The sequence below is a fragment of the Marinobacter sp. OP 3.4 genome, from assembly GCF_036224885.1.
GTDB lineage: Bacteria > Pseudomonadota > Gammaproteobacteria > Pseudomonadales > Oleiphilaceae > Marinobacter.
Genome location: NZ_JAVVLT010000118.1, coordinates 57,672 through 114,386 on the forward strand (window position 1 = coordinate 57,672; position 56,715 = coordinate 114,386).

At 61.1% G+C, this 56,715-nt stretch carries 55 protein-coding genes and 2 tRNA genes (2 of these 57 running past the window's edge); 21 read left to right on the forward strand and 36 right to left on the reverse strand.

The genetic code is table 11. From position 1 onward, the window contains the following. Both RO069_RS20325 and RO069_RS20330 read left to right on the forward strand, forming a co-directional pair. Positions 1-1,567 carry the 3' portion of a chemotaxis protein gene (locus tag RO069_RS20325; protein ID WP_328189904.1) on the forward strand. Its footprint begins 143 nt before the window's first position, so the window shows 1,567 of its 1,710 coding nt (coding positions 144-1,710); its start codon lies beyond the left edge, outside the window; the stop codon is at positions 1,565-1,567. A gap of 3 nt (positions 1,568-1,570) precedes the next feature. Then, the gene (locus RO069_RS20330; protein WP_328189906.1) at positions 1,571-2,221 is read left to right on the forward strand and encodes a multidrug transporter; all 651 of its coding nucleotides are present in this window, start codon (positions 1,571-1,573) and stop codon (positions 2,219-2,221) included. A 67-nt stretch (positions 2,222-2,288) separates the two neighbouring features. On the opposite strand, the gene RO069_RS20335 is transcribed toward RO069_RS20330, so the two are convergent. Then, complete coding sequence (locus RO069_RS20335; protein ID WP_328189908.1) at positions 2,289-2,603, reverse strand: SCP2 sterol-binding domain-containing protein; 315 nt, start codon at positions 2,601-2,603, stop codon at positions 2,289-2,291. A gap of 275 nt (positions 2,604-2,878) precedes the next feature. On the opposite strand from RO069_RS20335, the gene sohB reads away from it, so the two are divergent. Together sohB and RO069_RS20345 are read left to right on the forward strand one after the other, a co-directional pair. Continuing rightward, positions 2,879-3,937 (forward strand): protease SohB, encoded by a 1,059-nt coding sequence (gene sohB, locus RO069_RS20340; protein ID WP_328189909.1) that lies wholly within the window; start codon positions 2,879-2,881, stop codon positions 3,935-3,937. A gap of 31 nt (positions 3,938-3,968) precedes the next feature. Next, positions 3,969-4,964, forward strand: a complete 996-nt coding sequence (locus tag RO069_RS20345) for a YhdH/YhfP family quinone oxidoreductase (protein ID WP_328189911.1) — start codon at positions 3,969-3,971, stop codon at positions 4,962-4,964. A 101-nt stretch (positions 4,965-5,065) separates the two neighbouring features. Here RO069_RS20345 and RO069_RS20350 read toward each other — a convergent pair whose 3' ends face one another. From RO069_RS20350 to metH, 4 genes are all read right to left on the reverse strand, one after another. Beyond that, complete coding sequence (locus tag RO069_RS20350; protein WP_328189912.1) at positions 5,066-5,590, reverse strand: DUF934 domain-containing protein; 525 nt, start codon at positions 5,588-5,590, stop codon at positions 5,066-5,068. Next, positions 5,583-7,235 (reverse strand): nitrite/sulfite reductase, encoded by a 1,653-nt coding sequence (locus RO069_RS20355; protein ID WP_328189914.1) that lies wholly within the window; start codon positions 7,233-7,235, stop codon positions 5,583-5,585. The genes RO069_RS20350 and RO069_RS20355 overlap by 8 nt, the downstream gene beginning before the upstream one ends. A gap of 540 nt (positions 7,236-7,775) precedes the next feature. After that, entirely contained in the window at positions 7,776-8,021 is a 246-nt protein-coding gene (locus tag RO069_RS20360) for a DUF2970 domain-containing protein (protein WP_328189916.1), read from the reverse strand. Between the two features lie 70 nt (positions 8,022-8,091). Further along, complete coding sequence (metH, locus tag RO069_RS20365; RefSeq protein WP_328189917.1) at positions 8,092-11,790, reverse strand: methionine synthase; 3,699 nt, start codon at positions 11,788-11,790, stop codon at positions 8,092-8,094. Between the two features lie 211 nt (positions 11,791-12,001). Between metH and nfuA the strand changes: the two genes are divergently transcribed. Continuing rightward, positions 12,002-12,589, forward strand: a complete 588-nt coding sequence (gene nfuA / locus RO069_RS20370; protein WP_328189919.1) for a Fe-S biogenesis protein NfuA — start codon at positions 12,002-12,004, stop codon at positions 12,587-12,589. A gap of 88 nt (positions 12,590-12,677) precedes the next feature. Here nfuA and RO069_RS20375 read toward each other — a convergent pair whose 3' ends face one another. The 9 genes from RO069_RS20375 to RO069_RS20415 form a co-directional block, all read right to left on the reverse strand. Then, the gene (locus RO069_RS20375; protein ID WP_442915399.1) at positions 12,678-12,995 is read right to left on the reverse strand and encodes a TusE/DsrC/DsvC family sulfur relay protein; all 318 of its coding nucleotides are present in this window, start codon (positions 12,993-12,995) and stop codon (positions 12,678-12,680) included. 10 nt (positions 12,996-13,005) lie between these two features. Then, a complete protein-coding gene (locus RO069_RS20380; protein ID WP_328189921.1) occupies positions 13,006-13,290 on the reverse strand; it encodes a DsrH/TusB family sulfur relay protein in 285 nt (94 codons plus the stop codon). Continuing rightward, positions 13,287-13,634 (reverse strand): DsrE family protein, encoded by a 348-nt coding sequence (locus tag RO069_RS20385; protein ID WP_328189922.1) that lies wholly within the window; start codon positions 13,632-13,634, stop codon positions 13,287-13,289. Before RO069_RS20385 ends, RO069_RS20380 begins: the two co-directional genes overlap by 4 nt. Position 13,635: 1 nt before the next feature. Continuing rightward, positions 13,636-14,061, reverse strand: a complete 426-nt coding sequence (gene tusD, locus RO069_RS20390) for a sulfurtransferase complex subunit TusD (RefSeq protein ID WP_328189924.1) — start codon at positions 14,059-14,061, stop codon at positions 13,636-13,638. 129 nt (positions 14,062-14,190) lie between these two features. Next, positions 14,191-14,907 (reverse strand): Bax inhibitor-1/YccA family protein, encoded by a 717-nt coding sequence (locus tag RO069_RS20395; protein WP_442915400.1) that lies wholly within the window; start codon positions 14,905-14,907, stop codon positions 14,191-14,193. A gap of 204 nt (positions 14,908-15,111) precedes the next feature. Continuing rightward, the gene (locus tag RO069_RS20400) at positions 15,112-15,552 is read right to left on the reverse strand and encodes a universal stress protein (RefSeq protein ID WP_328189926.1); all 441 of its coding nucleotides are present in this window, start codon (positions 15,550-15,552) and stop codon (positions 15,112-15,114) included. Positions 15,553-15,586: 34 nt separating this feature from the next. Then, positions 15,587-16,870, reverse strand: coding sequence for a TRAP transporter large permease (locus tag RO069_RS20405; protein WP_328189928.1), 1,284 nt, complete (start codon positions 16,868-16,870; stop codon positions 15,587-15,589). Positions 16,871-16,905: 35 nt separating this feature from the next. Beyond that, positions 16,906-17,496 (reverse strand): TRAP transporter small permease, encoded by a 591-nt coding sequence (locus tag RO069_RS20410; protein WP_328189930.1) that lies wholly within the window; start codon positions 17,494-17,496, stop codon positions 16,906-16,908. Positions 17,497-17,564: 68 nt separating this feature from the next. Continuing rightward, positions 17,565-18,596 (reverse strand): TRAP transporter substrate-binding protein, encoded by a 1,032-nt coding sequence (locus RO069_RS20415; protein ID WP_328189932.1) that lies wholly within the window; start codon positions 18,594-18,596, stop codon positions 17,565-17,567. 329 nt (positions 18,597-18,925) lie between these two features. Between RO069_RS20415 and RO069_RS20420 the strand changes: the two genes are divergently transcribed. Continuing rightward, positions 18,926-19,492, forward strand: a complete 567-nt coding sequence (locus tag RO069_RS20420) for a hypothetical protein (RefSeq protein ID WP_328189934.1) — start codon at positions 18,926-18,928, stop codon at positions 19,490-19,492. 50 nt (positions 19,493-19,542) lie between these two features. On the opposite strand, the gene RO069_RS20425 is transcribed toward RO069_RS20420, so the two are convergent. From RO069_RS20425 to RO069_RS20450, 6 genes are all read right to left on the reverse strand, one after another. Next, positions 19,543-19,633: transfer RNA gene (locus RO069_RS20425), tRNA-Ser, on the reverse strand. A 163-nt stretch (positions 19,634-19,796) separates the two neighbouring features. Further along, positions 19,797-20,768 (reverse strand): biotin-dependent carboxyltransferase family protein, encoded by a 972-nt coding sequence (locus RO069_RS20430; protein WP_328189936.1) that lies wholly within the window; start codon positions 20,766-20,768, stop codon positions 19,797-19,799. Continuing rightward, positions 20,765-21,484 carry a 5-oxoprolinase subunit PxpB gene (gene pxpB, locus RO069_RS20435; RefSeq protein ID WP_328189938.1) on the reverse strand — a complete coding sequence of 240 codons (720 nt, stop codon included), beginning with the start codon at positions 21,482-21,484 and terminating at the stop codon, positions 20,765-20,767. Before pxpB ends, RO069_RS20430 begins: the two co-directional genes overlap by 4 nt. A 6-nt stretch (positions 21,485-21,490) precedes the next feature. Then, positions 21,491-22,237 carry a 5-oxoprolinase subunit PxpA gene (locus RO069_RS20440; RefSeq protein WP_328189940.1) on the reverse strand — a complete coding sequence of 249 codons (747 nt, stop codon included), beginning with the start codon at positions 22,235-22,237 and terminating at the stop codon, positions 21,491-21,493. Positions 22,238-22,283: 46 nt separating this feature from the next. After that, the gene (hemH, locus tag RO069_RS20445) at positions 22,284-23,381 is read right to left on the reverse strand and encodes a ferrochelatase (protein WP_328189941.1); all 1,098 of its coding nucleotides are present in this window, start codon (positions 23,379-23,381) and stop codon (positions 22,284-22,286) included. Between the two features lie 82 nt (positions 23,382-23,463). Continuing rightward, positions 23,464-23,898: a TIGR01244 family sulfur transferase gene (locus tag RO069_RS20450; RefSeq protein ID WP_328189943.1), complete on the reverse strand. Its 435-nt coding sequence runs from the start codon at positions 23,896-23,898 to the stop codon at positions 23,464-23,466. Positions 23,899-24,338: 440 nt separating this feature from the next. On the opposite strand from RO069_RS20450, the gene RO069_RS20455 reads away from it, so the two are divergent. Then, on the forward strand, positions 24,339-24,803 hold the full coding sequence (locus RO069_RS20455; RefSeq protein WP_442915401.1) for a phasin family protein: 465 nt from the start codon (positions 24,339-24,341) through the stop codon (positions 24,801-24,803). 7 nt (positions 24,804-24,810) lie between these two features. Here RO069_RS20455 and RO069_RS20460 read toward each other — a convergent pair whose 3' ends face one another. The 10 genes from RO069_RS20460 to RO069_RS20505 form a co-directional block, all read right to left on the reverse strand. Then, the gene (locus tag RO069_RS20460) at positions 24,811-25,443 is read right to left on the reverse strand and encodes a TetR/AcrR family transcriptional regulator (protein ID WP_328189945.1); all 633 of its coding nucleotides are present in this window, start codon (positions 25,441-25,443) and stop codon (positions 24,811-24,813) included. Positions 25,444-25,467: 24 nt separating this feature from the next. Next, on the reverse strand, positions 25,468-26,280 hold the full coding sequence (gene xthA / locus RO069_RS20465) for an exodeoxyribonuclease III (RefSeq protein WP_328189947.1): 813 nt from the start codon (positions 26,278-26,280) through the stop codon (positions 25,468-25,470). 73 nt (positions 26,281-26,353) lie between these two features. Next, positions 26,354-27,112: a hypothetical protein gene (locus RO069_RS20470; RefSeq protein WP_328189949.1), complete on the reverse strand. Its 759-nt coding sequence runs from the start codon at positions 27,110-27,112 to the stop codon at positions 26,354-26,356. Continuing rightward, on the reverse strand, positions 27,109-27,624 hold the full coding sequence (locus RO069_RS20475; protein WP_328189950.1) for a DUF2878 domain-containing protein: 516 nt from the start codon (positions 27,622-27,624) through the stop codon (positions 27,109-27,111). The genes RO069_RS20470 and RO069_RS20475 overlap by 4 nt, the downstream gene beginning before the upstream one ends. 5 nt (positions 27,625-27,629) lie before the next feature. Continuing rightward, the gene (locus RO069_RS20480; protein ID WP_328189952.1) at positions 27,630-28,910 is read right to left on the reverse strand and encodes a cyclopropane-fatty-acyl-phospholipid synthase family protein; all 1,281 of its coding nucleotides are present in this window, start codon (positions 28,908-28,910) and stop codon (positions 27,630-27,632) included. Beyond that, on the reverse strand, positions 28,898-29,818 hold the full coding sequence (locus tag RO069_RS20485) for a DUF1365 domain-containing protein (protein WP_328189954.1): 921 nt from the start codon (positions 29,816-29,818) through the stop codon (positions 28,898-28,900). The genes RO069_RS20480 and RO069_RS20485 overlap by 13 nt, the downstream gene beginning before the upstream one ends. Then, entirely contained in the window at positions 29,815-31,080 is a 1,266-nt protein-coding gene (locus RO069_RS20490) for an NAD(P)/FAD-dependent oxidoreductase (protein WP_328189956.1), read from the reverse strand. The genes RO069_RS20485 and RO069_RS20490 overlap by 4 nt, the downstream gene beginning before the upstream one ends. 5 nt (positions 31,081-31,085) lie before the next feature. Then, the gene (locus RO069_RS20495; RefSeq protein ID WP_328189958.1) at positions 31,086-31,874 is read right to left on the reverse strand and encodes an SDR family NAD(P)-dependent oxidoreductase; all 789 of its coding nucleotides are present in this window, start codon (positions 31,872-31,874) and stop codon (positions 31,086-31,088) included. After that, positions 31,871-32,347: a nuclear transport factor 2 family protein gene (locus RO069_RS20500; protein WP_328189960.1), complete on the reverse strand. Its 477-nt coding sequence runs from the start codon at positions 32,345-32,347 to the stop codon at positions 31,871-31,873. Before RO069_RS20500 ends, RO069_RS20495 begins: the two co-directional genes overlap by 4 nt. Further along, positions 32,344-33,297 carry an acyl-CoA desaturase gene (locus tag RO069_RS20505; RefSeq protein ID WP_328189962.1) on the reverse strand — a complete coding sequence of 318 codons (954 nt, stop codon included), beginning with the start codon at positions 33,295-33,297 and terminating at the stop codon, positions 32,344-32,346. Before RO069_RS20505 ends, RO069_RS20500 begins: the two co-directional genes overlap by 4 nt. 96 nt (positions 33,298-33,393) lie before the next feature. Between RO069_RS20505 and RO069_RS20510 the strand changes: the two genes are divergently transcribed. Beyond that, a complete protein-coding gene (locus tag RO069_RS20510; RefSeq protein ID WP_328189964.1) occupies positions 33,394-34,443 on the forward strand; it encodes an NAD(P)/FAD-dependent oxidoreductase in 1,050 nt (349 codons plus the stop codon). Here RO069_RS20510 and RO069_RS20515 read toward each other — a convergent pair. Continuing rightward, on the reverse strand, positions 34,424-35,896 hold the full coding sequence (locus RO069_RS20515; protein WP_328189966.1) for an HD domain-containing protein: 1,473 nt from the start codon (positions 35,894-35,896) through the stop codon (positions 34,424-34,426). The two genes, RO069_RS20510 and RO069_RS20515, sit on opposite strands and share 20 nt — an antisense overlap. Positions 35,897-36,013: 117 nt before the next feature. Here RO069_RS20515 and RO069_RS20520 point away from each other — a divergent pair, with 117 nt between their 5' ends. The 6 genes from RO069_RS20520 (at position 36,014) to RO069_RS20545 (ending at position 40,754) form a co-directional block, all read left to right on the forward strand. Further along, positions 36,014-37,255 (forward strand): PP2C family protein-serine/threonine phosphatase, encoded by a 1,242-nt coding sequence (locus tag RO069_RS20520; RefSeq protein ID WP_328189968.1) that lies wholly within the window; start codon positions 36,014-36,016, stop codon positions 37,253-37,255. Positions 37,256-37,307: 52 nt separating this feature from the next. Continuing rightward, positions 37,308-37,799, forward strand: coding sequence for an STAS domain-containing protein (locus tag RO069_RS20525; RefSeq protein WP_328190008.1), 492 nt, complete (start codon positions 37,308-37,310; stop codon positions 37,797-37,799). A gap of 51 nt (positions 37,800-37,850) precedes the next feature. Next, entirely contained in the window at positions 37,851-38,948 is a 1,098-nt protein-coding gene (locus tag RO069_RS20530; protein ID WP_328189970.1) for an NAD(P)H-dependent glycerol-3-phosphate dehydrogenase, read from the forward strand. Positions 38,949-38,950: 2 nt separating this feature from the next. Continuing rightward, positions 38,951-39,403, forward strand: coding sequence for a SixA phosphatase family protein (locus RO069_RS20535; RefSeq protein WP_328189971.1), 453 nt, complete (start codon positions 38,951-38,953; stop codon positions 39,401-39,403). A gap of 110 nt (positions 39,404-39,513) precedes the next feature. Next, a complete protein-coding gene (locus RO069_RS20540; RefSeq protein WP_328189972.1) occupies positions 39,514-40,080 on the forward strand; it encodes a DUF1285 domain-containing protein in 567 nt (188 codons plus the stop codon). A gap of 212 nt (positions 40,081-40,292) precedes the next feature. Then, positions 40,293-40,754, forward strand: coding sequence for an FKBP-type peptidyl-prolyl cis-trans isomerase (locus tag RO069_RS20545; protein WP_328189973.1), 462 nt, complete (start codon positions 40,293-40,295; stop codon positions 40,752-40,754). A gap of 112 nt (positions 40,755-40,866) precedes the next feature. On the opposite strand, the gene RO069_RS20550 is transcribed toward RO069_RS20545, so the two are convergent. Then, positions 40,867-42,519, reverse strand: a complete 1,653-nt coding sequence (locus RO069_RS20550) for an electron transfer flavoprotein-ubiquinone oxidoreductase (protein ID WP_328189975.1) — start codon at positions 42,517-42,519, stop codon at positions 40,867-40,869. A gap of 697 nt (positions 42,520-43,216) precedes the next feature. On the opposite strand from RO069_RS20550, the gene RO069_RS20555 reads away from it, so the two are divergent. The 3 genes from RO069_RS20555 (at position 43,217) to RO069_RS20565 (ending at position 46,317) form a co-directional block, all read left to right on the forward strand. Beyond that, the gene (locus RO069_RS20555) at positions 43,217-43,966 is read left to right on the forward strand and encodes an electron transfer flavoprotein subunit beta/FixA family protein (protein ID WP_328189976.1); all 750 of its coding nucleotides are present in this window, start codon (positions 43,217-43,219) and stop codon (positions 43,964-43,966) included. Then, entirely contained in the window at positions 43,967-44,908 is a 942-nt protein-coding gene (locus RO069_RS20560; RefSeq protein ID WP_328189978.1) for an electron transfer flavoprotein subunit alpha/FixB family protein, read from the forward strand. A gap of 161 nt (positions 44,909-45,069) precedes the next feature. Then, positions 45,070-46,317, forward strand: coding sequence for a saccharopine dehydrogenase family protein (locus tag RO069_RS20565; RefSeq protein WP_328189980.1), 1,248 nt, complete (start codon positions 45,070-45,072; stop codon positions 46,315-46,317). A 5-nt stretch (positions 46,318-46,322) separates the two neighbouring features. On the opposite strand, the gene cydC is transcribed toward RO069_RS20565, so the two are convergent. Genes cydC through RO069_RS20585 form a run of 4 tightly spaced genes read right to left on the reverse strand, consistent with a single transcriptional unit; the run spans position 46,323 to position 52,048 of the window. Then, positions 46,323-47,960, reverse strand: a complete 1,638-nt coding sequence (gene cydC, locus RO069_RS20570) for a thiol reductant ABC exporter subunit CydC (protein ID WP_328189981.1) — start codon at positions 47,958-47,960, stop codon at positions 46,323-46,325. Continuing rightward, positions 47,953-49,632, reverse strand: coding sequence for a thiol reductant ABC exporter subunit CydD (cydD, locus tag RO069_RS20575; RefSeq protein ID WP_328189983.1), 1,680 nt, complete (start codon positions 49,630-49,632; stop codon positions 47,953-47,955). Before cydD ends, cydC begins: the two co-directional genes overlap by 8 nt. Beyond that, the gene (gene cydB / locus RO069_RS20580) at positions 49,633-50,634 is read right to left on the reverse strand and encodes a cytochrome d ubiquinol oxidase subunit II (RefSeq protein WP_328189985.1); all 1,002 of its coding nucleotides are present in this window, start codon (positions 50,632-50,634) and stop codon (positions 49,633-49,635) included. It abuts the gene before it with no gap. A 1-nt stretch (position 50,635) separates the two neighbouring features. Continuing rightward, positions 50,636-52,048 carry a cytochrome ubiquinol oxidase subunit I gene (locus RO069_RS20585; protein ID WP_328189986.1) on the reverse strand — a complete coding sequence of 471 codons (1,413 nt, stop codon included), beginning with the start codon at positions 52,046-52,048 and terminating at the stop codon, positions 50,636-50,638. Between the two features lie 425 nt (positions 52,049-52,473). Between RO069_RS20585 and RO069_RS20590 the strand changes: the two genes are divergently transcribed. From RO069_RS20590 to RO069_RS20605, 4 genes are all read left to right on the forward strand, one after another. Continuing rightward, positions 52,474-52,560: transfer RNA gene (locus RO069_RS20590), tRNA-Leu, on the forward strand. A gap of 852 nt (positions 52,561-53,412) precedes the next feature. Next, positions 53,413-54,552 (forward strand): hypothetical protein, encoded by a 1,140-nt coding sequence (locus RO069_RS20595; protein ID WP_328189988.1) that lies wholly within the window; start codon positions 53,413-53,415, stop codon positions 54,550-54,552. Continuing rightward, on the forward strand, positions 54,545-56,704 hold the full coding sequence (locus tag RO069_RS20600; RefSeq protein ID WP_328189989.1) for a Mov34/MPN/PAD-1 family protein: 2,160 nt from the start codon (positions 54,545-54,547) through the stop codon (positions 56,702-56,704). The genes RO069_RS20595 and RO069_RS20600 overlap by 8 nt, the downstream gene beginning before the upstream one ends. Then, positions 56,697-56,715, forward strand: the 5' end (the start) of a protein-coding gene (locus tag RO069_RS20605) for a hypothetical protein (protein WP_328189990.1). Its footprint extends 488 nt past the window's final position; only the first 19 of its 507 coding nucleotides appear in the window; the start codon lies at positions 56,697-56,699; the stop codon falls past the right edge of the window. The genes RO069_RS20600 and RO069_RS20605 overlap by 8 nt, the downstream gene beginning before the upstream one ends.

Here is a 56,715-nt window from a genome sequence, read left to right on the forward strand (position 1 = left end):
GGATTACCTGAACCAGCTCCGGGGCATCTTCGTGCTGGTGGAGCTGCGCGGCGGCACCCTCCTGTGCAAGGAAGCGGTCACCGTGGCCAATGATGTGCCCGTTGGTGCCAGCGACGACAAGAACATCCTCCTCACCACCCTCAACAGTTCGCTGTTCATCCTCCGCCGTTATGTGGAGTACTACCACCAGCAGCGGGAGGACCACCCGGAACTTTTGCTGCCCATCATCAACGAGCTGCGGGTGGCGCGGGGCGAACATCCACACCCGGAATCCCACTTTTTTGAGCTGGACACCGAGAAGCGCCCGGATTTCTGCATCGGCACCGCTACCGAGCCCCTGGACCTGTCGGACGACGAGTTCGAGACCTACGCCCGGCGCATGCGCCTGATGTTCCAGGTGGCCTTGATCGGGGTGATCCGGGAACGCAACGAGGTAGTCAGCAAGAAGCTTCTGTCCCGTGCGTCGCGGGGGTTTGCGCGCCTGTGCGGGGAAGGGCAGCTGAAGCAGCTCTGGTGCCTGCTGATGGTGGTGGCGGATACCATGACCGATCGCGCCATGGGCTTCAACAAGGCCCGCAAGCGCCTGCTGATGCGTGTCGAGAAGTACAGCCGCGACATGGTCTATGTGGGCCGCACGGCGGCACGGCGGACCCTGGACGAATCCATTATCCGGGAGATGGTCTATCTGCTTTACCGGAGCGGCTCCGGCAACCAGGAGGTACAGCGAATACTGTCCGCCTGGAACCTGGCGCCATCGGACTATCCGGAATCCATGATGGAGGCCCACCGCAAGCGTCTGTATGGCCCCGGCGCGGATGTGCTCAAGTCCCTGTCCGAGGCCCTGCAGGACGAGCTCAACCAGCTCAAGGACCGCCTGGATATTATCGAGCGTGGCATCGAGCCGGACCTGAGCGAGCTGTCCACCATTGCCGATTCCCTCAACCGGCTGTCCAACACCCTGAACATGCTCGACCTCAACCAGCTTGGGGAAATCGCCCAGGGCGAGGCCGAGCGGCTGCGTACCTGGGAGCACGCCGGATCGCTGCCGGCGGAGGATGAACTCTATTCCCTGGCGGATGCCGTGCTGGGGATCGAGAATGCGGTCCAGCAGATGGTATCCCGGGGCATTACCTCCGAGACCGATGCCCTGGCCATGGCCCGTCCGGAGGTCCGGGAGGAATCCCTCTACCTGCGGGAAGCCAGCATTGTGGTGGGGGACGAGGCCCGCAGCGCGCTGACCCTGGCCAAGCGTGCCATCACCGCGTTTGTGGAGTCCGATTACGACAAGCTCCACCTGGCGAACCTGCCCCACACCCTGCACAGCATCTGGGGCGGTCTGCTGATGACCGGCGATCCGGACGCGGCGGACGTGATGGAACGGGTGGCCCGGTCCATCCAGGAACGGCTGTTGGATGTGAAGGAACCACCGGGCAGCGCGGTGCTCGAATCCCTGGCGGATGCCCTGACGTCCCTGGAGTACTACATTGAGACCATCGGCACCCGCGACAACCGCAATCCGGATCTCCTGAAGCTGGCGGAGTCCTCCCTGGACGACGGGGGGCTGTAACCAATGTCCTATCCAATGGCGATGCTCGTACTGGCCGGACTCGGCGGTATCCTGGTGCTCATTGGTCTGGCGTTCTTCCTGCGCCCCCGGTGGCTGCTGGGCTGGATCAAGGGCATGTTCGTCATTGTGCTGGTGGGTGGTGGTCTCTACGGTGTTGCCGTGGCCATGCAGTTGCGCCACTACCAGGCGCTCTCCCATATGGAAACCATTGGCTCTCTGCGCATCGAGGCAATTGGTGACCAGACCTGGCGGGTCCGGCTGGACCAGCCGGGGGAGCCTGCGGAGAACTGGACCCTCCGTGGTGATGAGTGGCAGCTTGATGCCCGCATCATCCGTTTTGGCGGTCCGTTCGGCTGGCTTGGTGTGGCGCCGGGCTATCGCCTGGAACGGATCAGCGGGCGCTATCATTCCCTGGAGCAGGAACGCAACGATGCGCGCACGGTTGAGGCGGTGGGCGAGCAGGGCTGGCCGGACCTGTGGGAGCTGGATCAGGCCTGGAACCTGCCGTTCATGGAGGGGATCTACGGCAGTGCCACCTATATGCCGTTCCGGGATGGCGCCCTGTACGATGTCCGGCTTTCGTCCAGCGGGCTGGTGACGGTGCCGGTGAATGAGGAGGCCAGGTCGGCGGTTAAGCTCTGGGACGAAGAGTAGGGCAGTCAGGCCAGTAAAAGAAAAGGGCATCCCACGGGATGCCCTTTGTCGTTCCGTGAACGGTGGATCAGTTCAGCGAGAACAGCTGTCCGAGCTTGGTGGCCAGCATCATGTCGCCTTCAGCGCGGAGCTGGCCGGACATGAACGCCTGCATGCCATCGGTCTCGCCGGAGACGATGCCATTGAGGGTGGCGGAATCCATGATCAGGGTAACGGAGGGGTCGTCATGATCGCCCTGGACCATCTTGCAGGTGCGGTCCTTGATGATCAGGTGGTAGTTCTGGTCGTCCTCGATGTTGAACTGGAACACCAGATCCATGCCTTCAGCGGCATCGGGGTTGAAGTTCTGTTCGAATTTTTCGAATACCTGGGCTACGGACATTGTTTTTCCCTTTTGTGTAACAAACTCTGCGAACGAGCGGTTCGCATCGTGCTGGGCGGACCGGCTGGCAACAAACCAGCGGGGACTGCCGGGTCTCCCGGCCAGCCAGTTCAATTCGACTTTAGGGACGTGCAGGGGGAGTGTCAAGGAAAAATCAAACGATCGTTTGACGAATTTCCTTCCCCACTGTGCAACTTTCGTCCCCGGATGGTTGTACCCGCTATGGCCTCGGTTACAATCAGGACTCTCATTTGCAGTCGATCATGGAGCGTGCCTTGGAATTCCTGTCTGACTACGGTCTCTTTCTCGCGAAAGTCGTGACCTTTGTGATTGCGGTAGTGGTGGTCATCGTGGTGGCGGCCACGTCCATACAGAAAAGCCGGGGGGAGGGTGACGACGAAGGCGAACTCACCGTTCGCCGACTCAACGAAAAGTACCGCAAGCTGCGGGAAGCCATCGAGATGCGGATGCTCTCCCCGGACCAGCGTAAACTCTGGAAGAAAGCCAGGCAGAAGGCGGAAAAACTGAAGAAAAAGAAAGCCGGCAAGTCCGCCGACGGGAAAGAAGAGGAAACCCGGCCGAAGACCTTTGTGATCGACTTTGACGGCGACATCAAGGCCAGCGATACCGAAACCCTGCGGAAATCCGTGACGGCGGTGCTGTCGGTGGCCGAGCCGGGGCGTGACGAAGTGGTGGTGCGCCTGGAGAGCGGCGGCGGCCTGGTCCACGCCTATGGTCTGGCGGCGTCGCAGCTTGACCGCATCCGGGGCAAGGGTATCCACCTGACCGCCTGTGTCGACAAGGTGGCCGCCAGTGGTGGCTACATGATGGCCTGCGTGGCGGACCGGATCGTGGCGTCCCCCTTTGCGGTACTCGGCTCCATCGGTGTGGTGGCCCAGTTGCCGAACTTCCATCGGGTACTCAAGAAGCACGATGTGGACTACGAGATCCTCACCGCCGGCGAGCACAAGCGGACCCTGACCATCTTCGGTGAGAATACCGAGAAGGGGCGCCGCAAGTTCCTGGAAGACCTGGAGGACACCCACCACCTGTTCAAGGACTACGTCCGTGAGCGGCGGCCTGACCTGGATGTGGACAAGGTGTCCAACGGTGATATCTGGTTCGGCACCCGGGCACTGGAAGTGAAGCTGGTGGATGAGATTCGCACCTCCGACGAGTACCTGATCGACGCCTGTGATCGCTCGGATGTGGTGTCGGTCAGCTTCCAGCGTAAGCGGACGCTACCGGAGAAGCTGGGACTGGCCACCAGCGCCGCCCTGGAAGCCACGGTCTGGCGCGTGCTGAGTGCCTTCCGCAACCAGAACATCCAATAACAAAGCATTCCTCAACCCCAGGAGACAGGCAATGAGCAACGATACCGACTATCAGGCATGGCGTGTTCACGAGCAGGATGGTGACTACGTGGGTGCCGAGGAAACCTGTAATACGGCTGATCTTCCGGATAACGAGGTGCTGATCCGTGTCAGCCACTCCTCCCTGAACTACAAGGACGCCCTGTCCGCCTCCGGCAACAAGGGCGTGACCCGCAACTTTCCCCACACCCCCGGCATTGATGCCGCCGGCGAAGTGGTGGCCTCCGGTGGCAGTCCCGCCGTCGGGGCCCAGGTGATCGTCACCGGCTATGACCTGGGCATGAACACCCCGGGCGGCTTTGGTGAGTATATCCGGGTGCCGGCGCAGTGGTGCGTGGCCATGCCCGAAGGCTGGGACGCCCGCAAGGCCATGATCTACGGCACCGCCGGCCTGACCGCGGGCCTGTGCGTTGGTAAGCTGCTGCGCATGGGGGCAACCCCTGAGCAGGGGCCGGTGCTGGTATCCGGCGCCAGCGGGGCAGTGGGGACCGTGGCCGTTGAGATCCTGGCGGGTCTTGGCTTCCAGGTGACCGCTGTGTCCGGCAAGCCCGATCACGCCGACACCCTGAAGTCGCTCGGTGCGGCGGAAGTGCTGGGCCGGGATGCCCTGGAGGCCTCTTCCAAGCCGATGCTGAAACCCGCATTCGCCAACGCCGTGGATACCGTGGGTGGCAGCCCGCTGGCGGAAATCCTCAAGCAGGTCCAGCCGGGTGGCTCGGTGTCCTGTTGTGGCCTGGTGGCCGGCCCCAAGGTGGAAACCACGGTGATGCCGTTTATCCTCCGGGGCGTGAACCTGCTGGGTGTGGACTCCGTGGAAATCCCGCTGGCAGACAAGGAAGCGGTCTGGAAGAAGCTTTCCAGCGAGTGGACCTGCCCGAAGACCGAGGCGTCCGCCCGGGATATTGGCCGCAAGGACCTCGACAGTGCCCTGAAGGCCTTCCTGGCCGGCCAGTCCAGCGGCAAGATCGTGCTGGATCACAGCCTCTGAGGCGTGTATGTGGCCGGTGTCAGGGACGGGCGCCTGCCATAGACCGACGCCCATAAAAAAACGCTGGCTTCGGCCAGCGTTTTTTTGTTTCCGGATCAGTATCAGGCGGTGTCCGCTACCGGGAATTCCCCGCGCCGGCGGAACAGCGGCTCGTCATTGTCCGTGGCCGCCTGGTAGGCATTGCTGAAGAAATTCAGGCAGCGCGGCGCCTTGTTGATGTCCTTGTCCGCCCGCAGGGCGTAACTGTCGAAGCCGCAGCGCTTCATGAACTGGAGCTGGTCCAGCAGGACGTCACCAATGGCCCGCAGTTCTCCCCGGTAGTCGAAACGCTCCCGCAGCAGACGGGCGGTGGAATAACCGCGACCGTCGCTGAACTTGGGAAAGTTTACCGCGATCAGGGGCAGCTCGTGCACGTGATCGGCGATGAGTTCCGGTTCCTCGTGGCTGTCCAGCCACAGGCCCACCTGATCGTTACCGGCATAGTGTTCACGGCCGGCCAGCCAGAGTTCCGCCGGCACCAGGCAGGGGCCTTCCGGCAGCGTCAGGGTCTCGCCTTCGGCGGGATGCTCAAGGACCTGCCAGTGATCGGCAACGATACTGCCGTCGTGGCGAACGATATCAGGCATAGACGCGCTCCTTGAACGGGGTGATGCCGATCCGGCGGTAGGTGTCGAGGAATTCCTCTTCCTCGGTACGGTTGTCCACATACACACCAATCAGTTTCTCAATCACCTCCGGCATGTCCTCACGGGCAAAGGACGGGCCCAGGATCTTGCCAATGGCGGCGTCATGCTGGGACGCGCCGCCAAGGCTGATCTGGTAGTACTCCTCACCCTTCTTGTCGACACCCAGCACGCCAATGTGGCCCACATGGTGGTGACCGCAGGCGTTCATGCAACCGGATATGTTCAGGTCGATGTTGCCCAGGTCATAGAGGAAGTCCAGGTTATCGAACCGGCGCTGGATGGACTCGGCCACCGGGATCGACTTGGCATTGGCCAGGGCGCAGTAGTCGCCGCCCGGGCAGCAGATCACGTCCGTCAGGGTATTCAGGTTGGCGGTGGCAAAGCCCATGGGGCGGATGGCCTGCCACAGGTCATACAGCTGGTCCTGACGTACATCCGCCAGTACCACGTTCTGCTCGTGGGTCACCCGTACCTCGCCCATGCTGTACTGCTCTGCCAGATCGGCGATCTGCTCCAGCTGACGGTCGGAGACGTTGCCCGGCGGGGTACCGGTCTTCTTCATGGTCAGGGTGACAATGGCGTAGCCGGGCTTCTTGTGCTCGTTGACGTTGCGGGTCACCCAGTTGTCGAACGGCCTGCTCTCGGCACGGGCGGACACCAGGGATTCCGGGTTGTCCTCCAGGGCCTCATAGTCCGGCTCGGTAAAGTAGCCCTTCATGCGCTCGATGGCATCGTGGGTCAGGCGGGTGGGGGAGTCCTTGATGTGGGCCCACTCCGCTTCCACGCGCTCGGCGAAGCCTTCCGGTGTCAGCGCCTTGACCAGGATCTTGATCCGCGCCTTGTACTTGTTGTCCCGGCGGCCATAGCGGTTGTACACCCGCAGGATGGCTTCCAGGTAGGTCAGCAGGTCCAGCTCCGGCAGGAAGTCGCGGATCGCCGGGCCAACCATGGGGGTACGGCCGAGACCGCCACCAACATGGACACGGAAGCCAAGTTCACCGGCATCGTTGCGCACCATCTGCAGGCCAATATCATGTACCTGGATGGCCGCACGGTCGGTATGCTCGGAGGCGTTGACCGCCACCTTGAACTTCCGGGGCAGGAAGGCGAACTCCGGATGATAGGTGGACCACTGACGGATGATCTCGCAGTAGGGGCGCGGGTCCGCAATCTCGTCGGTCTGGACGCCGGAGAACTGGTCCGTGGTGGTGTTACGGATGCAGTTGCCGCTGGTCTGGTTAGCGTGCATTTCCACTTCCGCCAGTTCCGCCAGGATATCCGGCACGTCTTCCAGCGCCGGCCAGTTCAACTGTACGTTCTGGCGGGTGGTGAAATGGGCATAGCCCTTGTCATAGTCACGAGTGATCCGGGCCAGGCGGCGCAACTGATCGGCACGCAGCATGCCGTAGGGAATGCAGATCCGCAGCATGGGCGCGAGGCGCTGTACATAAAGCCCGTTCTGCAGGCGCAGGGGGAGGAACTCGTCCTCGGCCAGTTCGCCAGCCAGCGCACGATCGGTCTGGTCCCGGAACTGGGCTACCCGCTCCGCCAGTATCTGCCGGTCGTGTTCATCATAGACGTACATAGTTCAATGATCCTGAATCGTCCTGTTGCACATCCCCGCGGTGCCAGTCGCGAGGGCGCTGTAGTGCCCCGCCCGGGTATTCCGGCGGTACACTGGTCAATGGGTAATGATGCGGGGCAGGATAGCACTACGTCCTTATTCTTAAAATGATTATTTCAAAATATGGTAATCGATTTTTGAGATAAGTAAGGGGTGGCCCCAACGCCCGTTCGGGCGGTAAATGTTTGATGAACCTGGCACCCTGAAACCCTTGTGGGTGGACTTGAAGGGGCGGGTAGCCTAGATTAAAGTACATTCTGGACGTGGTAACCGGACGTCACCATCACAAGATCAACAAAAATTCATTGGAGAACCGGATATGAAGAAAAGCTCACTGAAAGACAGCCAGGTCGATGCCATCGCCTTCACCATGCTGGTACTGCTGGTAGTCGCCTTCGCAGTGACCTGGGTGTCAGGCCTGTAAAGGGCCAGGCCTGGCGGCAGGCCTGAGGCCTGCCCGCACTGTTTTCCCGCCATCACCCAATATCGGTTGACCGACCGTCACTGGCCGGACAGCACCCAGCCGACGATCAGCGCCAGCGCAACCACAAACCCCACCGTGAAGAGGATACCGGCAATAATATACGGCCAGGGACTCTGACTGCTGAAGTCCTCCTGATGCCGCTTGCCCGACTGCACCCCGAATGCCCCTGCCAGCACACTCTGCATGATCTTGAGGATCCCGGGATTCTTCTTCCCACGGGATCCGTCGGACCGGTCCTGGTTGTTGTCGTTGTTGTCCGTCATCGGGTCTCCTGTCGGTGAGTTGCCCTGTACCAGTGAGTCGGCCCGGGCATGGTACCCGGCGCCACTCCCCTTACTCCGCCGGATCGTAGGCCAGGCTGGGGGCCAGCCAGCGCTCGGCTTCGGCCCGGCTGATACCCTTGCGGTCGGCATAGTCGGTGACCTGGTCCTTGCCAATCTTGCCCACGGCGAAGTATTTCGATTCCGGGTGGGCAAAGTACCAGCCCGACACCGCCGCCGTCGGGAACATGGCGAAGTGCTCGGTCAGTTCGATACCGGTGTTCTCCGGTGCCTTCAGCAGATCGAACAGAATTTCCTTCTCGGTGTGGTCCGGGCAGGCCGGGTAGCCCGGGGCAGGGCGGATGCCCTGGTACTTCTCCCGGATCAGGTCGTCGTTGTCCAGGTGTTCCTGTGGCTGGTAGCCCCAGAATTCCTTCCGCACCCGCTCGTGCATGCGCTCGGCAAAGGCTTCCGCGAGCCGGTCCGCCAGGGCCTTGACCATGATCGCATTGTAGTCGTCGTTGGCGTCCTTGAATTCCTGGGAGAACTCCTCGGCGCCGATACCGGCGGTAACCGCAAAGCCGCCCACGTAGTCGCACTGGTCCGACCCTTCCGGCATCACGAAATCCGAAAGTGCCCGCATGGTCTGGCCGGAGGCCTTGTCATCCTGCTGGCGCAGGTGATGGAGGACGGTCAGCTCTTCACTGCAGCTCTCGTCCCGGTAGACCACGATGTCGTCACCACGACGGTGGGCCGGCCAGAACCCGATCACGCCCCGGGCCTGCACCCGCTTCTCGTCGATCATCCGGCGCAGGATCTGTTGCGCGTCATCGAACAGGGTGCGGGCGGCTTCGCCGCGCTTGGGATCATCGAACACAGCGGGATACTTGCCGGCGATGTCCCAGGAGATAAAGAATGGCGTCCAGTCGATGTAGTCCAGCAGTTCGTTGAGGTCATAGTCATCGAAGGTGCGAACGCCAGTGAAAGCGGGCTTCACCGGTGTGAATCCGTCGAAGCCGATCTCCGGTGCGCGTTCACGGGCTTCCGACAGGGACACCAGCTTGGTCCGGTCGCCCCGTTTCTTGCGGCGCTCGCGGATCTCGTCGTATTCCTTGCGGGTTTTCTCCACGTAGTCGGGCTTACCGTTGCGGCTGAGCAGGGTGGAGGCCACGTTCACGCAGCGGGAGGCGTCCGATACGTACAGTGCCAGGTCGTTCTTGTACTGTGGCTCGATCTTCACCGCGGTATGAGCCTTGGAGGTGGTGGCACCGCCAATCATCAGCGGAACCTGGAAGTCCAGGCGCTGCATCTCCTTGGCCACATGGACCATTTCATCCAGTGACGGGGTGATCAGCCCGGACAGGCCGATAATATCCACGTTCTCGGCTTTGGCGGTTTCCAGGATCTTCTCGCAGGGCACCATCACGCCCAGGTCGAGAACCTCGTAATTGTTGCACTGCAGCACCACGCCGACGATGTTCTTGCCGATATCGTGGACATCGCCCTTCACCGTGGCCATGAGGATCTTGCCCTTTGCCTTCTGACCTTCGGACTTCTCCGCCTCGATGTAGGGGATCAGGTGGGCCACCGCCTGCTTCATCACCCGGGCGCTCTTGACCACCTGGGGCAGGAACATCTTGCCGTCGCCGAACAGGTCGCCCACCACGTTCATGCCGTCCATCAGCGGGCCTTCGATGACCTCGATGGGGTGTTCCGCCCGCTGGCGGCACTCTTCCGTATCTTCAACAATGTAGGTGGTCACGCCCTTGACCAGGGCATGCTCGACCCGCTTCTCCACCGGCCATTCACGCCAGGCCAGGTCTTCTTCCCGGGTCTTGCCGCCCTGGCCCTTGTAACGCTCAGCAATCTCCAGCAGACGGTCGGTGCCATCGTCCCGGCGGTTGAGGACCACGTCCTCCACCAGTTCCTTCAGTTCCGGGTCGATCTCATCGTAGACCACCAACTGGCCGGGGTTGACAATGCCCATGTTCATGCCCGCCTTGATGGCGTGGTACAGGAACACCGAGTGGATGGCCTCGCGCACGACGTCGTTGCCCCGGAAGGAGAAGGACACGTTGCTCACCCCACCGGAAATGGACGCGTGGGGCAGATTGTCACGGATCCAGCGGGTGGCGTTGATGAAATCCACCGCGTAGTTGTTGTGTTCCTCAATGCCGGTGGCGATGGCGAAGATGTTGGGGTCGAAGATGATGTCGCCGGGATTGAAGCCGATACCCACCAGCAGGTCGTAGGAGCGCTTGCAGATCTCGGTCTTGCGCTCGAAGGTATCCGCCTGGCCGTCCTCGTCAAAGGCCATGACCACCACGGCGGCGCCATAACGCATGCAGTCCCGGGCCCGTTTGAGGAACTCCTCCTCGCCTTCCTTGAGAGAGATGGAGTTGACCACCGACTTGCCCTGGACACAGCGCAGGCCGGCCTCGATCACCTCCCACTTGGAGGAGTCGAGCATGATGGGGACCCGGGAAATATCCGGCTCGGAAGCCACCAGGTTCAGGAACGTCACCATGACGTCCTTCGAATCCAGCATGCCCTCGTCCATGTTGATATCGATGATCTGGGCACCGTTCTCCACCTGGTCCCGGGCCACGCTGAGGGCTTCCTCGTACTGCTCTTCCTTGATCAGCCGCAGGAAGCGCTTGGAGCCGGTGACGTTGGTGCGTTCACCCACATTGATGAACAGGGTGTTTTCATCACCGGTAAAGGGCTCCAGGCCGGACAGGCGCAGGGCCTTGGGGCGCTCGGGAATCTTACGGGGTGGATACTTGGCGACGGCGTTGGCGATCGCCTCGATATGATCCGGGCGTGAGCCGCAACAACCACCGATGATGTTCAGGAAACCGTCCCGGGCGAAGCCTTCGATAATCTCCGCCATTTCCTCCGGCGTCTGGTCGTATTCACCAAACTCGTTGGGCAGGCCGGCATTGGGATGGGCGCTGACATAGGTTTCCGCCTTGGCGGACAACTCTTCCACATAAGGGCGCAGCGCATCGGCCCCCAGGGCGCAGTTAAGGCCGACGGTCAGGGGGCGGGCGTGGGCGATGGAGTTCCAGAAGGCCTCGGTGGTCTGGCCGGACAGGGTGCGGCCGGAGGCATCGGTGATGGTGCCGGAGATCATCAGCGGCAATTCGATACCGGAATCCTCGAAATACTGCTGTACCGCGTAGATGGCGGCCTTGGCGTTAAGGGTATCGAAGATGGTTTCGATCAGCAGCAGGTCGCAGCCGCCCTCGGTGAGGGTCTGGGCCGCTTCGTAGTAGTTGTCCACCAGGGTCTGGAAATCCACGTTCCGGTAGCCGGGATTGTTCACGTCCGGCGAGATGGAGGCGGTGCGGGAGGTGGGGCCGATGGCGCCGGCCACAAACCGGGGCTTGTGGGGCTCGCGGGCGGTGAATTCGTCGGCGATTTCCCGGGCCAGGCGGGCGGATTCCCGGTTCAGTTCCGGTACAATGTCCTCCAGACCGTAGTCCGCCTGGGAAAGGCGGGTGGAGTTGAAGGTATTGGTCTCGATGATATCCGCGCCCGCTGCCAGGTAGTCGCCGTGGATGCGGGTCAGCAGGTCGGGCTGGGTCAGGCAGAGCAGGTCGTTATTGCCCTTGACCTCCCGTTCGTAATCCCGGAAGCGCTCGCCGCGGAAGGCGGCTTCATCCAGTTGCTGGTTCTGGATCATGGTACCCATGCCGCCATCAAGGACCACAATACGTTCCTTGAGGGCCTGGTGGAGCTGGGCAAGTCGGGTCGCGCGATCGGTCATGTTCTGGGTTGTCCGGGCATAATGAGTGTACGGTTTCGAGCCGGGCATAATACCAGAATTGAGTGGTCGAGTCCTGCCGGGCGCGACCGGGTGGGCCTTGAAAACCACAGGCCGGGGCCTTATTGACATAAAATCCGACCAAAATACTTGGTCTTTCAGGAAACCGGGTTCTCCGTTAAAATAGACTCACACTTACTGACAGGTTGAAGAAATGGCATTGGTAACCGTTACCGACTCCGCAAGAGACTATCTTGCCGAACTGATCAACAAGCAGGATGTGGAAGGCATGGGCGTGCGCATCTTCGTGACGCAGCCGGGTACCAAGCATGCTGAAACCTGCCTGGCCTACTGTCCACCCAACGAGGTGGTGCCCACCGATGAGCAGCTGGACCTGGACAAGTTCACCCTGTACCTGGACCAGAACTCCGTACCCTTCCTGGAAGAGGCCCATGTGGACTACGCCAAGGACCAGATGGGCGGCCAACTGACCATCAAGGCGCCCAACGCCAAGGTGCCGAATATTGATGAGGACGCGCCGCTGCCGGACCGGGTGAACTACGTACTGGCATCGGAGATCAACCCCGGACTGGCGTCCCATGGTGGTGACGTGCAACTGGTGGAGATCGTCGACGAGTCCGTGGCTGTGCTTCGCTTCGGTGGTGGTTGCCAGGGCTGTAGTGCTGTCAGCCTGACCCTGAAGCAGGGCGTTGAGTCCACCCTGAAGGAGCGTGTTCCGGAAATCAGCGCGGTGCGCGACGTCACCGACCACTCCTACAAGGAAAATGCCTACTACCAATAAGGTATCTGGCAGGCCGTACTGATCGTCTGGAGATCGGACCAGGCAGTAAAAGCCCCGAAGTTCTGAGAACTTCGGGGCTTTTCTTTATTTACAGGCAGTTAGTGGGTCGTGGCAGTCCGGCAATGCGGCAGGCGGTCTTGGCGGGTGTGCCGGTGAAGAGTTGCATCAGGTAGATGCTGTTGCCCCGGTCTTCCCCCAGGGTTTCCCGGACGGCCTTGACGAACAGCCGGTTGGACGGGGGCGCCATTTCATGTTCCCTGTAAAAATCCCTCAGCAACCAGATGATTTCCCAGTGTTTCTCCGTTAACTCAATATCGGATTCGTCGGCGATGACCCTGGCCACGGCTTCGTCCCATTGCCAGGCGTCCTCCAGGAAACCCTCATTATTCCGTTCGGGTAGTGCCACGGATATCCTCCTACCAGCTGATAATACGTGAGAAGCGGTCGGTGAGTTGGACCATGCCCCGGTAGTCTACCAGCGGGACGTCGCCGCCAATGCCCCGGGCCTTGCAGTCGGCGGCGAGGGCCCGGGTCGATGCCGGTAGCCGGACGTTGTCGTCCGCCAGGGCGAGCACGGCATTCTCGGTCAGCAGCAACAGGTCTCCCTCGGCCATACCCACGAGACAGGCGGTGAACCGGGGGTGTCCCGGTGCCTTGTTGAGAATATGGAGGGTGAGCATGCTGTCGGTCTGGTGGCTCATAATTGCACTACCTGATGGAACAGCCGGTAAAAGGCCGGATCCGGGGTAACGGAGACCGCCTCCGGAGTTGGTTCGGTGAGACCAAAACGGGCCATGGCGGCTTTATCGGCATAGAGTTCCGACACCCCGAACATCCTGGCCGCCCCCAGGTTGCGGCTCACGGTCTTCTGCCGGACTGCATCACCGTCCTGGCCAGGGCGCAGCCAGTTGACTCCCTCACCACGGAACAGCAGGGCCACCGGTCGGTCAAAGGCGGCCAGGGAAAAGGCCATGTCCAGCGCCTCGCGGCCCTGCCAGTCGCCGTAGGGTGCCCGGTCGATCACCATCAGCAACGTGTCGTCCATCTCAGGCACCTCCGTGGAAATAGATGACGCGATTGGATGAGGATTGGGCCTCCACCCATTCCCCAAGGCCAGCAATGTCGAAGCCGCTGGCCAGGTTCGAGGCCGGCCGCTCATAGCGGGTGGCTTCCTGTTCATCCAGGAGGCCCCGACGCAGGCAGGAGGCGATGCAGGCCACGGCGGGAATCCGGTGCCGCGACAGCAGGGCCTGCCATTCGGCGGTCCAGTCGGTTTCGTCCGATGGCGGGGTATTCAGGGCGGACGCAAGGTACACCCCATCGCCATAGAGGAACAGGCGATCACAGGTATGGCCGGTATCGACCAGGGCCTGGCAGAAGGCGAGCGCCGTTGCCGGGGCCTGGCTGCTGTACGGGGCGCCGGTAATGACCAGGGTATAGCCGGGCGCCTGGTGGGCCTCGGTAGGGGGCATGGTGTGTCTCCTGGGATCCATGGGCGCTATTGTGCCATAAAGCGGCTGACAGCAGGATTCAGGCCGGGCTGACGAAAAAGGCCCCGCGTTGCGGGGCCCTTAAGCGTACGAATAATGACGCCGGAGCGCTTACTCGTTGAACGCTCCCAGAAGGTGAAGCAGGGATGTGAACAGGTTGTAGATGCTGAGGTACAGCCCGACCGTCGCCATCACGTAGTTGGTCTCGCCGCCGTTCACAATACGACTGGTGTCGTACAGGATGAAGCCAGACATCAGCAGTACGATGGCCGCGCTCAGGGCGAGGCTGAGCATGCTGATATCAACACCAAACAGGCTGGCGACCAGGCCACCCAGCATGGCAGCGATCACCACGACCATGCCCGCGACCAGGAAGCTGCGCATGAAGGAGAAGTCCTTCTTGGTGGTCAGCACATAGCCGGACAGGGTGAAGAACACCAGGGCGGTGCCGCCCAGCGCCTGCATTACGATGGTGCCGCCATTGGACATGGACAGGTAGTGGGACAGTAGCGGCCCAAGGGAAATGCCCAGCAGGCCGGTAAAGGCGAACACCACACCGATGCCGGCGGGGCTGTTGGCGGTACGGGGAAGTACCAGCCAGATCAGCGCCAGGGCGCCCAGGGAGCACATCAGGCCGACGCCGTGGCTCAGGTTGAGCGCCATGGCCACGCCCGCCATGACCGCACTGAATACAAGCGTCATGGCCAGCAACATATAGGTGTTACGCAGCACCTTCATGGCATCGGTGCTGATTCCGGTACCAGCACCGGCACGGGTGGCCGCGTAGGTACCCTGGTTCTGGTTGACGTTAAAACGCCTGTTATCCATGTTCATCTCCGTCATCTGATCGATCGGTGTTACATCCGTACCGCCATAATAATGGACGGTGCTTAAGTTTCAATCCTCAACATTATGCCATTGAGACATTTCACGGCGGAAATGGTTTCATGACACCTGACTGATTTTCTGTAAATTGTCGTCTGCTATAACTTGCCACTGATAATGGGGGCAGACGGACGGTTTATCAATAGCTCAGACCACCAGGGTGGGGCATCTGGCCATGCTGGCCACCCGCTGGGAGACACTGCCCAGTATCATGCCGTCCTTGTCGCTGTGGGTGCCACGGGAGCCCACCACGATCAGGTCCACGTCATGCTGCTTGGCAAACTTGACGATGGTCTTGGACGGCCTGCCGCCCTTGACGAAGCCACGGACGCTGGGCGCACCCGCCTGGATGGCATACTGCTTGGCATACTCCACCACGTCCCTTGCATACTCGGACAGGGCCTCGTCGGGAATCTGAAGCTCCTGCGGACGCACCATGGACAGCGACGCCTCAAACAGGCTGTGGTGCTTGTAGACACAGATCAGGTACAGCTCGGCGCCGGTGAGCTTCTGGAACTCCACCGCCTTCTCAACCGCATCCAGTGCCGGCTTGGAGCCGTCCACGGCTACCAGGATTCGTCGAAACATGATCACCTCCTCAGCGCAAACCAGCGCTTTTTGATCAACGGAATGCCACGTCCCGCAGGAACAGCGCAATTTGCGGGAAGGCAATGATCAGGCCCGCCGCCGCTATCAGCATGATGACAAACGGTGGCGTCCCTCGGATGACTTCCCAGTAGGGGCGTTTGAAAATGGCGATGGCCGTGAAAATATCGCAGCCGAACGGCGGCGTGGCGGAGCCAATGGCCACCTGCAGCGTTATCAGCACACCGACCAGCACCGGATCGAGCCCCGTGGCCTGGATGGCCGGTGCGAAGATGGGCGTCAGTACCAGGATCACCACGATGGGATCCACAAACATACAGGCGATGAAGAAGGACACGCAGATGGCGATCAGTACACCCACCGGACCTGCCTCGTTGACGCCAACCGCTGACAGGATGGCCTGCGGGATCTGCGCGAACGAGATGATGTAGGAGAAACCGTTACCGGCGGCCACCAGGATAAAGACCACGGCGGTAATCAGGCCGGTGGACTTGGCGATACGGTAGATATCGATGGTCTTGAGGGAGCGGAAGATCACGAATTCCAGCAGCAGGGCATAGAGCACGCAGACCGCCGCCGCCTCGGTGGGGCTGAAGATGCCGCCATAGATACCACCCACGATGATCACCGGGAAGAACAGCGGCCAGAGGGCCTCCCGTACGGCACGGGCCCTGTCGCCCCAACTGGACTTGTCTTCGGTGGGGACCTTGTGGCGGATGGCATAGAACAGGCAGTAGGCCGAGAACATCATAAGGATCATGATGCCGGGGCCGATACCGGCAATGAACAGTTCGGCGATGGAGGTCTCTGAAATGACCCCGTAAATAATCATGCCGATACTGGGGGGTATCAGGAAGGCGATATCACTGGCGTTGATGATCAGGGCCAGGGTAAAGGAGTCCGAGTAGCCGGCCTTGAGCATCTTCGGCCGCAGCGGCGAGCCGATGGCCACCACCGTGGCCTGGGTAGAGCCGGAGACGGCGCCGAAAAGGGTGCAGGAGGCCGCCGTACTGATGGCCAGGCCGCCTTTCACATGGCCGATAAACGACATGACCATGGCGATCAGACGGTCAGCGGAGTGCCCTCGGGTCATGATATCCGCCGCCAGGATAAACATGGGTACGGCGATCAGCGAGGCGGGTCGGATGCCGCCCATCATCTGTTGTACCAGGATGGTCATCTGGTCGAAGCCATTGAACATCTGGTAGAAGCCGACAAGCGCGGCGGTCATCAGGGGGATCATCATCGGGAAGCCCAGCAGGAGCAGGACGATCATGATCACCAGTAGCAACGTTGCCATGATTTGATTCCTTTTTTCTTTTGCCCGTGCGGGTGTCAGACTTCGGTTTCAGTGTCGGCGTAACCATCCAGTACCGAGGTCGACAGGTAAACGTCCTTGGCCACCATGTTCTTGATGGCTGTCAGCACATACTGGACGCCGGTGATGGCGAAGCCCACAGGGGCCCAGACATAGATAATCCAGATGGGAAGCCTCAGAGCGGGCAGGACACGACCCCGGTCGTACAGGTTCATGATGTAGTCCACGGAGTAGTAGCAGAGGATGAACATGACCACCGATGTAAACAGGGCGATGATGATCATCAGGATCTTGCGACCCTTGGTCGGCAGCGTGTCGTAGATGGCCGACATACGGATGTGACGCCCATGGCGTGCGGCATATCCCAGGCCGGCAAACGTAATGAGAATAATGAGGATGCGGTTGATCTCACCCGAGAAAAACAACCCCTCTCCGAAGACAAACCGGGCAATGACGTTGATGCACGTGTTCAGGGCCATCAGCAGCACCCCGATGGCAAGCATCACGGCCTCTATCTTGGCCATAATCAGGTCAACAACGCCCAGTGGGCCAGGCAGACCCGATTTGTAGCCCGCCGCTTCATCCGGTTCAGTGGCTGAATTGGTCATGGTGAGAACTCCGTTTTAAATCCAGAAGAAAAACCGGCCCCGGGGCGTACCCCGGGGCGGCTCAAGCATCAGTTGCTCTGGACCTCTTTCAGGTCTTCCTTGAATTGCTCAAGCAGTTCCTTACCGCTTTCGCCCGTCATTTCGATAAAGGTTTCCTCTACCTGTGGCGCACGATCGCGGAAGGCTTCGATCTGCTCGTCGTTCAGTTTGGTGACGGTCACGTCGTCGCTGGCTTCCTTGATTTTCTCAAGGGATTCTTCCGCCAGGCCGTCGATGTGATCGATGATCTTGTCGAACGCGTAGTCCGCCGCTTCCTGAACCAGTTGCTGGTCTTCCTCGGGCAGGCCTTCATAGAAGTCCTGGTTGGCCATGATGGCGGTGGTGAACCAGCCGTGACCGGTGAAGATCAGGTTGGGGGACACTTCATACAGACCACCGGACTCGATCCAGAAGATGGGGTTCTCCTGACCATCGATCATGTTGGTCTGCAGGGCGCCGTACACCTCACCCCAGGGCAACGGTGTCGGAGTGGCACCGAAGGCCTCGTAGGTCGCTGACAGCAGCGGATTGGTCATGACGCGGATCTTCTTGTTCTGGAAACCCTCGGGGGAAGTGGCTTTCTCGTCCAGGGTGACGACCATTTCGCCTTCCGGGTACATCTGCAGCAGTTCCAGTCCTGCATCGGAATACAGTTTGGGGAACATCTTGTTGATGGCCTCGCTCTCGCGGAAGAACTCAACAACGGTCTCCATGTCCGTGGGCATCAGATACGGAATGAAGAAGATCTGCGCTTCGGGAATGAGCGAGCCGGTAAAACCGGGGGACTGGTTGACGAACTGCAGGATGCCGTTCTGGGTCTGCTCCATGATGTCGTCAGACTCACCCAGCTGTCCGAACTCGAAGATCTGGATGGTGTGATCGGAATTCTCTTCGACATAATCCTTGAAGTGTTCGGCGTAAACGTCCTGAACGTCTCCGTCGTATTCTTCGTGGGCATAACGCCAGGTAGCGGCGTTAGCGACACTGGTGGCGGCGATGGCCGTTGCCAGGGTCAGGGTGGATGCACCTACGACTTTCCGAAACATTGTGCTCTTGTTCATGCCTTTCTTCTCCATCGTCCTCAAGAGGCACGGCTGGGGTATGACCGGCTTTATTATTGTATAAGTGGGCCTGGATATCGGGCGCGAGAAACCCGAAGCCAGCCGTGGCAGTTTTGATTAACGCCTATTTAGACTGGCAAAACATTGATAATAAGGCAAGAAAACCACTGCAAAGGAAACGCAACTAATGGCTGTTTTGTGCTTGAATGGGCGGTTCGCAGGGGCCGTTTTGGCATACCCTTGACGTCTTGGGAACGCCGTTATGACGGCTTTCAGGGCGATACGGCCTGGATGGATCGGCGACAGTCTTAATAGTGGGAGGAAGGTTTGTGACGAGGTGGATTGCGATTCTGTGTACCGGATTTTTCCTGTTGGTGGCAGCCAATGCCCAGGCGCTGACGGGGGACACGGTGAGTCGTTTTATTGCTTCCATGGAGGAACTGCAGGCGAACGAGTCATTTTATGGTCAGTTTATGGAAGCCTGGGAGGCAAGCCGGGAAGTGCAGGACGATCCACGGTCACTGATGCTGTCGGATGCGGTCGCGTTCATGGCAGACACGGAAGGCTATGCCACCTTGCAGGCAAGTGTGGAAAAACATGGTTTTGACAGCCCCCGGGCCTGGGGGCGGGCAGGGGACCGGGCGCTGCTGGCACTGGCACGACTGGATATGGCGGACAGCATCTCCGAGATGCAGGAACGACTGGTCAGGATGCGCCAGGAGGTGAATGACAACCCCCGTTTCTCCGGGGAACAGAAACAGCGGATGCAGGCCATGATCGACAGCACCGCCAGGATGCTGGATCGCATGGAGCGGGTGCCTTCGTCGGACCTGGAAGCCGTCGAACCGTACCGTTCCGAACTGAAGCGGGTACTGGAATACGATCTGGGGAACTGAGTTGCCGCTGGGGTGTTTAAGGGAAGCGTCAAGAAAGGAGGAGAGAAAAATGGCGGTGGGCCAGGGATTCGAACCCCGGGACGGCTACTAACCGTCGGCGGTTTTCAAGACCGCTGCATTCAGCCACTCTGCCAGCCCACCGTTTATCCATATTGTTGCTGCCATTGCGACAGCGACGTGCATGATACCGGAATGTTCTGATGTGTCAACGCCCGGTCATAAGGGCATTTTCCGTCTGCCGTGGCGGCATTGTGCGTTGGTCGAGCGCCCTGTATCCGTGGGCCGGGGCCGGTTTGCGCCTGACTCAGTCGGTCCAGCGGCAGTGCAGGGTGCCGTCATGCCGCCACTGGCTGGTGGCCAGCAGTCGTTCGAACAGCATCCGCCCGGACTGGCAATCGGCCACATCGGCCCACTGGAATTCGATCCGCTCCCCCGGGCGTTTCTGGGCCAGTCTGCCGCAATCCAGAGCCGGGACAATACCCGGTACCGGATAACCGCCAATGGTCTGGCGATCGTTGAGCAACACCATCGGCTTGCCGTCCCCGGGCACCTGGATGGTGCCACGGCAGACCCCACGGGAGGTGATGCCCCCCGGGGATTGCAGGGCGGGACCGTCCAGCCGGTAGCCCATACGGTCGGACTGTTGGCCGATGGTGTACCGCCCGTGGATGAAACGAGCCAGGTCGGTGTGGGAAAAGGCGTTCCGTTCAGGGCCTGGCATGACCCGTAGTGGGGCGTCGGTGGCCATGTCCGGCCTCAGCTTGGCGGGCACCTCCCGTGCCCGATAGTGTTCTGGAGCGGTGACGGGATCTGACGTTGTCACCGGCAACTCGGCGCCGCCCTCCAGCAGGCCCAGGTCTGTCAGGCCCTCCCGGGCCACGGCGGAGCGGCTGCCGCAGAAAGCACGAGTGTGCCAGCCCCCGGCAACCGCGAGGTAGGTGAGCAGGCCCGATCGAGGCCTGTCCAGACGGAGGCAGTCCCCCGGCGCCATGGTAAAGGCCCGCCAGTGGCCCACTGGCTGGTCGTTGACCGTCGGCCCGCAGTCCGCACCGGTGATGGCCAGCAACAGCGGCTGACGGGCGACGGCACTGAATCCACCGAAGGTGATTTCCAGGCAGGCCGCATTGGCCGGGTTGTCCAGCAGGTGGTTGGCCCAGCGGAACGACGCCAGGTCGGCGGCACCGCCGGGGGACAGTCCCTGGTGCTGGTAACCCTGGCGCCCCAGGTCCTGGACCGTGGTTCGCGGCCCGGCGTGATCAACCCTCAGGCCCGTCATGATGCCGAGTCCTCCTGGAAAGGGGTGTCATCCCCGCCCAGGGAACGGAAGGTCTCCTGGTCGACGGCCCGGAAGCGCACGGTGTCCCCCACGGTCAACAGGGCCAGGTCTTCTTCGCTGAACAGTCGGGTGGGGCAACGGCCAATCAGTCGCCAGCCTCCCGGGGACGATGACGGATAGACCGCGGTTTGCCGGTTGGCGATGCCCACGCTGCCGGCGGGCACCTTCACCCGCGGTCGTGCCAGCCTGGGCTGTGCGATGGCCGGGTCCACCAGGCCCATAAACCCGAACCCCGGGCTGAAGCCCAGGGCATAGACCTGGTAGGTGCCGGCCGTGTGCCGTTCGATAACCTGGTCCACGGTCAGCTCACAGGCGCTGGCAAGGGCTTCCAGGTCGGGGCCCACCGATGGGTGGTACCAGACCGGCAGTTCGATATCACGACCACCGGTGGCCTCCGGTTCCGCCGGCAAGGTGTCGGGAATCGAACGCAGGCGGTGGGTTATCCGCCGGAAGTCAGCCCGCCCCGGATCGTAGTAGACCGTAATGGTGGTATAGGAGGGAACCAGATCGGTGAGCAGTTCATCCAGGCTGGTTCGTATGGCGTCACACCAGACCCGGATGACGGCGGTCAGTGCTGGATCAATGGTGTCGCCGAAGGAAAGCAGTACCGCATCCTCGGAGATCGCCTGGATCGCTGGAACCGGGCCGGCCACCATGGGGCGTCAGGCGTCGGTGCTGGCCCGGTGCAGGGCCTTGCGGATGGCCCGGGTGGCGGCCAGGGCATGGATGTTGTCGCCGTGGACGCAGAGGCTGTCGGCCTTCAGGTCCAGCCACTGTCTGGAGATACTGTGAAGGCCCCCGTTGCTGGCCAGGGTCATGGCCTGGGACAGTATCGCGTCAGGGTCCTCATGCACGGCCCCCGGCTGTTTGCGGGGGACCAGGCGACCATTGTCATCGTAGGCGCGATCAGCGAAGGCTTCGAAGATCAATGGAATACCCACCTGATCCGCCAGGGCCTTGTGTTCCCCGGCATGCACCGAGACCGGCACCATCAGGGGCAGCCCGCCCTGATAGGCGGCAACCGCCTCCATCACGGCCCGTAACGTATCCTGGTCCTTCATCATGTCGTTATTGAGGGCGCCATGGGGCTTGACGTACTCGACCCGGCCACCCTCGGCACGACAGATCCCCTCCAGGGCGCCCACCTGGTACCAGATCAGGTGGCGGATCTCCTCCGCGGAGTGGGGGATGGAGCGGCGACCAAAACCCACCAGGTCATGGTAGGAGGGGTGGGCGCCGATCTGTACGTTGTGGGAGAGGGCCAGGTGAACGGTACGGGCCATGATGGAGGGATCGGAGGCGTGGAAACCGCAGGCGATGTTGGCCATGTCGATGTAGGGCATGACCTCCTCGTCCTGGCCCATGGTCCAGGCGCCAAAGCTCTCGCCCAGGTCGCAGTTCAGTTTCATGGCGGCTCTCCCTTCCTCTATGCAGAGTGGAAATCTCCCTTTCAGTCTACCACCCGAGCTGCTTCCTGACTGCCTCCGCACGTTGTTGGCGGGTATCCAGTTCACCCGGATCGTTGGCCGGTGGTTCCCAGCCCGTCAGGTTGTTCTCGATCAACTGGACCAGGGCCTCGATATGCCCCTCGGTGGCATTGAGGGCGGGGATGTACTCAAAGGCCTTGCCGCCGGCCTCCATGAAGTACTCCCGGTTCTCCTCGTTGATTTCCTCGATGGTCTCCAGGCAGTCGGCGGAGAAGCCGGGGCAGAACACGTCCACGGACTCAACGCCCCGGGACGGCAGGGATTTCATGGTTTCGTCGGTGTAGGGTTTGAGCCATTCCTCCCGGCCGAACCTGGATTGGAAAGTGGTCATGTAGTCATCGGCCGAGAGCCCCAGCCGTTCCGCCAGCAGGCGGGAGGTCTTGTGACACTCGCAATGGTACGGGTCGCCCCGGTCCAGGTACTTCCGGGGTATGCCGTGGTACGAGAGGATCAGCCGGTCCTTGCGACCATGCTGGCGCCAGTGTTCCTCGATATGGCGGGCCATGGCTTCGATGTAGGGGGGGAAGTCATGGTAGTGGCTGACAAACCGAAAATCCGGCAGCCAGCGGCGCCGGGTGAAATCCGCCGCGATGGCATCAAAGGTGGATGCCGAGGTGGATGCCGAGTACTGGGGGTAGAGCGGCAGCACCAGCAGCTTGCGCACCCCCTGCTGCTGCATCTGGTCCAGCACGCTGGCGATGGAGGGGTTGCCGTAGCGCATGGCAAACCCCACCACCAGGTTGTCCCCGTACTTCTTCTGCAGGGCCGCCCGGATACCTTCACACTGGTTGGCGGTGTGCACCAGAAGGGGGGAACCCTCCGGTTGCCAGACCGAGCGGTAGGCCGCCGCCGAGCGTGCCGGTCGGATGCGGAGGATGACACCGTGCAGGATCAGCCACCATAGAGGGCGGGGCGCTTCCACCACCCGTGGATCCCACAGGAACTCCCCGAGGTACCGGCGCAGGGCGCTGGTGGTGGGAGCATCGGGAGTACCCAGGTTGGTGACGAGTATACCCAGCCGGGAGGGCTGGTTGTGGCGGAATTCTTCCTCACCCTTGAAGCTCATGGGGCTGGTGGTCCTCGGCAAACGTGTTGGTGGGTTCGGGGCGTGACAGCGCCCGGTTATACGGTGTGTCGGCAGGCCGGGATCAGTGCTGGTGGGTTTCAGCCTGCTGCTGCAGCCGTGGAATCAGACCCCGCAGGTCGTAACCGGCCTGGCCGGCCCGCTGGATGATCGGCTCAAGGGGCATGTGGCGGGCGGAACTCAGGGCCCAGAGCACACTGCAGCGGGTACCGGAGCGACAGAAGGCGAGCACCGGCTTCTCGGCCTCCTCGAACATGGGGGCGAAGGCATCCACGTCCTCGTCCAGGATGTTGCCGGATTCCACCGGCAGGTAGACCCAGGTGATGCCATGGTCGCGGGCGGCCTGTTCCAGTTCCGCCATGGTGGGCTGGCCGGGTTCTTCATGATCCGGACGGTTGGCCACCAGGGTGCGGAACCCCAGCCGGGCAATCTCCGCCACGTCGTCCGGGGAAATCTGCGGGGCAACGGAAATGGCGTCATCAATCTTGCGTATATTCACGGGCACTCGCCTCCTGGTTGATACCGGTGACAGGACCAACGGTCACTGGGCTTGACTGTGACAGGAATTCTACAGAAAACCATGGGGCAACACAGCCAGCAGCGCCGGTAATACTGCCTATCGAGGTAATTGGCCAGGGCTTTCACACCGTGCCGGACAAAAAAAGGCCCGGCTCAGGGGCCGGGCAGAGGCGTGCGAGTAGTATCCATGAAAGACTTCCAGACAAACCGACATCAGCAGGGATGCCGGTCAATTTCAGTATTGACGATATTTTGAACAGTTCAAGGAAGCAGCTCCGTTCTTTAAAACTGTTTTTGAATATAAATAGCACTCTTATAGTTAAACTGCATGGCGCTGCTGCCATCGGCGTGACCACTGATTTGTTCGGAGGGATGTAATACACTAATCCAGTTGCATTCACTCTGAAGGAAGTCGTGTTTATGACCGACCGCAAACGCCCCTCCCGGGAGCCCCGGACACCGGCCCCGAAGACCGAGGAAGACCCGCAAATGGCCGGACGCATCCGCGACTCGGCCCGGCAGATCTGGCTGGCGGGCCTGGGCGCCTACACCAAGGCGGAAGAGGATGCGGGCCGGTTCTTCGAGCGCCTGGTGAATGAAGGCGAGGAACTGGAGAGCAAGACCCGTGGCCTGGTGGAGCGCCAGGTGAAGGCGGTGGAGCACCGGGTGGAGGATGTCCGTGACCGGGCCACCGGCACCTGGGACCGCCTGGAAACCCTGTTCGATGAACGGGTGGCTGGTGCCCTGCGGCGCCTGGGGATTCCCCGCCGGGAAGATATCGACGCCCTGGAGCAGCGGGTGGCGGAACTGGAGCAGGAACTGTCCGAGCTCAGGCGTGCTGGCCCCCTGGGTGGAACCCTGGAGGCCAGGGACGAGGAGGAATAGGCTCCGCTCAGTCCCGCCGGTAGTCTCTGGCCAACAGCCGCAGCTCGTCGGCCGCCTCCCCGCTCAGGTAGGGCATGAGCAGGTAGAACACCTGGTAGACGCCCCGGGCGGGGTCCATGCCGTTGCGGTTGCCCAGTTGCTTCAGGCTGTCGAAGCTTTCCCAGTAGCACACGGTGAGGGTCAGTTGCTCGCACAGGGCATCCCGGGCGTCCCGTTCTATGGACATCAGCCCCTGCCGGGCCAGGCTCTCACACAGGATATGGAACCCCTTTTCCTTGCGTTGCAGTATCCGGCGGAAGGCCTTCTTCAGTTCCGGGTAGCGGGACAGGATGTTGACCAGGTCGTGGTACAGGAAGCGGTAGTGTTCCAGGGTCTCGAACAGCAGGTGCAGGAAGAAACCGAGCTGGTCCAGCCCCACGTCCACGTCCGGCGGAATCGCCAGCAGGTCATCCATGGCCGCGCGGTAATGGCTGAACAGCTCGTCGACGATATCCGACTTGCTGCGGAAGTGGTAATAGAGGTTACCCGGGCTGATATCCAGCTCATCTGAAATCAGCAGAGTGGTGACGTTGGGCTCGCCCAGCTCGTTGAACAGGGTCAGGCTGGTGGACAATATCCGGTCACGGGTCTTTACCTTCACCGCCGTCTCCCTGGCCCTCTCAAGCTAGATATCAAAGCACGCCCAGACCGGGCAGTGATCCGATGGTCTTTCCATGCCCCGTATCTCGTAGCTGACACCAGCGGCGCTGGCCCGGGGGAGCAACCCCTCGCTGGCCATGATCAGGTCAATGCGCAGGCCGCGCCTGGGATCACGTTCGAAACCGCGGCTGCGGTAGTCAAACCAGCTGAAGGTGTTGTCTTCCTCCGGATGCAGGTAGCGGAACACATCCGTCAGGCCCCGGCTCTCCACGGCTGACAGCCAGTCCCGCTCCTCCGGCAGGAAACTGCACTTGCCGGTACGCAACCAGCGCCGGGCGTTGTCGGCGCCGATGCCGATGTCCAGATCCGTTGGGGAGATGTTCATGTCCCCCATCACCAGCAGGTGATCACCCTGTTCCTTCAGTTCATCCACCAGTCGCATCAGGTCCTGGTAGAACTTCTCCTTGGCCGGGAACTTGACCGGATGGTCCCGGTTCTCGCCCTGGGGGAAGTAGCCATTGATCACGGTCAGCGGTTCGCCATTGATGGTGAAGCGACCACGGATCAATCGCCGCTGGGCCTCCCCATTGTCCCAGGGGTACCCCTTGTGGACATCCTCGGGTTCCTGGCGGGAGAGCAGGGCGACGCCGTAGTGGGTCTTCTGGCCGTGGAAATGGACGTGGTAGCCCATGGCCTCCACCTCGGCGACGGGAAACTGGTCATCATTCACCTTGGTTTCCTGCAAGCCGATAATGTCCGGGCTGAACTGGTCGACAACCGCCTGTAGCTGATGCAGTCGTGTTCGTATGCTATTGACGTTAAAGGAAACGACTTTCATGGATTTGGTTCTGCCATTCGTGGGGAGTGCTCGCGCAAGTCTACCATAGCCACGACAATCGCCAAGGTGGCGGTCAGGATCGGGGCAGCAGGGCGCAGCCGGGGCGGGCGGTGGCCTGGTACTCTATCGAGACTTGGTAGTTTTCGTCCTGGTTGCGGCGGATGTTGCCCAGACCCTGGTAGTGGGTGAGCAGGCCATCGTCCCCGTAGCCCAGGCGGATGGGGTCCACGGCCAGGCGCATGATCAGGCCTTCCGGGCGGATGCGGAAGCTGTGGTCGGCGCCGTTGATGGCTTCCGGTGCCGGTTCGACAACGAAATCGTAAGCCTCGCCCCGGGTAGGCGCCAGGAACCGGAAAGCCACCGAATCACCAGAGGTGAGGGTGGTCCAGTTGGCGCGGATAAAATGGTCGAACCCGGCATCGATCACCAGGTCGGGGCCCGGATTCAGGGTCCAGTCTCCACCATCCTCCCCTTCGATGGACCAGTCTATGGCAAGGATGTCGTCCCTCCGGACAATGCCGAGACGTTCGCCAAACGAGGGCTGGCGGAAGTCCACATCCGGAGTCTGCAGGCTGTTCGGGTAGGTCAGGACCTTGGTGGCGAATGCCTTGTCGTCATCGGGGCGGACATAGCGGACGTCCTGCCGGTCCGGCTGCCACCAGCCATCCGTACAGGTACCGGAAACCTCGTGGAATTCCTGGTAGATGACCCGATCGCTGTTGGGGGCGGTTGCCACGCCCCTGAAGACCAGACCGGGATCCTCAGCCGCCAGGGAGTCGGTGGTGGCTATCATTGCCGCCAGGATACCGGCGGCTGCAACAGAACGCTTCATATCAGTGTTTCCCTGAAGTACCGCCGCTGGACGGCCATCAACAGCGGAAAAATAATCCCCCAGCCCAGCGCCAGGGCCGCCAGGGACAGGCCCGGGTCCGGCAGGTCAACGGCGCCCAGGCGGCTGGCGGCGTAATAGGCCATCGGACCGGCAATGGGAGCGAACACCAGAGGCAGCCAGGTGCGCTGGTGCATCCAGGCCAGGGAGTGGGCCAGGGTGGTCATGAACATGGCCCAGATGGCGACTAGCCAGAGTGGCGTCCAGGCGCTGCCGGCACCGTCCTGGAGAATGCCGGTGCGGAACCACAGCCCGTCGAGCAGCGAGCCCAGCACAATACCCAGCAGGATGAAGCGCCCCTCGGACCAGGGGTGGCTGCTGATCGCCACCAGGTGGAAGGCCAAGATGGCCACGGCAATGGCGACCGCCCAGGGACTGGTGAGGATCACGCCTGCGAACCAGCCCGCCTGGAACAGGAGAAAGTTGACGACCTTCAACGCGGTGTCCCGGGACATGTCAGTCAGGCCCGGCCCGGGTCCGCCAGCAGGTGGGAGCGTTTGTTCGCCGGTTTGGCCAGCAGTAGCTGGTTGACGCCGATAGCCCGCTCGTCAAAGCCGGCCTCGCAATAGGCAAAGTAGAACCGCCAGAGACGACGGAAGGACTCGTCATAACCCAGGTCGTCCAGGGCGGGGATCTGCGACAGGAACCGGTCCCGCCAGTCCCGGAGCGTGCGGGCGTAGTGAAAGCCGAAATCTTCGGCGTGGGTCATGACCAGGTCAGTTTCCCGGCGCATGGCATCCAGGATGGCTCCGAAGGACGGGATGAAGCTGCCAGGAAAAATATGACGCTGGATGAAATCCACGTTCCTGAGGGCCCGCCGATAACGCTGCTCGGGCATGGTAATGGCCTGCACCAGGGCCAGGCCGTCCGGTTTCAGCAGACGGCTGATCTGACCCAGGTAGCTGTCGAGGAACTGGGGGCCTACCGCCTCGATCATCTCTATGGATACCAGCTTGTCGAACTGGCCTTCCAGGTCCCGGTAATCGTCGAACAGGAGGGTAATGCGATCCTCCAGGCCTTCGTTCCAGGCCTTGTCCCGGGCCAGGGCGAGCTGTTCACTGGAGATGGTGGTGGTGGTGACGTGGCAGCCATAGTGCTTCGCGGCGTGAATGGCGAAGCCGCCCCAGCCGGTGCCAATCTCGATCACCCGGTCGCCGGGTTTCAGGTCCAGCTTGCGGCAGATCAGGTCCAGCTTGTAGGTGGCGGCCTCGTCCAGGGAGGCATCCTCGCGGGGATAGACCGCCGACGAGTACATCATGGTCGGGTCCAGGAACAGCCGGAACAGCTCGTTGCCCAGGTCGTAATGGGCGGAGATGTTCTTGCGGGATCCCTCCCGGGTATTGCGATTGAGCCAGTGCAGGGCCTTCAGGGCCGGCTTGCTGAGCCAGCTGAACCGGTCTTCGAAGGCGTTCATGCGATCCACATTACGGGTGAAGAACCGGAGCAGGGCGGTCAGGTCCGGGGTGCTCCAGTCACCCGCAACGAATGCCTCGGCGGCACCCACGCCGCCTCCGGTGAGCAGGTCCCGCCAGACCGAGTGATCATGCACATCAAGCCGGGCGACGGGCCAGCGCTGGTCGCCATCCCCAAGCACCAGTTCCTGCTGCCCTGGTTCCCGGATCAGCAGTTCACCGGAGCCCAGTTGCCGGAGTTGCCCCAGAACCAGGCGGCGGGCCAGGCGGCTGATGACCGGTGACCTGGCATCAATGGTGTTCGGGGAAATCTTGTCTACGTTCTCCATGAACGGGTCCTCGTGGAGCCTGAATCTCTGGAATCATTCGTTGTCGCCTCCTTTCCACGATCCTCCCGACCCAGTCCCCGGTGGGGGTGATCCCCCGGGAGCTTGTCCGGATGGGTATGGAAGGGGACGCCTTTGAGCCTGAGCCTGAGGGCATGCCAGTAGATGCCGGCGATCACCCTGAAGGACTCCAGCGGGAAGCGCCTCAGGCTGCTGTGGATAGTTTTACGTGTGATCGGGGTGCGTTGGACCACCAGGGTGGCATCGAAAATCTTTTGTCCCCGATCCCCCTGACCAGCGGCGCGGTTAACGTTCATATGGATGCGCAGCTCCGGGCCCCGGAAGCTGAAGGTCCACCGGTAGTCCTGATCCATGGGGTTGAACGGGGAGACATGGAAACGCTTGGCGAAATCCGCCTTAACGGTGCGCCAGCCCTGGTCCGTGGCGGTAATGTCCGCCACCTCCAGGCAGTAGACATGCCGCTGGTGCCAGGGGGTGTTGGTGATCTGGGCCAGGATCACCGCCGGCACGGCGCCTTCCGACGGGATGTCCCCGGTCCGGTAACAGAAGTAGAAACTGACCGGATTGAACACATACCCGAAATACCGGGGATGGGTGATCAGTTCCACGGGGCCGTCCGGTCGCCAGCCGGTGGTCCGCTCGACACGGTCCGCCACCGCCTGGCGCAGGTCGGGATGCTCCGGGTCCAGGTAATCCCCCCGCCGCAGGGACATCCAGTTGAAGCGTCCCACCGATACCAGCGGGCTGACATCTCCAAAACGCGACCACTCGTCCAGGTCCAGGGCCAGCATCCCCGTGTGGTAACGGAACCCGTGACCCACCGGCGAGTGGCGGCGATGGCGAACGGTGCCGCTCAGCCAGCTGCTGGCATAGGGCCCCGGTGCACTCATAGGGAGACTCCGAAGTCGGACGTCACCCGCAGGGCGCTCTGCACGCCATCCTCGTGAAAGCCGTTGAACCAGTAGGCGCCGCAGAAGTGGGTACGGTTGCGGTTCCCGATCTCATGGTAACGCTGCTGGGCCGCGACGCCGTCCAGGGAAAACACCGGATGGGCGTAGGTGTAGCGCTCGATGATGCGGTTTTCGTCAATGTCACGGCGACGGTTCAGGGTCACACAGAAGGTTTCCGGTGCCTCATGGAAGTTCTGCAGGATATTCATGTTGTAGGTGACCGACACCGGCTGGTCCTCCCGCTCCGGGAGGTAGTAGTTCCAGGCGGCCCAGGCCCGGCGGTTTGAGGGTAGCAGGGTGGCGTCGGTATGCAGTACCACGTCGTTGTCCTGGTAGGGGATGGCCGACAGGATCTCGGTCTCTGCCGTCGAGGCATCCCCAAGCAGGGCCAGGGCCTGGTCGCTGTGACAGGCCAGGATGACCTGGTCAAAGCGCTGGTTCTCGCCCTTCACCCGGACGGTCACGCCGTCGTCATCCCGGTCAATGCGTTCCACGGGGCTGTCCAGGTGGGTGCGGTCGCCGAGCCGGTCCATCATGCGATCGATATAGCGGACGGAACCACCGGAAATCACCCGCCACTGGGGGCGGTCGTCCACCGACAGCATGCCGTGGTTATTGAAGAACTGGAGAAAGAAGCGCACGGGGAACCGTGCCAGTACCATCTCCGGGGCGGACCAGATGGCCGCCCCCATGGGTACGATATAGTGATTGCGGAAATAGCGGGAGAAGCCGTGGCGGTCCAGGTAATGGCCCAGGGTTTCAGTGTCGTCCAGTGAGCCTGCCTGCAGGTCGGCCCGGGTCTGGCGGTTGAAGCGCAGGATTTCCCGGATCATCCGCAGGAAAGACGGATTGACCAGGTTGCGGCGCTGGGCGAACAGCGTATTCAGACTGGTACCGTTGTACTGCAGCCCGATGGTGGGGGCATCCACGCTGAAGCTCATGTCGCTGTCTTCATAGGCCACCCCGAGCCGGTCCATCAGCCTGATAAAGCCGGGATACGTCCAGTCATTGAAGACGATAAAGCCCGTGTTGACCGGCCAGGTCCGGCCCCCGGCGGTCACGGGCCGGGTGTTGGTGTGGCCGCCGGCCTGTCTGCCGGCCTCGAACAGGTGGACGTCGTGGTGCTCCGCCAGCAACCAGGCGGCTGTCAGCCCGGAAATGCCAGCGCCGATAACGGCAATTCGTTGTGAGGTGTTGCTCATGTCAGTTATTGGTTCCCGGAAGTGTCTCGCGCCATGGCTGCGGCCATGCGGTCAACCAGGGCCTGGGGCAGGTTGCCGAGCAGTCGCAGTGTCCATGTAAATCGGCGAGGAAATTCAATGTCATGGCGGCCCTTCTTAAGGCCGTTTATGACCCTTTTGGCGGCATTATCCGCCGTCACTAGGAAGGGCATCGGGAAGTCGTTGCGGTCCGTCAGCGGCGTCTTCACGAATCCGGGGGATACCAGGAACACGTCAATGCCTTCCCGGGCCAGATCCGCCCGCAGGGAATGGGCCAGGTAGGCCAGTGCCGCCTTGGAGGCGCCGTAACCTTCCGCCCGGGCGAACGGAAACCACCAGGCCGAGGATCCGACGATCACCAGGGCCGCGGGCCTGCCGAGCCGGCGGGTCCGCCGGAGCCGGGGCAGGGCCTGTTCAATGCTCCGCACCGTGCCCATGACATTGGTGTCGATATTGCGACCAATCAGCTCACTGTCGAAGTGTTCAATATCCAGGTACTCGCAGGTGCCAGCATTGAGGATGGCGATATCGATCGGCTCGCCACTATCCAGTATCGAACCCACCCGGGCCAGTTCCCCGGTATCTGTGGTATCGGCGGGGGCGGTCCTGACCCGGGCGGCATCAAGGCTGGCCAGTTCGTCCAGGGCGGACTGACGACGACCGGTGACCACCAGCGAATGCCCCTCCCGGATCAACTGACGGGCCAGGGCCTCGCCAATGCCCGAGGTGGCGCCGGTCAGCCATACGTTGGACGGTTCCGCGAGAAACCGGCTCATGACGCAAAGCTCCGGACCAGACGAACGGCGGATCCCAGCAGGGGCAGGTTCTCGTAGAGCAGTTCACCGGCGTCGAAATAGTCCCGGTGGTAGCACACGCGACCCTCGGTAATGGTCAGGCGGCTGATGCCCCGGACATTGAGCTCGCGGCCACGGCGCAGCCTGGGGTGTTGCAGGTGCATGGTCCATTCAACGCAGGCCTGGTCACCGGACACCAGGGTGTCGCCGAATTCGAACCGGCAGGCGGTCACATTGGTGTAGACCTTGTCGAAGTAGGCCTGCAGGTTCTCCAGCCCCTCCACGGTGGAAAACGGGTCGGCAAACCGCACCTGCTCGCTGTAGACCTCGGCGAGGCCGGAGATCTGGCCGGCGGACAGGGTGTTGAACAGGCGCTGGAAGCGTTCCACCGTGGCCGCAACGGGTTCATGCTGGCGGATATCGGTGGCGGCAGCGGGCGTGGGTTGCCTGGTCATGGTGTCCTCCGTTGCTGATCAAGGCGCCGGGCTTCTTCCCGGACGTGCTCTGGCAGGGGCTTGAGCCCATGGATAATACCGGCTTTGGAGAGTAACCATAGCCCGTAGTAGGTCAGGTCGATTTCGTACCAGCGGAAACCCTGACGGGCTGACTGGGGGTAGCGGTGGTGGTTGTTGTGCCAGCCTTCGCCAAAAGTGATCAACGCCAGCCAGACATTGTTGCGGCTGTCATCCGGGGTATCGAACCGGCGCGATCCCCAGACGTGGGACAGGGAGTTGATGGACACCGTGGCATGGAACAGCACCACCGTGGACACGAAGAACCCCCAGACCAGCAGTTGCAGGCCGTTGGTGCCAAGCCCCGGGGCCCAGGCGGCGAGGACTTCACCAAGCCCGTAGATGGCCAGGGCACAGACTGCCGGCACCAGGGCATCGAAACGGTTAATGAAGCGCAGTTCCGGATAACGCAGCCAGTCCTTTACCCGGCGTTCATCGGTGCGGAAGCCGGCATCACAGGTGAACCATCCGACGTGGGACCACCAGAAGCCGCCATGATGGGGGGAGTGCAGGTCGTCCTCCCGGTCGGAGTGCTGGTGATGGTGGCGATGGTGGGCAGCCCACCACAGGGGACCACGCTGGGCGGCGGAGGCCCCCAGCAGGGCAAACACGAACTGCCAGCCCCGGCTGGTTTTGAAGGTCTTGTGGGAGAAGTAGCGGTGGTAGAAGCCGGTAATGGCAAACATGCGAATGGCGAAGAACGCCAGCGCGAACCCCAGGGCGAAGGCGCTGACGCCGGTGAGGAAAGCCAGGAGGCAGGCTGCATGCAGGGCAACGAAAGGCAGTACCCGCACCAGGTTGAATTGTCGTGATGTCTGGTCGAGCTGATCCGAACCGGCTTCCGAATCGAACCATCTCAGGATGTTATTGAGCCAGGAATGCACTCTGGTCATGCTGTTACAACCTTGTCCGGTAACATTGATACGATGGCAGCAAATGCTGCGCCCTTAACTACGTTGGTCACCAACGTTCTGGATGTTCAGGAAACCATGTTTGATTCCCACAAGACCCAATCGGTAATACGTCGCGTCGCGATTGTTGGTTCAGGGCTCGCCGGTCTGGTCACCGCAACCAGGCTCCGGGCCGCTGGTGTTGAGGTTACGCTGTTCGAAAAGAGTCGTGGCCCCGGTGGCAGGATGGCCGCCAAGCGGCTGCCGGAGCCTGCCGATGGCTCGGCGGACATCGGTGCCCAGTACTTCACCATCCGCAACCCCGAGTTCCGGCAGTTCCTGGACCGGTACGCCGGGCCGGACGCCTATGGCGAGTGGACCGGTGTCTTCCGTTACCAGGACCGGGAGCAGGGCTGGCAGGACATGCGACCAGCCCAGCGCTACGTGGGGATTCCACGGATGTCTGCGATTACACGGGCGATTTCCCGCGACCTTGAGGTGCGCACTGGTGTCCGTATCGCCCGGCTGAAACGGGACAGTGATGGCCTCTGGCAGCTTCGGGACAACGACGGCCAGGTCCATGAGCGGTTTGACGCGGTGGTACTGACCCCACCGCCGGCACAGACGGTGGAGTTGCTTTCCGGCAGCGGTCTGGCGGAGCTTGCTGGCGACCTGAACATCCGGGTCAGCCACATGCAGGCGTGCTGGACGGTGGTTCTCCATTTCCCGGAGGGTACCGGCGCATCCTTCCAGGCGTTGATGCCGGACAGCCGCCGGCTGCACTGGATTGCCAACAACTCCAGCAAGCCCGGCCGTGACGACGAGGGCGAATGGTGGGTGCTGCACGCAGACCCGGACTGGTCCGATGCCCATACCGATATGCCTCCCGAACAGGTACGGGAAGCGTTGCTGGAGGAGTTCCGGGCCTGTAGCGGCATTACCGCCGTTCACCGGGAGTCACTGGTGCACCGCTGGCTTTATGCCCGGCCGAGGGCCCGAACCACGCCGGGACACCTCTGGTTCCGCAGCAGTCGCCTGGCCATTGCCGGCGACTGGCTGGAGGGAGGCCGCGTGGAAGGCGCCTACAACAGCGCCTGTGGGCTGGTTGGTCGGCTGGAATCGGAAGGTCTCATTCCGGGGCCCCGGTAACCTCCCGGGGGCGCAGGTAGAAGTGGGTGATGGTGCCGTCGCCGAACTTGCTGAAAAAGGCGCTGACATCGGTGATCCGCCGCAGGCAGCGGGTACGGGATACCGGGTCACGGACCAGCACCTGGATGCCATCGAAGTTTTCCCCGATGCGGGAGAATTTCGCCCGCATGGTGCAGGTCACCACATCCCCGGGCGGCAGTGACAGCTCCCGGGCCAGCCAGTGCCGGTGGGCGCCCAGTTCGTCCGGCTCCAGGTTCTCCCGGGTATCCAGGTGGCGCAGCTTGACCCGGTCCACGATGCACCGGGAATAGCTGGCGGGCCGCCGCCTGGCGATGCGCCGGAACGCCTCCCAGAAGAAACTGTCGGTGAGATCGGAGAAATAGCTGATGTCACTGAGGCAGGTGTTGATCCAGTCGAAGATCTCCGGATCCTCCAGGGCCTCGTTGATGGCCTCCCGCAGCAGCCAGTCAAACCCCAGCGCCGTCTTGTGGGCGTAGACCTTGCGGTACATCTGGTAACGGCTGTAGACGAAATCCTCCAGCGCCCCCAGCCCCTTGTGGGTAATGGCCAGACCCAGCCAGGGGGTACGGGTATCCCAGCCGAATCGAAGGTTGCTCAGCAGGTGATCCAGGTTGAACCCGCCGATGGTTACCGACGAATGGAACCCGTCCCTCAGCATGTAATCAGCACGGTCGGCGTCGATCTCGCCGGAGACAATGGACGACAGCATGCCCATCACCAGTTTCGGGATATCGGCGTTACGCAGTCGGCCCGAATCCGAATCCTCGCCGGCAATGAACTCCCAGAAGGTGTGGGCGTGGCGGCAGAAAGCCTCGCTGGGGGTAACCTCGGTGGTCTCCATGATGCCCATGACATCCTCCAGGTAGAGCCCCGCCTGCTCCAGGTTAATGCTAGTCAGGATCTCGTGGGCCACCCGCACCGAGTAGTGCTCATGTTCCAGCTCCGCCGGGGGCTCCCGGAAATACCGCGTGAAATCGGCACCCTCCCAGAGCTGTTCGAACCGGCTCGGCTGGGCCATCAGTTCATGGATGCGACGGGCCTGGGTGAACTGGTGGGAGAAGCTGGAATGACCGCTGTCGTGGAGCAGGCAGCCCAGCCGGATGGTCTTGGACAGGTAGTCGATGGCGTCAAGCTGGCTCAGGGTCAGGTCCACCTGCTCACTGAGCTGACGCTCCCTCAGGTAGGCGTCAATCATGGCGCGGAACATGCGCCCGCCCACATGCATCACCCCGACGCTGTGCAGGAACCGGGAATGGGTGGCGCCGGGGAAAACCAGGCTGAGGATATCGTTCTGGCAGATATTGCGCAGGCGCTGGAACAGGGGGTGGTCGATGACCCGTATTTCGTGGCGGTAAAGGGGAATGCCGCCGTGAACCGGATCCATAATGATCTTGTCATAAGCACCGAGAAGGTCATTGACCGCCTTGCGCATGATTAAACCTCGCCGGGAAAACGGAATGGGTACTTGTTATATCACAGCACCATGCCAGAATACCCAGTATGCGGTAACCGGTGATCCCGGCATAATTGAAACAATGAAGGTCGAAGCATGGCAGCGCGCACCGAGCGCATACTGATTATCGATCCCGACGAATCCGCGCGTGGGGAGCTTGACCGCTATCTGGTCTCCCGCGGTTTCTACGTACACGGTTACGGCAGTATATCCGACGCCCGCCAACTCTTTGATGACCGGCCTCCGGACGTCATCTTTGCGGACCTGCCCCCGTCCACCATCCGGGAGCTGACCACCTGCCTGCGCAGTGACGGTGCCTTTATCCCGCTGATTGCCTGTTCCCACGCCACCGATGCCGCCGAGGTTATCGAGGTGCTGCGGGCCGGGGCGGTGGATTTCATCCTCAAGCCGGTAACGGACCGGTCAATGGTGGAAGACGTGCTGGGGCGCATCTTCGACCGGGTCAGGGTGCACCGGCTCAACCAGCTCTACCGCCAGGAGCTGGAGGAAGCCAACACCGACCTGCGCGAGGGGATCTCCGAGCTCCGGGCCGACCAGCGGGCTGGGCGCAAGGTCCAGCTCAAGATGCTGCCGGATCATCAGGTCATGCTCAACGGCCTGGCCATTGACCACCTGATTAAGCCGTCCCTGTTCCTGAGCGGCGATTTCCTGGACTACTTCCGGATCTCCGAGGACCTGACCCTGGTGTACATCGCCGATGTTTCCGGCCACGGCGCCAGTTCCGCCTTCGTCACCGTATTGCTCAAGAACCTGACCAACCGGCTCCAGCGCAACCTGCGCCGGGGGTCGTCGGACGACATCCTGTATCCGGAGCGGTTCCTGCAGCGGATCAATTCGGAACTGCTGGATACCGGGTTGGGTAAACATGTCACGGTATTTGTGGGTCTCATCTCATCCTCGGCCAGAACCCTGCGTTACGCTGTGGGTGCGCACTTTCCGATGCCGGTGATCTCGTTCAGGGACGGGGAAACGCGGTTCCTGGAAGGGTCCGGCCTGCCGGTGGGGCTGTTCGAGGAGCCGGAATGGGAGGAATATGAAATCCCCCTGCCGGGGCCGTTCCACCTGTTCCTGTTTTCCGATGGCATCCTTGAGGTTCTGAAGGCGGAGAATCTGGATAAAAAGGAACAGCAACTACTTGAACTCGTATCAGGAGGCCGTCACACTATCGCATCGCTGAGCGAGGCACTGCACCTGGAAGGGACCGCAGAGCTTCCAGACGACATCGCGATCGTATCGGTTTCCGATATCACAGTGACCGATTCCGATCTGCATGGCGTATCTGTCACTGATGCCGGGAAGCCGGCGGGTGCCAGGTGAGTCCAAGCTCACCGGGCGTTTCCGTTTTGTCGAACGACTGGCAGTAGAAGACATGGCTGGCTATAAGATTCTGCAGGCTGAGAAACAGGGGATTTACGTCCTCAAGTTTATCGGTGAAATCCGTCTCAACCTGTGCTCGACGCTGGATAACCTGGTGGAGTCCATCACTTCCGATCCGGCGTTCAAGACCGTGGTAATTGATCTGACGGAAACCGAGGTGATCGACAGCACCACTCTGGGGTTGCTGGCCAAGATCGCCATGGCCGCCAAGAAGCAGAGTCATTTTCTGCCGACGCTGATCTCCACCAATCCGGACATCACCCGCATCATCACGTCGATGGGGTTTGACCGTATTTTTATTATCGTGCGGGAACCGGCGTCGCGCATCGAAGAACTCGAGGAGATTCCCGTACTCCGTGCCAGTGAGCAGGAAGTCCGGGACAAGGTACTGGATGCCCACCGTGTGCTGATGGGCCTGAACAGCCGTAACCGGGAGGAGTTCCACAACCTGGTACGCGCCCTGGAGTGTGAAGACACCGGCTGATTCAGCGTAACATGCCCCAATCAGCCACGCGCGGGCCGAAACGGAAGCTCTATGTCTGAAAACAACCCGCCCGGCGACGGGCAATCGTCCCCCTCATCCCCACAGACCTCCCCCGGGGGCAAGCGACACGTTGCCGTCCTCGGCGGCGGTAGCTTTGGTACCGCCACGGCCAAGGTACTGGCTGAAAACGGCCATACCGTCCACTTCTGGATGCGTGACGACAACCAGGCCCGGGAGCTGGCGGAAAAGCGCACCAACAGCCGCTATATGCCGGGCGTCGAGATTGAAGGCGACCTGCAGCCCACCACCGATTTCGCCGCCGCCGTTGCCGCTGCGGACACGGTGTTCGTGGCCATCCCCAGCAAGGCCTTCCGCGACGTTATCCGGACCCACGCCGGCGAGTTCCGCCCCGGGCAGATCGTGATCAGCCTGACCAAGGGTATTGAGCGGGAGGGGTTCAAGCTGATGAGCGAGATCCTCCAGGAGGAGATCCCCCGTACCCGTATCGGTGTCCTCAGCGGCCCCAACCTGGCGGCGGAAATCGTCAACCGGGAACTCACCGCCACGGTGATTGCCGCCAAGGATCCGGACGTCCGCCGGGAGGTCCAGGCCCTCCTGGGCTGTGAATACTTCCGGGTCTACGCCAATGTCGACGTCTATGGGGTTGAACTGTCCGGTGCCCTGAAGAACATCTATGCCATCGTCGCCGGCATGGGCGCCGCCCTGGACCTGGGGGAGAACGCCCGCGCCATGCTGCTGACCCGCAGCCTGGCGGAGATGAGCCGCTTTGCGGTCAGCCTGGGCGCCAATCCCATGACCTTCATGGGGCTGGCCGGTATCGGTGACCTGGTGGTGACCTGTACCTCGTCGAAGAGCCGCAACTACCGTGTCGGCTACGCCGTCGGCAAGGGCACGGCACTGGACGACGCCGTGGCCGAGCTGGGGCAGGTGGCCGAGGGCATCCACACCCTGCTGCTGGTGAAGGAAAAGGCCGAGTCGGTGGGGATCTACATGCCCCTGGTGAAGGGGCTCTATGACATCCTGTACGGTGGCGCCTCCATCAAGGCCGTGATCAGCGGCCTGATGACCGCGGTCCAGAACTCCGACGTGGAGTTCATCCTGCCGCGAACCCTGGCGGGGCAGGGCTGACCATGGACCTGCTGGTGATGCGCCACGGCGAGGCCGGCTGGCATTCCATCGACCAGGAACGGGAATTGACCGAGGCCGGCCGCAAGGGGTGCGCGCTGGTTGCCCGCCAGATCGCCAGGTCCCCCTGGCGACCCCGGGAAATCTGGGCCAGCCCACTGGTCCGGGCGCGCCAGACCGCCGCCATTGCGTCGGAGATCCTCAATTGCCGGGTCTCGGAGAAACCTTTCCTGACCCCCGAGGACGACCCCGGCCTGTGCCTGGATGCGCTGCTGGAGGAACCGGTAGCCAACCGGATCATGATCGTGTCCCACATGCCCCTGGTGGGCGCCCTGGCAACCCTGCTGGTGGACGGCCATCGCCATGGCATTCCCTTTATGACCAGCCAGGCGGTGGCCCTGGACATGCCGGTGGTGGGGCCGGGCTGCGCCGACCTGCGGGAACAGTTTCTGCCCTGACAGCCGGCCCCTTTGATGTCCGGCCTTGTAACCCGCCACCAACAACCCCATTTCTTCCACATCATGTCACACCCCATACTCATGCATTCCCATGATCAGGAGACACACCCATGAGCCAGGATCCCAAGCGACTGGAGGAACAGGTGAAGGCGGCCGCCGTTGAAGCCGGCGATCTTCCGCCCATTGAAAAATGGCACCCGGACCTGTCCGGCGACATCGATATCCGCATCGCCCGGGATGGTGCCTGGTACCACGAGGGAGAGCCGATCCAGCGCGAGGCGATTGTCAGGCTGTTCTCAACCATCCTGCGCCGGGAGGAGGATGGTCACTACTATCTCGTGACCCCGGTCGAAAAGTGGCGCATCCGGGTGGAGGATACGCCGTTACTGGCCCACACTCTTGAGAAGGAAGGAGAGGGCGAGCGGCAAACGCTGGCGGTCACCACCAATGTGGGCGAAAAGCTGCTGCTGGGCGCCGAGCATCCGCTGGAAGTGGGGCAGTACGAGGATGGCAGTCCCCGCCCGCTGGTCCGGGTTCGCCGGGGCCTGGAGGCAAGACTGGTCACCGCCGCCTATTATGAACTGGCGGACCTGCTGGTTGAAAACGAGGCAGCCGGAGAGTCGCCGTCGCTTGGTGTCTGGAGCGGTGGTGAATATTTTCCGGTGGGCAACGGTTGAAAACCTGGCCGATGTCTCCAACATTGGGGGTAACACGGTGGAAATAGCCGTCTGACACTTGTTAGACTGGTGTTTCTGTTTTGTTATCGAACCCGGCTCTCGTAGGAGAGACCCGGTTGTCGTTAGTTCCTCTGTGCAGTCCGACTGTTCAAGATCACTTTCGATCAACCGAATACACATTTTACAGTCATTGCGACATGCAAGGAGAAACCATGGCCCAACCTCGCGTTGTTACCATTCATTACACACTGACCAATGATCAGGGAGAAGAGCTGGACTCCTCCCGCGTGGAAGGTCGTGAGCCACTGTCGTATCTGGAGGGTGCACAGAACATCATCGGCGGTCTTGAGAACGCGCTGAATGAGAAGGGACCTGGCGACCAAGTCAAGGTTTCCGTTGACCCCGCAGAAGGTTACGGCGAGAAAAATGACGAGCTGATCCAGCCGGTTCCCCTTTCCGCGTTCGAAGGTGTGGACACCATCGAGCCGGGCATGCAGTTCCAGGCGCAGACCCCAGGCGGTCCCCAGATCGTTCGGGTGGTCGAGGTGAACGACGAAACCGTCACCATCGACGCCAACCATCCGCTGGCCGGTGAAACCCTCCACTTCGATGTGGAAGTGGTTGAAGCCCGCGAAGCAACGGATGAAGAGCAGGAGCACGGTCACGCGCACTAAGCCGGACCCGGTTTCCTGTACAGAAAGCGGCCTTTTGGCCGCTTTTTTTGTGTCTATTTAAAGGCATAAAAAAAGGACCCCCGAAGGGGTCCTTTTGTTTGCCGAACCGGTGTTACATGTTCGGGTAGTTGGGACCACCGCCGCCTTCCGGCGTCACCCAGTTGATATTCTGGGCCGGATCCTTGATGTCACAGGTCTTGCAGTGGACGCAGTTCTGGGCGTTGATCTGGAACTTCTTGCCACTGCCATCATCCGCTTCCACCACTTCGTAAACCGCTGCGGGACAGTAACGCTGCGCCGGTTCGTCGTACTTCGGCAGGTTCTGCTGGATGGGAATGTCCGGATCCGTCAGCTTCAGGTGGATCGGCTGGTCCTCTTCATGGTTGGTGTTGGAGATGAACACCGAGGACAGCTTGTCGAAGGTGAAGGTGTTGTCCGGTTTCGGGTAGTCGATCTTCTTGCACTGGTCCGCCGGCTTCAGGGTGGCGTGGTCGGGCACGGTATCGTGGAACGTCATGGGCAGCGGGCGGCCCAGGATATTCTGCTCGATAAAGGCAATGGCACCACCGCCAACCATGCCGAATTTGTGCATGGCCGGGCCGAAGTTGTGCTCCTTGAACAGCTCCTTGTAGAGCCAGCTGTTCTCGAAACGCTCCTGGAAACTGCTGATTTCCTCACCGGCCTTGCCTTCCTTGAGCGCTTCAAAGACGGCTTCTGCACCCAGCATGCCGGACTTCATGGCAGTGTGGGAGCCCTTGATCTTGGAGAAGTTCAGGGTGCCGGCGTCACAGCCCAGCAGCAGGCCACCCGGGAAGCTCATCTTCGGCAGCGAGTTAAGGCCGCCCTTGGTGATGGCACGGGCGCCGTAGGAGACACGCTTGCCGCCTTCCAGATACTTCTTGAATTCCGGATGCGTCTTGAGCCGCTGCATTTCATGGAACGGGCTGACGTGCGGATTGCTGTAGGACAGATCGGTAATCAGGCCCACATACACCTGGCCGTTTTCCAGGTGGTACAGGAAGGAGCCGCCGGTGGTGCCGGACTCGTTCAGGGGCCAGCCGGTGCTGTGAACCACCAGACCCGGCTCGTGTTTCTCGGGGTCGATGTCCCACAGTTCCTTGATGCCGATGCCGTAGTGCTGCGGGTCCTTGCCCTCGTCCAGCTTGAAATCGTTGATCAGGCGCTTGCCCAGGTGGCCGCGGCAGCCCTCGGTGAACAGGGTGTACTTGGCGCGCAGCTCCATGCCCGGCATGTAGCCGTCCTTCTCGCTGCCGTCGCGGGCAACGCCCATGTCACCGGTGATGATGCCCTTGACCTGGCCATCCTCCACGATGGTTTCGGCCGCCGGGAAGCCCGGGTACACCTCAACGCCGAGTTCCTCGGCCTGTTCGGCCAGCCAGCGGCACAGGTTGCCCAGGCTGATGATGTAGTTGCCTTCGTTGTGCATGTTCTTGGGCACAAAGGCATTGGGGATCTTGGTGGCCTTGTCCTGACTCTTCATCAGGAAGATGTCGTCACGGGTGACCGGCGTGTTCAGGGGCGCACCTTTCTCTTTCCAGTCCGGGAAGAGTTCGTTCAGGGCGGTGGGCTCGAATACGGTACCCGCGAGGATGTGGGCGCCGATCTCGGAGCCTTTCTCCACCACGCATACGGTCAGTTCCTCGCCGGCTTCCTGCGCCAGTTGCATGGTGCGACAGGCTGCCGAAAGGCCGGCGGGCCCTCCGCCGACGATCAGAACATCAAATTCCATGGATTCGCGTTCCACGTTGGTCTCCTCAAACTTCTCATCAGTTGAACAGAAGGAATCTGGCACGTCCGGGCGCTGACCGAATTCAGCCCAGGGCAGGTGGCGCTGGGCGCACGCTGCTCGCAACCCTTCATCTTTTATTAAAGCAGAACCACAGACCTGACGGTTTCTGCCTTGGCCATTCGCCCTCAGGCAAAACGCCTATGATACCGGACACCCGGCTGTATAACGACAGTTTACCCCGCATTTCATTCAGTTCAAACGATCGTTTGAATGCAGGAACCTTTTCTGGCATGTTACTCCCCCGTTACAGATCGGGCGCGGTTTTGCCAGGGAAAGGTCGCAACCGGATAGCAAGCAAAGGGAACTATACCATATTTTGCGAAACAGTGTTTCGAAAATGGACCCGAAAATGCCTTTCAGGCCTCAAAATCAGAACAGGTGGCGGGCTTATCTGGATGTGAATGCGTCTCAATACGGCATTAACTATTGACCCGCCGGGTCTTTGCCGTCAGTATTATGGCGCCCTGACAGCAGGTCCCATGGAGTTTTTGCTGTTTGAATCAACGTTCGGGCGCCTTTCGCGGGCGTTCGAAGCGACAGGAATCATGAATACTCTGGTGTCGCCCCGGCGGCGGATGTCGTCCCAGGCGGGTTAGTCGAGAGTCTTTCTGATTACGAGTCATTAAACCCATCGTAGAAGAACGAGGAATCTATGAAGGTTCTGGTCGCGGTAAAACGAGTTATCGACTACAACGTGAAGGTACGCGTCAAGCCGGACAACTCCGGTGTTGATCTTGCCAACGTCAAGATGGCGATGAACCCTTTCTGTGAGATCGCTGTTGAAGAAGCGGTCCGCCTCAAGGAAAAGGGCGTTGCCAGCGAGATCGTCGTGGTTTCCATTGGTCCCAAGGCTGCTCAGGAGCAGATCCGTACAGCCCTGGCACTGGGCGCGGATCGCGGCATCCACGTTGAAACGGACGAGGAAGTCCAGTCACTGGAAGCTGCCAAGCTGCTGAAGGCGGTTGTCGAGAAGGAAGAGCCGAAACTGGTTATTCTCGGCAAGCAGTCCATCGATTCCGACAACAACCAGACCGGCCAGATGCTGGCCGCGCTGACCGGAATGGGTCAGGGCACCTTCGCTTCCGAGGTTGTTGTTGAGGGTGAGAAGGTCAACGTCACCCGTGAGGTGGACGGCGGCCTGATGACCGTCTCCCTGAACCTGCCGGCGGTGGTCACCACCGACCTGCGTCTGAACGAGCCGCGTTACGCTTCCCTGCCGAACATCATGAAGGCCAAGAAGAAGCCGCTGGACGCCACCACTCCGGCCGACCTGGGTGTTGACATGGCTCACCGTCTGGAAACCGTCAAAGTTGAGGCTCCGGCCGCACGTCAGGCTGGCATCAAGGTAGAAGACGTAGCCCAGCTGGTCGACAAACTGAAGAACGAAGCGAAGGTGATCTAAATGAGCATCCTGGTATTTGCTGAACACGATAACAGCAGCCTGAAGCAGGCTACCCTGAGTGTCCTGGCCGCGGCCAAGGAAATCGGCGGCGATATCGACGTTCTGGTTGCCGGCGAGAACTGTGGTGCGGTTGCCGAGCAGGCTGCCAAGGCCGATGGCGTCAACAAGGTACTGGTTGCGGACAACGCCGCCTATGGCCACAACCTGGGTGAGAACCTGGGTGAACTGGTCGCCGAGGTAGGCAAGGGCTACAGCCACATCATGGCTGCCGCCGGCACCACCGGCAAGGACTTCATGCCCCGCGTTGCGGCGCTGCTGGACGTTGCCCAGGTTTCCGACATCATGGGCGTTGTCGACGCCGACACCTTCGTTCGTCCGATCTATGCCGGTAACGCCATGGCGACCGTCAAGTCCAAGGACGACACCAAGGTAATCACCGTTCGTCCGACCGCGTTTGATCCGGTTGCCGGCGAGGGTGGTTCCGCTGCCGTCGAGAACCTGGACGTGGTCAAGGACGCTGGCGTGTCCTCCTTCGTGAGCGAAGAGCTGGCCCAGTCCGACCGTCCTGATCTGGCAAGCGCGGACATCGTGATCTCCGGTGGTCGCGGCATGCAGAACGGCGACAACTTCAAGATGCTGGAGCAGGTTGCCGATCTGCTGGGCGCCGCGGTGGGTGCATCCCGTGCCGCCGTTGACGCCGGCTTCGTACCCAACGACATGCAGGTTGGTCAGACCGGCAAGATCGTTGCCCCGCAGCTGTACATCGCGGTGGGCATTTCCGGTGCCATCCAGCACCTGGCCGGTATGGGCGACTCCAAGGTGATCGTTGCCATCAACAAGGACGAAGAGGCGCCGATCTTCCAGGTTGCCGACTACGGCTTGGTTGCCGACCTGTTCGAAGCTGTACCCCAGCTTGAAGAGGAACTGAAGAAAGTTCTGTAAGAACCTGCTTCAGAAAGAAAAAGGGGCGCCTGAGGGTGCCCCTTTTTTGTGTCTGGTCCTGCCTTTTCCCGTGGCTGTCGGGACCCGCTCTGTTATGCTGGGATGCTCTGGACCAGGCCTGATACCCTGCACCCATACCCCATCAGCGACAGGAGAATCGCATGGAATCCCGGTACGATATCGTACTCTTCGGCGCCACCAGTTTTGTGGGAAGGATACTGACACGACGCATGGCGGAACGTCATGGTTTCGGATCGCTGGACGACAATGGCGGCGTTCGCTGGGCCATAGCCGGTCGCTCCAAGGCAAAACTGGATCAACTGAAGGATGAGCTTGGCCCCGGCGCCGTGGACCTGCCCATGGTGATTGCGGATGCGGCGGATGAAGACTCCCTGGTCGCCCTGTGTGAACAGACCCGGGTAGTGGTCTCCACGGTGGGCCCCTATGCCCTCCATGGTGAGCCCCTGGTCCGGGCCTGCGTGGACAGTGGCACCGACTACTGCGACCTGACCGGCGAAGTACAGTGGATCCGGCGGATGATCCAACTCTACGAGGACCGGGCCAAGGCCTCCGGCGCCCGTATCGTGCATTGCTGCGGGTTTGATTCGGTACCCTCGGACCTGGGCGTCTGGCACCTGCAACAGGAGGCCATCGCCCGCTTCGGGCAGCCCTGCCAGCAGGTGAAGATGCGGGTCAAGGCGGCCAAGGGGGGCCTCTCCGGCGGTACCGTCGCCAGCCTGATGAACGTGGTCAAGGAGGCCTCCTCCAACAAGGCCCTGCGCAAGGAACTGGCCAACCCGTTCTCCCTCTGCCCGCCGGATCACCGCTCCGCCATACGCCAGCCCAACGTCAAGGTGGCGGAATTCGACCCGGAGCTGGAGTCCTGGCTGGCGCCGTTCCTGATGGCGGCGATCAATACCCGGGTGGTACACCGGTCGAATGCCCTGCAGGATGCTCCCTACGGGACCGAGTTCCTGTACGACGAGGCCACCATGACCGGTCGGGGCCTGAAGGGCAGGGCCGCCGCCATCGCCATGGCCGGCGCCATGGGTGGGTTCACCCTGGCCACCGCCATCAAACCCACCCGCTGGGCCCTGGAGCGTTTTGTACTGCCGGAACCGGGAGAAGGGCCGGACGTAAAAGCCCAGGTGCAGGGTTTCTACGACCTGCGCTTTATCGGCCTGACCGAAGGTGGCCAGACCATCACCACCAAGGTAACCGGCCAGGGCGACCCCGGTTATGGTTCCACCAGCCGTATCCTCGCCCAGGCGGCGGAGTGCCTGGCGTTCGATGTGCCGGAGGACGCCCCGGGCGGGTTCTGGACCCCGGCCAGCCTGCTGGATGGCAAATTGCTGGAACGCCTCAAAAACCATGCCCGGATGACCTTCGAGGTGCTGTCAGCCCGCTAACCCGTTCATAAACGGTCCAGGCTGATCGTGTGATCCGCCCGGGGCAGGGCGTCGGTGTCGTGGGCGGCCAGGACACAGGTGCGGTCGGCCAGCCAGGGCTCAATCCGGACCTGAATCCGTTCCCGGGTCGCCTCGTCCAGGCCGGTGAAGGGCTCGTCCAGCAATAGCAGCCAGCCGGGGCGGAGCAGCGCCCTGGCCAGGGCCACCCGTCTGCGCTCGCCGCCGGACAGGTGCCGCCCCTGGTCGCCGATCCAGGTATCCAGCCCCCGGGGCAGCCGTTGCACCAGTTCCGTCAGGCCGACAGCCTCGATAATGGCCCATAGCTCCCGTTCCTCAGCGTCGGGCCGGGCCATCATGAGGTTGGCCCGCAGGCTGTCGCTGAAGAAGTGCGTGCGCTGGCTCAGGTAGCTGACACCGCCCCGCCAGGATGCCAGCGCCGCCGGATCAACCGGTTCACCGACCAGGTGCACCTGCCCCTCCACCTCGCCGGATACCCCCGCGAGATAGTCCAGCAGGGTCGACTTGCCGGAACCGGATCGACCCACCAACGCCAGTCGTTGCCCCGGCTGGAGCGTCACGGTCAGTGGCTCGAACAGGCGCTCGCCATTGCGCACGGCAACCAGAGACGACAGGGTGACCACGTCCGGTGATAGGGCCGGTGCGCTTTCCCGTGGCCGGGGTCGACCTTCCCCGTTCAGCCGGGCGGCTGCCCCCAGGGTGGCGCCGAGTCGGCCGAAGGCGGCCGGCAGTCCGGTGAAGGCCTCGCCAAGACCGAGCACCGCCAGGGTGAACAACAGTGCCACCGGCCCGCTTAATGCCCCGTCACGCCACAGTGCAAGCCCGGTCCCGAGGGATAGGACCACCGCCAATTGGATGGCCATCAGGGTGACGGCATTGGCCACGGCGGTGCGGGACTCGATGGACTGCCTTGCCCGGTCCAGGCGGCGGCTGCGGTCCAGCAGGGAACGGGCCTCATCGGTCCAGTGATGGGCCGCCTGCAGTTCCGCCATGCCTTCGATGGCATCCACCAGCTGACCCCGGAGCGCTTCTTCCTGATACCCCTGGCGGCGGCTGGTGCCCAGGGTGGACCGCGCCAGCAGCCACAACACCGCCGGCAGCAGGGCCAATGGAATCAGGGCCAGCAGCAGCGGCGGCGCCACGGCCACCATGACACCGGCCAGCAGTACCAGGCCCGCCAATGCCATGGCCGGCGGTGCCACCAGTTGCAGGTAGAGGGTATCCAGGGTGTCGATGTCCCGGGTCAGGCGGTTGAGCCAGTCCACCGCCCGCTTGCGGCCCAGGGTGTCCGGTGATGAGGCCGCCAGGCGCTGGAAGAACACCACCCGGATATCCGCCAGCAGCCGCAGCACCGTATCGTGGTTGTAGAGGCGTTCCAGGTACCGGGACACCGTCCGGCCCAGGGCGAAGAACCGGATACCGCCGCCGGGGGTGTAGATATTCAGGTAGGCGCTTCCCCCCGCGGCCAGGATCAACCCGGTCAGGGCCGTGGCGGTGATGAACCAGCCGGAAAGCGCCAGCAGGCCAACACCGGCGAGGATGGTGGCGAACATCAGCAGCCCACCGACCAGCAGGCGCCGCCGATGCCGCAGGATCAACCGTAACCAGGGGTAGAGTTCAGCCACCGGCCAGCCTCCCGTCCGCCAGGGCCAGCCGCCGGTCCGCCACCGCCTTGAGGGCCTGGTGATGACTGGCGATCACGATGGTGGTGCCAAGGTCCCGCAGTGACCGGATGGCGTCGATGACCTGTTGCTCGCTGCGGGCATCCAGCCCGGCGGTGGGTTCGTCCATCAGTACCAGCCGGTGGCGGGCCAGGAACAGGCGCGCCAGGGCAAGACGCCGGGCCTGTCCGCCGGAGAGGCCGGCGCCGCCCTCGCGGATGGCGGTATCGACACCGTCGGGGCGATTGCTGACCAGTTTGCCCAGACCCACCCGGGCCAGGGCATCCAGCAGTTCATCGTCCGTGGCATCCGGTGCTGCCAGCCGCAGGTTGCCGGCCCAGGAATCAGCGCGGACAAACGGCGTCTGACCCAGCCAGCCGAAGGGTTCCCCGCCCGGTTGTTGCCCGAAGGTACTGACATGGCCCGCAGACGGCGCCAGGAAGCCCGCCATGGCATTCAGCAGGGTGGTCTTGCCGCTGCCGGAGGGGCCTTCCAGCAACACCAGTTCCCCGGCCCTGATCGCCAGGGACACCCCATCCAACCCCCTGCGGTCATCGGGATAGGTGACGGTGAGCTGGTGGACATGAACCGCCGTGTCAGCAGTAACGTCCGCACCTGATACGGCGACATCCGGCCCCGGGTGAGGGCGGTCATCCAGCCGTGTCCGAAGCTGCGCGGCGGCGCCGAGGGCAGTGGCCCGGTCGTGGTAGTGCTGGGCCAGCTGCCGTAGCGGCTGGAAGAACTCCGGCGCCAGCAGCAGGATGAACAGCCCGGAGAACAGGGTCAGGTCCGGGGAGGGGCCGTACTGGATATAGCCCAGCAGCCCGAAGCCGATGTAGATGGCGATTACCGCGATGGCCACCGAGGCAAAGAACTCCAGCACGGCGGAGGACAGGAACGCCACCCTCAGGGTCTTCAGGTTGATGCGCCGGTACTCCTCGGTTGCCCGGGCGATGCCCTCCGTGGCTGGTCCCGTGTACTGGAACAGTTGCAGGGTGGTCAGCCCCCGCAGCTGGTCCAGGAAATGCCCCGACAGTCGACCCAGGGTTTCCATGTGCTGCTGGTTCAGCTTTTCCGCCCCCATGCCCACCAGCGCCATGAACAGGGGGATCAGTGGGGCGGACAGCAGCAGGAACAGGGCCGCCAGCCAGTCCAGCCAGACCACGGTGACCAGGATCATCACCGGCACCACCACACACAGGATCATCTGGGGCAGGTAGTGGGCATAGTAACCGTGGAGGGCATCCACCTGGTCGATCCATTCCGTCGCCAGGGTCCCCGCCGACTGCCGGGCAAGCTGTACCGGGCCTGACGCGCCCATGTGGTCCAGCAGCTCCTGCCGCAGGCGGCCCCGCACCTCGTCGCTGGCCCGGGCCGCCCGGTGATTCTGGTAACCGGTGGCCACCGAACGCACCAGCAGGGCCACCAGCACCATCCCGGCCAGTGGGAGCAGTTGCCCGGCCCGGGCATCCTCCACCAGGGTGCCGTGGGCAATCCACGCGATGACCGCCAACTGGACGATGGTCGCCAGTGCCGCAACAGCCCCGGCCAGGGCGGCCAGGCGAATGGAGACCAGGGCGGGGCGCTGGCGCTCCTTCAGCCAACGCGCCGCCTCACGGGGAGAGCCGGATGTCACCTAGTGATAGCCCTCGCCAGCCTTGACCTTGCCCCGGAACACCCAGTAGGTCCAGGCGGTGTAGCCGATCACCACCGGGATCACGAACAGCAGCCCCAGCAGCAGGAACAGCTGTGATCCGTAGGCGGAGGAGGCATCCCACAGGGTGTAGTCCGGCGGCACCACGTAGGGCCACTTGCTGACGATCAGCCCCAGGTAGGTGAAGATGAACAGGCCCATGGTGGCCACGAAGGGCATGCCGTCCTGGTGGCGCCGGGTGGCGCGGAAGATCAGGTAGGCACACGCCAGCCCCAGGGCCGGGAAGATCCAGATCAGCGTCAGGTTGTTGAACCAGCGGTCACGGACAAACGCATCCACAAAGGGCGTCCAGATGCTGATGATGGCAAACACCGCCAGCACCGCAATCAGCAGGGGTGTTACCAGCCTGCGGGCCCACTGCTGGATGTAACCCTCGGTCTTCAGCACCAGCCAGGTGGCCCCGAGCAGGCTGTAACCCGCCAGCAGCCCGAGACCGGTCAGCACGCTGAAGGGCGTCAGCCAGTCCAGGGCACCGCCCACATAGACACCGTTGGCGGTCTCGAAGCCCTCGATATAGGCGCCCACCACCACGCCCTGGGCGAAGGCGGCCACGGTGGAGCCGCCGGCAAAGGCCCAGTTCCACAGGTAACGGGAGGTCTTGGCCTTGAAGCGGAACTCGAAGGCCACGCCCCGGAAGATCAGCCCCGCCAGCATCAGGAACACCCCGATGTAGAGTGCCGGCAGCAGGATCGAATACACCATGGGGAAGGCCGCCAGCAGGCCGGCGCCACCCAGCACCAGCCAGGTCTCGTTGCCGTCCCACACCGGGGCCACGGAATTCATCATCACATCCCGGGCGTCCTCGTCCGGGGCGAAGGGAAACAGGATGCCCACGCCCAGGTCGAAGCCGTCCATCAGCACGTACATGATCACGCCAAAGCCGATGATAAAGGCCCAGATCAGGGCCAGATCGAACAGTTCCATATCAGTATCCCCCCTGGCGGACGACGTCCTCGTTGAACTCGAATGGCACATGGGCGGCGGACAGTGGTCGCTTGGGATGATCGGATTCATAGTGGTCATCCTTCGCCTCCATGCCGTCGTGGAGTACCCGCATCAGGTAGTAGACGCCGGCGGAGAACACCAGGGCATAGACCACGATGTAGCCAATCAGGGTGAACAGTGCCATGCCGCCGGTGAGGGACGGTGTCAGGCCCTCGGCATGGGTCATCATGCCGTACACCAGCCAGGGCGACCGTCCGATCTCGGTGACGAACCATCCCGCCAGTACCGCCACAAACGGGGTAAATGACATCAGACGCAACCCGTTCAGGAACCAGCGGTTGGTGGCGTAACGACCGCCAGGGCGCAGGAACAGTCCGGCCAGGGCAAAGGCGATCATCAGCACACCAAGCCCGACCATCACCCGGAAACTCCAGAACACCAGGGCCACCGGCGGCTGCTCTTCCGGCGGAGCCATCTCCAGGCCGGGAACCTCACCCTGGACGTCATGCTTCAGGATCAGGCTGGCCATGCCGGGAATGCCGACCTCGAAATGGTTGGTCTGGCTGTCCTGGTCGGGCAGGGCGAACAGCAACAGGGGAACGTTGGTATCCGTCTCCCAGTTACCCTCCATGGCGGCCACCTTGACCGGCTGGTGGTCCAGGGTGTTCAGGCCATGGAAATCACCGATCACCGCTTGCAGCGGCGCCACCAGCAGCAGGAACCACAGGCACATGGACAGCGCCTTGCGATTGGTTTCCACCTCACGCCCCCGCAGCAGGTACCAGGCACTGACCCCGGCCACCACAAAACTGCCGGTCAGGAACGACGCCACCACCATATGGGCGAACCGGTAGGGGAAGGACGGGTTAAAGATGGCCTCGGACCAGGACAGCACGTGGAACACTCCGTCCCGGAACTCCACCCCCTGCGGCGTGTGCATCCAGCTGTTGGCCGACAGGATCCAGAAAGAGGAGATGAACGTGCCCAGCGCCACCATGATCGCGGCCAGCAGGTGGACACCCGGCGGCACCTTGTCACGCCCGAACAGCAAGACCCCCAGGAACGCCGCCTCCAGGAAGAAGGCCGTCACCACCTCATAACTGAGCATGGGGCCCATGAAGTTGGCGGTGGCCTGGGCGAAGTTCGACCAGTTGGTGCCGAACTGGAACGACATCACGATGCCGGACACCACCCCCATGCCGAACACCACGGCAAACACCTTGGTCCAGAAGGCGGACAGTCGCGTCCAGACCGGGTTCTCCGTCTTGAAGGCCAGGGCCTCGAGGGTGGCGATGAACGACGCCAGGCCGATGGTAAACACGGGAAAGATTGCGTGGAAGGAGACCACGAACGCGAACTGGATTCGCGATAGCAACAGGGGATCGAGCTCCATTGGAACCTCCGGTAACCACAGTAATGAGGGAAGAGAACCTCCACCCAAGCAAACCGCCCGTTGATTGTGCAGTTCTTGTTGTACCGGCAGATGCTTACGATGCTAACCCAACCATAGCTCAATCCCAATGGGACGGAATGTCGCAGGGGTTGATATACCGCAAGATCGTGGCGGAATGTCCGCCCGGAGGAGGGTAAGGTGAGTGGCCCCACCGGCCAGTCCAGCGCCACCGCCCCGGAATTGCGTTGACGGCCAGGGCCTTATACAATCCGGCCCTCCACGATTGCTCCCCCTGCCCGGGTGGTGAAATTGGTAGACACTGGAGACTTAGAATATTTTCGGTGTCTCAGGAAAGCGATTTAAAAACAACTGAATATAACGTTCAAAAAATTTGATGCATCGCTGGTGCATCAGATGAGTTAAAAGCTCCGGTGGTGAAATTGGTAGACACTACGGATTTAAAATCCGTTGACCGTTAGGTCGTGCCGGTTCGAGTCCGGCCCGGAGCACCACATCTAACCGCTCGCAAGGATGCATGTTCATTGGGCTATAGTTTGCCGCGTTGGCCAAACTGTAGTAGAAGTTACGATCTACGTTGGTGTCCAGAATCATTGAACCACTACACGTGGACCGATAGCGCTATCGGGCGCCTATGGTTGTTAGCTACCTATTACTCTTCCGCTCGATTGCTCATCACTGCTTAGTACGCTTGCTCCAATGCTCAAAAACTTCTTGAGGAACCTTGTGTTCGAACTGTCTCCGTCGGTCGTCTGATATTTGGCAGTTATGCTCTAAGGAGAACCGAACCAGTCATGTTAAGTTCATGTTGCCCCATCAAATACTCGATCAATTTGCCGATAGAGCTCATCGTAGTGTTTCAGGAACATGGTTTCTCGTCAGGTCATAGTCAATCGCATGTTTCATAGCATTCATCATAAACCCGACACCACTGGTCGCGTCCTAGTACTAATACAGCGCGGGATGCCCCTGGAAGGCGAGCGCTAACCCGCTATTGGCGCGCGACCGTATTTTCCAGAAGCGGGTAACCGGACCTGAAAACGTCCTCAGACCCTTCAGATACTCGTTCTCACTCCGCTTCCCTATACCGATATCGTTTTTTACACAAACTGCTAATTTACGGCATTATTTTACGAAAGCGATAGTAGGCAGGTTATATACATTAGCAATGTAATTAGTGTTATTGTAACTCACTGGTGAGCGAGCCTAGAAGCACTGCAGCTTGTGCACTCCTTTCTAATACGGTGGTATGAGCGACGCGTTACATAACTTTACACGTATGCCTGGATTCTATATAGTGTATTTAATGGGTTTTTCGATCACTAAATATAGTGTTTGGAGGCGTTGTGGCTGACAGCAATCAGATCGTGTTTTTTCCGGTTGGTGATGGGGATATGAGCTTGATTCAGGTCGGACCGAAAGGAGCCGGGGGGAAAACCATTCTGGTCGATCTCAAAATCAACGGAAATGGGGAGCCAAACCGGTGTGACGTGCTAAAGGAGCTCCACTCCCACTTGCCGAAAGATTGGCACGGAATTCCTTACGTGGACCTTCTGGTGATCACTCATCCTGATAACGATCATGTTGCAGGTTTTCACCACCACTTTTTTTCCGGGGATCCTGAAGATTACAAGTTCTCAGATGGCGAAGACGAATACGAGCTTATCCTGGCTAAGGAAATCTGGTTCTCTGAGATCTGTACCCGACGAATTTCTAAGGATCATAGATTATCTGAAAGTGCTGTCTCTTTGAGGAGCGAGCTTAAGCGACGTCGTAACCTGTTTGAGGCTGAGGATCGACATTTCCTCGACGGCAACCGCCTCAAGACGGTTGGTGTAGTTGAGCATGATGACAGTAAGAAAGAACGCTGGGACCTGGATGGGATGGTTCTCCATAGAGGTCAAACCCATTATATGGGGACTGCGGAAGCTCTGATACTCGGCCCCTTCGGGGATTCGATTTTCGATGAGGAGAACCAGGAATCGAAAAACGATTCTAGTGTCATCATTCGTTGGACGATAAATGGCAGTAAGTTACTGATGGGAGGGGACGCGAGTGCTCACATCTGGAGGCACGTAGATCGCGAGTACTCCGATGGAGAATTGACGTATGACCTGCTCCTGGCACCGCATCACTGTTCCTGGAGAACTCTGAGTCAAGATTCAAGCAGCACCTGCGACAGACCGCGTGTATTGCAAGAGGCGAAGCGGGCCCTTTCCCATTGTGAGCCGGGCGCCTATGTTATTGCCAGTAGCAAGAAGATTAAAAGCAATGACGCTGATCCTCCTAGTGCTAGGGCGAAGAGAGAATATGTAGATGTTATCGGGAGTGCCGATAGATTTATTTGCCTAGCTGACACTGGATCAGATACGAGCCCTCCAGAAGTAAAGAAATTCAATCTCGGGATGTCGGGAGTGGCAGCTGTGGTCTCTTCTGCGTCGGCCTCAGCAATAGCAGATAGTGGTAAGCCAATACGTCATGGTTGACGAGGGTAGCGGAAAGGCGCCTCAGCATATTCAGACGCTGGTTGCAGCCATTCTTCAACATCAACGCTCAGCAGACCATCAAGTTACGGAAAGAGAAAACGAACTAGTTCTTGATGTGAGTTGGAGGGTTCAGCTCTCAAGTCGCGATGTGGAGGTTGGCCAATCGGAGATAGGCATCAAAAGTCTTGAGCCGGTGCAATTTCTCATACCTTTTGCTTTCCCTCTTCAATCGCCTAGCATCACACTACGGAGTGATTTCCCTCGAGAATTCGTGCCCCACATCTATCCTGGCTCCCCTGGCGAACCAGTTTGTCCCTGCATTGCAGAAGTGGGTATGACGGATCTTATGTTTCAGGAGGGCATTTCTGGGGTCCTGAGAAACCTTCAGGCTTGGCTTGATAGAGCAGCCCAAGGAACGTTGATGGACCCCTCTCAAGGATGGGAGCCGATCCTATTTCAGAATATAGCTGGCAGCTTTCTTGATGAGAAAGGAAGTTTTCTTCAAGGGATAAGAGAAGCCGCCTTAGCTGCGCCCACTAAACCCGCATACTCAGTAGTTTGGTGCCAAAGAGAAACCCTGGATGGGCGTTTTGTTTATGCCCAGAAACTCTGTAAGAGACCTCTCGAATATACCAAGACTCCAGCGATTGTCGTTAGGGCGCCAGCTGGCCAAGAGTCCAAGAGGTTTCAGCATATCGATGTTCGTAAACGTGAGGATCTATATCTCCTTCTTGAACACCTTGGAATCTGCGGTGAGGATCTGGCCAAGCTTCAAAAACTGGTCAATGATCAGGGATCGAATGGGCTAGATTGGCTCATTTTGATCGTCGTGGTTAAGCGGCCGATGAATCTCATCGGGTGTAACCATTGCTTTGAGATCCTGCCGTTTGATTGTGTGCTCACCATTAACGAGTCGCCCAAAGCAAAGGTATCGCCATTACAGTATATGGAGGCCGCAAACCCTGAACTGCTTCAGAGGGTTTCACACCGGGGCCAACGGAAGCATATGTCACTACACTTTATCGGCGTGGGTAGCGTTGGTTCCAAGGTCGCTCTTTCTCTCGCCAGGACAGGTAATTACGGCTTCCATTTAACAGATAACTCGTTTTTTCGCGCACACAACTTATCCCGACACGCGATTGCCGATCCAGCTAGCAATCTCGGGTTTCCCAAAGTCGTCTACATGAAGAGTGCCATTGAGTCTACGCTTTCTGTTGAGTGCACTATCAGTGCGGATGACGCAAGTTCACCTTCTTTTACTCTGCCTGGAGCAGCAGACGCAATCATAGAATCGACCGGGTCAGCTGCCGTCGCGGCAAATCTTCGGGAGCTTGCATTTGATGCCCAACTTTATCAAATTGGACTCTATGCTGAGGCGGAGTTGGCGTTTCTTTCTGCTGAGCCCAGAGATCAGACTCGCGGCGTTCGTGTCGATGATCTCGAAGCTTGGCTTTATCAGCAAGCTTGCCAAAACAGAGCGATAGGGAGGTTGCTTTTTGCCGAGAACGAACATAGCCGGATGATCGTAGGCCCCGGGTGCTCTTCAGTAACGACCGTGGTATCGGACCCTAAATTGAACTTGCAGGTTTCAGCGATCACAGAGCGGTTAGATAAAACATTGCAAGCTTGGCCTTATGATGACGACAAGGGACTTGCAGCGTATTGTTTGCGAGATCCCTATTCAGGGAACCTAACCTGGACATCCACTCAACTTGGGAAGACCCACTCCCGCTCTTGCAGACACAACGGGCTGACCTGGGAAGTTCGTGTCCTAGATTCTGTTGTCAATCAAATGAAACACTGCCGAGCGTCCGCTGGTCAAAATGAAACTGGAGGAGCAATCATCGGACGCTATGATCCTCTTCTTCAAACGGTTCATGTAACGGGGCTCGTTGAACCGCCCGCATGTGCACAAGCGAGTCCAAGCCTGTTTCAAATTGATTACCCATATCTACAAGAAGTCGATGAAGGCACCCTGGAGCGGACCGCAGGTACGCTGCGTGTGATTGGAACCTGGCATAGTCATATTGGAGCGTCTCGACCTTCAAGTACCGACCAAGAAACCTTCAGCGATCTTAGTCAAAACCTTGGCTTACCGTTCCCTGTTATGATCGTATATGGTGCAGATGGTTTGGAGGTTTTAGGTGAATGAATCTGAGGAAC

Excerpts from the sequence above, each read along its gene's own strand:
- RO069_RS20330 (WP_328189906.1), top strand. The coding sequence starts at position 1,571 with ATGTCCTATCCAATGGCGATGCTCGTACTGGCCGGACTCGGCGGTATC.
- RO069_RS20335 (WP_328189908.1), bottom strand. The coding sequence starts at position 2,603 with ATGTCCGTAGCCCAGGTATTCGAAAAATTCGAACAGAACTTCAACCCC.
- RO069_RS20345 (WP_328189911.1), top strand. The coding sequence starts at position 3,969 with ATGAGCAACGATACCGACTATCAGGCATGGCGTGTTCACGAGCAGGAT.
- RO069_RS20350 (WP_328189912.1), bottom strand. The coding sequence starts at position 5,590 with ATGCCTGATATCGTTCGCCACGACGGCAGTATCGTTGCCGATCACTGG.
- RO069_RS20355 (WP_328189914.1), bottom strand. The coding sequence starts at position 7,235 with ATGTACGTCTATGATGAACACGACCGGCAGATACTGGCGGAGCGGGTA.
- RO069_RS20360 (WP_328189916.1), bottom strand. The coding sequence starts at position 8,021 with ATGACGGACAACAACGACAACAACCAGGACCGGTCCGACGGATCCCGT.
- metH (WP_328189917.1), bottom strand. The coding sequence starts at position 11,790 with ATGACCGATCGCGCGACCCGACTTGCCCAGCTCCACCAGGCCCTCAAG.
- nfuA (WP_328189919.1), top strand. The coding sequence starts at position 12,002 with ATGGCATTGGTAACCGTTACCGACTCCGCAAGAGACTATCTTGCCGAA.
- RO069_RS20380 (WP_328189921.1), bottom strand. The coding sequence starts at position 13,290 with ATGAGCCACCAGACCGACAGCATGCTCACCCTCCATATTCTCAACAAG.
- RO069_RS20385 (WP_328189922.1), bottom strand. The coding sequence starts at position 13,634 with ATGGACGACACGTTGCTGATGGTGATCGACCGGGCACCCTACGGCGAC.
- tusD (WP_328189924.1), bottom strand. The coding sequence starts at position 14,061 with ATGCCCCCTACCGAGGCCCACCAGGCGCCCGGCTATACCCTGGTCATT.
- RO069_RS20395 (WP_442915400.1), bottom strand. The coding sequence starts at position 14,907 with ATGGATAACAGGCGTTTTAACGTCAACCAGAACCAGGGTACCTACGCG.
- RO069_RS20400 (WP_328189926.1), bottom strand. The coding sequence starts at position 15,552 with ATGTTTCGACGAATCCTGGTAGCCGTGGACGGCTCCAAGCCGGCACTG.
- RO069_RS20405 (WP_328189928.1), bottom strand. The coding sequence starts at position 16,870 with ATGGCAACGTTGCTACTGGTGATCATGATCGTCCTGCTCCTGCTGGGC.
- RO069_RS20410 (WP_328189930.1), bottom strand. The coding sequence starts at position 17,496 with ATGACCAATTCAGCCACTGAACCGGATGAAGCGGCGGGCTACAAATCG.
- RO069_RS20415 (WP_328189932.1), bottom strand. The coding sequence starts at position 18,596 with ATGAACAAGAGCACAATGTTTCGGAAAGTCGTAGGTGCATCCACCCTG.
- RO069_RS20430 (WP_328189936.1), bottom strand. The coding sequence starts at position 20,768 with ATGACGGGCCTGAGGGTTGATCACGCCGGGCCGCGAACCACGGTCCAG.
- pxpB (WP_328189938.1), bottom strand. The coding sequence starts at position 21,484 with ATGGTGGCCGGCCCGGTTCCAGCGATCCAGGCGATCTCCGAGGATGCG.
- RO069_RS20440 (WP_328189940.1), bottom strand. The coding sequence starts at position 22,237 with ATGAAACTGAACTGCGACCTGGGCGAGAGCTTTGGCGCCTGGACCATG.
- hemH (WP_328189941.1), bottom strand. The coding sequence starts at position 23,381 with ATGAGCTTCAAGGGTGAGGAAGAATTCCGCCACAACCAGCCCTCCCGG.
- RO069_RS20455 (WP_442915401.1), top strand. The coding sequence starts at position 24,339 with ATGACCGACCGCAAACGCCCCTCCCGGGAGCCCCGGACACCGGCCCCG.
- xthA (WP_328189947.1), bottom strand. The coding sequence starts at position 26,280 with ATGAAAGTCGTTTCCTTTAACGTCAATAGCATACGAACACGACTGCAT.
- RO069_RS20470 (WP_328189949.1), bottom strand. The coding sequence starts at position 27,112 with ATGAAGCGTTCTGTTGCAGCCGCCGGTATCCTGGCGGCAATGATAGCC.
- RO069_RS20475 (WP_328189950.1), bottom strand. The coding sequence starts at position 27,624 with ATGTCCCGGGACACCGCGTTGAAGGTCGTCAACTTTCTCCTGTTCCAG.
- RO069_RS20480 (WP_328189952.1), bottom strand. The coding sequence starts at position 28,910 with ATGGAGAACGTAGACAAGATTTCCCCGAACACCATTGATGCCAGGTCA.
- RO069_RS20485 (WP_328189954.1), bottom strand. The coding sequence starts at position 29,818 with ATGAGTGCACCGGGGCCCTATGCCAGCAGCTGGCTGAGCGGCACCGTT.
- RO069_RS20490 (WP_328189956.1), bottom strand. The coding sequence starts at position 31,080 with ATGAGCAACACCTCACAACGAATTGCCGTTATCGGCGCTGGCATTTCC.
- RO069_RS20495 (WP_328189958.1), bottom strand. The coding sequence starts at position 31,874 with ATGAGCCGGTTTCTCGCGGAACCGTCCAACGTATGGCTGACCGGCGCC.
- RO069_RS20500 (WP_328189960.1), bottom strand. The coding sequence starts at position 32,347 with ATGACCAGGCAACCCACGCCCGCTGCCGCCACCGATATCCGCCAGCAT.
- RO069_RS20505 (WP_328189962.1), bottom strand. The coding sequence starts at position 33,297 with ATGACCAGAGTGCATTCCTGGCTCAATAACATCCTGAGATGGTTCGAT.
- RO069_RS20510 (WP_328189964.1), top strand. The coding sequence starts at position 33,394 with ATGTTTGATTCCCACAAGACCCAATCGGTAATACGTCGCGTCGCGATT.
- RO069_RS20515 (WP_328189966.1), bottom strand. The coding sequence starts at position 35,896 with ATGCGCAAGGCGGTCAATGACCTTCTCGGTGCTTATGACAAGATCATT.
- RO069_RS20520 (WP_328189968.1), top strand. The coding sequence starts at position 36,014 with ATGGCAGCGCGCACCGAGCGCATACTGATTATCGATCCCGACGAATCC.
- RO069_RS20525 (WP_328190008.1), top strand. The coding sequence starts at position 37,308 with ATGGCTGGCTATAAGATTCTGCAGGCTGAGAAACAGGGGATTTACGTC.
- RO069_RS20530 (WP_328189970.1), top strand. The coding sequence starts at position 37,851 with ATGTCTGAAAACAACCCGCCCGGCGACGGGCAATCGTCCCCCTCATCC.
- RO069_RS20535 (WP_328189971.1), top strand. The coding sequence starts at position 38,951 with ATGGACCTGCTGGTGATGCGCCACGGCGAGGCCGGCTGGCATTCCATC.
- RO069_RS20540 (WP_328189972.1), top strand. The coding sequence starts at position 39,514 with ATGAGCCAGGATCCCAAGCGACTGGAGGAACAGGTGAAGGCGGCCGCC.
- RO069_RS20545 (WP_328189973.1), top strand. The coding sequence starts at position 40,293 with ATGGCCCAACCTCGCGTTGTTACCATTCATTACACACTGACCAATGAT.
- RO069_RS20555 (WP_328189976.1), top strand. The coding sequence starts at position 43,217 with ATGAAGGTTCTGGTCGCGGTAAAACGAGTTATCGACTACAACGTGAAG.
- RO069_RS20560 (WP_328189978.1), top strand. The coding sequence starts at position 43,967 with ATGAGCATCCTGGTATTTGCTGAACACGATAACAGCAGCCTGAAGCAG.
- RO069_RS20565 (WP_328189980.1), top strand. The coding sequence starts at position 45,070 with ATGGAATCCCGGTACGATATCGTACTCTTCGGCGCCACCAGTTTTGTG.
- cydB (WP_328189985.1), bottom strand. The coding sequence starts at position 50,634 with ATGGAACTGTTCGATCTGGCCCTGATCTGGGCCTTTATCATCGGCTTT.
- RO069_RS20585 (WP_328189986.1), bottom strand. The coding sequence starts at position 52,048 with ATGGAGCTCGATCCCCTGTTGCTATCGCGAATCCAGTTCGCGTTCGTG.
- RO069_RS20600 (WP_328189989.1), top strand. The coding sequence starts at position 54,545 with ATGGTTGACGAGGGTAGCGGAAAGGCGCCTCAGCATATTCAGACGCTG.